Annotated in this window: 54 protein-coding genes (2 of these 54 only partly in view); 26 read left to right on the plus strand and 28 right to left on the minus strand. The window is 64.7% G+C overall.

The annotated features are described in order from the left end of the window. The 6 genes from OGL93_RS13425 to OGL93_RS13450 form a co-directional block, all read right to left on the minus strand. Positions 1-363: the 5' portion of a UTRA domain-containing protein gene (locus OGL93_RS13425; protein WP_263263172.1), read on the minus strand. Its footprint begins 360 nt before the window's first position; the window shows 363 of its 723 coding nt (coding positions 1-363); it begins with the start codon at positions 361-363; the stop codon falls past the left edge of the window. A 13-nt stretch (positions 364-376) separates the two neighbouring features. After that, positions 377-970 carry a nicotinamide riboside transporter PnuC gene (gene pnuC, locus OGL93_RS13430; protein ID WP_263263173.1) on the minus strand — a complete coding sequence of 198 codons (594 nt, stop codon included), beginning with the start codon at positions 968-970 and terminating at the stop codon, positions 377-379. Positions 971-981: 11 nt separating this feature from the next. After that, positions 982-3,141 (minus strand): TonB-dependent siderophore receptor, encoded by a 2,160-nt coding sequence (locus OGL93_RS13435; RefSeq protein ID WP_263263174.1) that lies wholly within the window; start codon positions 3,139-3,141, stop codon positions 982-984. Between the two features lie 100 nt (positions 3,142-3,241). Further along, positions 3,242-4,123 carry a rhodanese-like domain-containing protein gene (locus OGL93_RS13440; protein ID WP_263263175.1) on the minus strand — a complete coding sequence of 294 codons (882 nt, stop codon included), beginning with the start codon at positions 4,121-4,123 and terminating at the stop codon, positions 3,242-3,244. Next, positions 4,120-5,268 carry a phosphotransferase gene (locus OGL93_RS13445; RefSeq protein WP_263263176.1) on the minus strand — a complete coding sequence of 383 codons (1,149 nt, stop codon included), beginning with the start codon at positions 5,266-5,268 and terminating at the stop codon, positions 4,120-4,122. Before OGL93_RS13445 ends, OGL93_RS13440 begins: the two co-directional genes overlap by 4 nt. After that, complete coding sequence (locus OGL93_RS13450; RefSeq protein WP_263263178.1) at positions 5,265-6,185, minus strand: ABC transporter substrate-binding protein; 921 nt, start codon at positions 6,183-6,185, stop codon at positions 5,265-5,267. The genes OGL93_RS13445 and OGL93_RS13450 overlap by 4 nt, the downstream gene beginning before the upstream one ends. Positions 6,186-6,569: 384 nt before the next feature. Here OGL93_RS13450 and OGL93_RS13455 point away from each other — a divergent pair, with 384 nt between their 5' ends. Genes OGL93_RS13455 through OGL93_RS13470 form a run of 4 tightly spaced genes read left to right on the plus strand, consistent with a single transcriptional unit; the run spans position 6,570 to position 9,505 of the window. After that, complete coding sequence (locus tag OGL93_RS13455; protein WP_263263180.1) at positions 6,570-7,235, plus strand: amino acid ABC transporter permease; 666 nt, start codon at positions 6,570-6,572, stop codon at positions 7,233-7,235. Then, the gene (locus OGL93_RS13460; protein ID WP_263263181.1) at positions 7,216-7,875 is read left to right on the plus strand and encodes an amino acid ABC transporter permease; all 660 of its coding nucleotides are present in this window, start codon (positions 7,216-7,218) and stop codon (positions 7,873-7,875) included. The genes OGL93_RS13455 and OGL93_RS13460 overlap by 20 nt, the downstream gene beginning before the upstream one ends. Next, positions 7,872-8,633: an amino acid ABC transporter ATP-binding protein gene (locus OGL93_RS13465; protein WP_263263183.1), complete on the plus strand. Its 762-nt coding sequence runs from the start codon at positions 7,872-7,874 to the stop codon at positions 8,631-8,633. The genes OGL93_RS13460 and OGL93_RS13465 overlap by 4 nt, the downstream gene beginning before the upstream one ends. Beyond that, complete coding sequence (locus tag OGL93_RS13470) at positions 8,630-9,505, plus strand: transporter substrate-binding domain-containing protein (protein WP_263263185.1); 876 nt, start codon at positions 8,630-8,632, stop codon at positions 9,503-9,505. Before OGL93_RS13465 ends, OGL93_RS13470 begins: the two co-directional genes overlap by 4 nt. Positions 9,506-9,612: 107 nt before the next feature. On the opposite strand, the gene OGL93_RS13475 is transcribed toward OGL93_RS13470, so the two are convergent. The 3 genes from OGL93_RS13475 to OGL93_RS13485 form a co-directional block, all read right to left on the minus strand. Next, positions 9,613-10,221: a cell wall hydrolase gene (locus OGL93_RS13475; RefSeq protein ID WP_263263187.1), complete on the minus strand. Its 609-nt coding sequence runs from the start codon at positions 10,219-10,221 to the stop codon at positions 9,613-9,615. Between the two features lie 218 nt (positions 10,222-10,439). Further along, positions 10,440-10,904, minus strand: coding sequence for a hypothetical protein (locus OGL93_RS13480; RefSeq protein ID WP_263263188.1), 465 nt, complete (start codon positions 10,902-10,904; stop codon positions 10,440-10,442). Between the two features lie 122 nt (positions 10,905-11,026). Beyond that, the gene (locus OGL93_RS13485; RefSeq protein ID WP_263263189.1) at positions 11,027-11,599 is read right to left on the minus strand and encodes an acyl-homoserine-lactone synthase; all 573 of its coding nucleotides are present in this window, start codon (positions 11,597-11,599) and stop codon (positions 11,027-11,029) included. 164 nt (positions 11,600-11,763) lie between these two features. Between OGL93_RS13485 and OGL93_RS13490 the strand changes: the two genes are divergently transcribed. Then, positions 11,764-12,003 (plus strand): hypothetical protein, encoded by a 240-nt coding sequence (locus tag OGL93_RS13490; RefSeq protein ID WP_263263190.1) that lies wholly within the window; start codon positions 11,764-11,766, stop codon positions 12,001-12,003. Here OGL93_RS13490 and OGL93_RS13495 read toward each other — a convergent pair. The 7 genes from OGL93_RS13495 to OGL93_RS13525 all read right to left on the minus strand — a co-directional run bounded on the left by OGL93_RS13495 (position 11,959) and on the right by OGL93_RS13525 (position 19,355). Further along, positions 11,959-12,675: a LuxR family transcriptional regulator gene (locus tag OGL93_RS13495; protein ID WP_263263191.1), complete on the minus strand. Its 717-nt coding sequence runs from the start codon at positions 12,673-12,675 to the stop codon at positions 11,959-11,961. The genes OGL93_RS13490 and OGL93_RS13495 overlap by 45 nt on opposite strands. 474 nt (positions 12,676-13,149) lie before the next feature. Further along, positions 13,150-13,731, minus strand: a complete 582-nt coding sequence (locus OGL93_RS13500) for a DUF3237 domain-containing protein (protein ID WP_263263193.1) — start codon at positions 13,729-13,731, stop codon at positions 13,150-13,152. 61 nt (positions 13,732-13,792) lie between these two features. Beyond that, complete coding sequence (locus OGL93_RS13505; protein WP_263263195.1) at positions 13,793-15,643, minus strand: CocE/NonD family hydrolase; 1,851 nt, start codon at positions 15,641-15,643, stop codon at positions 13,793-13,795. Positions 15,644-15,668: 25 nt separating this feature from the next. Next, positions 15,669-16,397 (minus strand): TorF family putative porin, encoded by a 729-nt coding sequence (locus OGL93_RS13510; RefSeq protein ID WP_263263196.1) that lies wholly within the window; start codon positions 16,395-16,397, stop codon positions 15,669-15,671. Positions 16,398-16,523: 126 nt separating this feature from the next. Continuing rightward, positions 16,524-16,985: a DUF3237 domain-containing protein gene (locus OGL93_RS13515; protein ID WP_263263198.1), complete on the minus strand. Its 462-nt coding sequence runs from the start codon at positions 16,983-16,985 to the stop codon at positions 16,524-16,526. Then, a complete protein-coding gene (locus OGL93_RS13520) occupies positions 16,978-18,078 on the minus strand; it encodes a polyamine ABC transporter substrate-binding protein (RefSeq protein WP_263263199.1) in 1,101 nt (366 codons plus the stop codon). The genes OGL93_RS13515 and OGL93_RS13520 overlap by 8 nt, the downstream gene beginning before the upstream one ends. Before the next feature lie 38 nt (positions 18,079-18,116). Next, entirely contained in the window at positions 18,117-19,355 is a 1,239-nt protein-coding gene (locus OGL93_RS13525) for a serine hydrolase (RefSeq protein WP_263263201.1), read from the minus strand. 129 nt (positions 19,356-19,484) lie between these two features. Between OGL93_RS13525 and OGL93_RS13530 the strand changes: the two genes are divergently transcribed. From OGL93_RS13530 to OGL93_RS13545, 4 genes are all read left to right on the plus strand, one after another. After that, positions 19,485-20,090, plus strand: coding sequence for a TetR/AcrR family transcriptional regulator (locus OGL93_RS13530; protein ID WP_263263202.1), 606 nt, complete (start codon positions 19,485-19,487; stop codon positions 20,088-20,090). Between the two features lie 119 nt (positions 20,091-20,209). Beyond that, the gene (locus OGL93_RS13535) at positions 20,210-21,589 is read left to right on the plus strand and encodes an FAD/NAD(P)-binding protein (protein ID WP_263263203.1); all 1,380 of its coding nucleotides are present in this window, start codon (positions 20,210-20,212) and stop codon (positions 21,587-21,589) included. A 415-nt stretch (positions 21,590-22,004) separates the two neighbouring features. Further along, on the plus strand, positions 22,005-22,130 hold the full coding sequence (locus tag OGL93_RS13540; protein WP_263263205.1) for a hypothetical protein: 126 nt from the start codon (positions 22,005-22,007) through the stop codon (positions 22,128-22,130). 167 nt (positions 22,131-22,297) lie between these two features. Further along, positions 22,298-24,943 (plus strand): excinuclease ABC subunit UvrA, encoded by a 2,646-nt coding sequence (locus OGL93_RS13545; protein ID WP_263263207.1) that lies wholly within the window; start codon positions 22,298-22,300, stop codon positions 24,941-24,943. 58 nt (positions 24,944-25,001) lie between these two features. Here OGL93_RS13545 and OGL93_RS13550 read toward each other — a convergent pair whose 3' ends face one another. Both OGL93_RS13550 and OGL93_RS13555 read right to left on the minus strand, forming a co-directional pair. Beyond that, entirely contained in the window at positions 25,002-26,576 is a 1,575-nt protein-coding gene (locus tag OGL93_RS13550; RefSeq protein WP_263263208.1) for a sensor domain-containing diguanylate cyclase, read from the minus strand. Between the two features lie 192 nt (positions 26,577-26,768). Then, the gene (locus tag OGL93_RS13555) at positions 26,769-28,109 is read right to left on the minus strand and encodes an MFS transporter (protein WP_263263209.1); all 1,341 of its coding nucleotides are present in this window, start codon (positions 28,107-28,109) and stop codon (positions 26,769-26,771) included. A gap of 360 nt (positions 28,110-28,469) precedes the next feature. On the opposite strand from OGL93_RS13555, the gene OGL93_RS13560 reads away from it, so the two are divergent. Beyond that, the gene (locus OGL93_RS13560) at positions 28,470-28,991 is read left to right on the plus strand and encodes a CinA family protein (RefSeq protein ID WP_263263210.1); all 522 of its coding nucleotides are present in this window, start codon (positions 28,470-28,472) and stop codon (positions 28,989-28,991) included. A 64-nt stretch (positions 28,992-29,055) separates the two neighbouring features. On the opposite strand, the gene OGL93_RS13565 is transcribed toward OGL93_RS13560, so the two are convergent. Next, positions 29,056-29,943: a manganese catalase family protein gene (locus OGL93_RS13565; RefSeq protein ID WP_263263211.1), complete on the minus strand. Its 888-nt coding sequence runs from the start codon at positions 29,941-29,943 to the stop codon at positions 29,056-29,058. Between the two features lie 370 nt (positions 29,944-30,313). Beyond that, the gene (locus OGL93_RS13570) at positions 30,314-30,982 is read right to left on the minus strand and encodes a polysaccharide lyase family 7 protein (RefSeq protein WP_263263213.1); all 669 of its coding nucleotides are present in this window, start codon (positions 30,980-30,982) and stop codon (positions 30,314-30,316) included. 645 nt (positions 30,983-31,627) lie between these two features. Here OGL93_RS13570 and OGL93_RS13575 point away from each other — a divergent pair. The 4 genes from OGL93_RS13575 (at position 31,628) to OGL93_RS13590 (ending at position 35,219) form a co-directional block, all read left to right on the plus strand. Next, a complete protein-coding gene (locus OGL93_RS13575; protein ID WP_263263215.1) occupies positions 31,628-32,302 on the plus strand; it encodes a polysaccharide lyase family 7 protein in 675 nt (224 codons plus the stop codon). A 177-nt stretch (positions 32,303-32,479) separates the two neighbouring features. Then, entirely contained in the window at positions 32,480-34,117 is a 1,638-nt protein-coding gene (gene mqo, locus OGL93_RS13580) for a malate dehydrogenase (quinone) (RefSeq protein ID WP_263263217.1), read from the plus strand. Positions 34,118-34,265: 148 nt separating this feature from the next. Beyond that, the gene (locus OGL93_RS13585; RefSeq protein WP_263263219.1) at positions 34,266-34,490 is read left to right on the plus strand and encodes a DUF2188 domain-containing protein; all 225 of its coding nucleotides are present in this window, start codon (positions 34,266-34,268) and stop codon (positions 34,488-34,490) included. A 219-nt stretch (positions 34,491-34,709) separates the two neighbouring features. Next, positions 34,710-35,219, plus strand: a complete 510-nt coding sequence (locus tag OGL93_RS13590; RefSeq protein ID WP_263263221.1) for a DUF892 family protein — start codon at positions 34,710-34,712, stop codon at positions 35,217-35,219. Between the two features lie 14 nt (positions 35,220-35,233). On the opposite strand, the gene OGL93_RS13595 is transcribed toward OGL93_RS13590, so the two are convergent. Then, positions 35,234-35,476: a hypothetical protein gene (locus tag OGL93_RS13595; protein ID WP_263263223.1), complete on the minus strand. Its 243-nt coding sequence runs from the start codon at positions 35,474-35,476 to the stop codon at positions 35,234-35,236. 189 nt (positions 35,477-35,665) lie between these two features. Here OGL93_RS13595 and OGL93_RS13600 point away from each other — a divergent pair, with 189 nt between their 5' ends. Then, on the plus strand, positions 35,666-36,595 hold the full coding sequence (locus OGL93_RS13600; RefSeq protein WP_263263225.1) for a 5'-nucleotidase: 930 nt from the start codon (positions 35,666-35,668) through the stop codon (positions 36,593-36,595). A gap of 32 nt (positions 36,596-36,627) precedes the next feature. On the opposite strand, the gene OGL93_RS13605 is transcribed toward OGL93_RS13600, so the two are convergent. Further along, positions 36,628-37,080, minus strand: a complete 453-nt coding sequence (locus OGL93_RS13605) for a hypothetical protein (RefSeq protein ID WP_263263227.1) — start codon at positions 37,078-37,080, stop codon at positions 36,628-36,630. 294 nt (positions 37,081-37,374) lie between these two features. On the opposite strand from OGL93_RS13605, the gene OGL93_RS13610 reads away from it, so the two are divergent. The 5 genes from OGL93_RS13610 to OGL93_RS13630 all read left to right on the plus strand — a co-directional run bounded on the left by OGL93_RS13610 (position 37,375) and on the right by OGL93_RS13630 (position 44,348). Beyond that, positions 37,375-38,778 (plus strand): alginate export family protein, encoded by a 1,404-nt coding sequence (locus OGL93_RS13610; protein WP_263263229.1) that lies wholly within the window; start codon positions 37,375-37,377, stop codon positions 38,776-38,778. A 21-nt stretch (positions 38,779-38,799) separates the two neighbouring features. Continuing rightward, positions 38,800-40,014, plus strand: coding sequence for a 3-(3-hydroxy-phenyl)propionate transporter MhpT (gene mhpT, locus OGL93_RS13615; RefSeq protein WP_263263230.1), 1,215 nt, complete (start codon positions 38,800-38,802; stop codon positions 40,012-40,014). An 86-nt stretch (positions 40,015-40,100) separates the two neighbouring features. Continuing rightward, positions 40,101-40,931: a p-hydroxycinnamoyl CoA hydratase/lyase gene (locus OGL93_RS13620; RefSeq protein WP_263263232.1), complete on the plus strand. Its 831-nt coding sequence runs from the start codon at positions 40,101-40,103 to the stop codon at positions 40,929-40,931. A 38-nt stretch (positions 40,932-40,969) separates the two neighbouring features. After that, positions 40,970-42,418: an aldehyde dehydrogenase gene (locus tag OGL93_RS13625; RefSeq protein WP_263263234.1), complete on the plus strand. Its 1,449-nt coding sequence runs from the start codon at positions 40,970-40,972 to the stop codon at positions 42,416-42,418. Positions 42,419-42,476: 58 nt separating this feature from the next. Next, on the plus strand, positions 42,477-44,348 hold the full coding sequence (locus tag OGL93_RS13630) for a feruloyl-CoA synthase (protein WP_263263235.1): 1,872 nt from the start codon (positions 42,477-42,479) through the stop codon (positions 44,346-44,348). 21 nt (positions 44,349-44,369) lie between these two features. On the opposite strand, the gene OGL93_RS13635 is transcribed toward OGL93_RS13630, so the two are convergent. Further along, positions 44,370-44,828 carry a MarR family transcriptional regulator gene (locus tag OGL93_RS13635; protein WP_263263236.1) on the minus strand — a complete coding sequence of 153 codons (459 nt, stop codon included), beginning with the start codon at positions 44,826-44,828 and terminating at the stop codon, positions 44,370-44,372. 139 nt (positions 44,829-44,967) lie between these two features. Here OGL93_RS13635 and OGL93_RS13640 point away from each other — a divergent pair, with 139 nt between their 5' ends. The 5 genes from OGL93_RS13640 (at position 44,968) to OGL93_RS13660 (ending at position 50,426) form a co-directional block, all read left to right on the plus strand. Beyond that, positions 44,968-46,017 (plus strand): nitronate monooxygenase, encoded by a 1,050-nt coding sequence (locus OGL93_RS13640; protein ID WP_263263237.1) that lies wholly within the window; start codon positions 44,968-44,970, stop codon positions 46,015-46,017. Positions 46,018-46,298: 281 nt separating this feature from the next. Next, positions 46,299-47,507 carry a sugar transporter gene (locus OGL93_RS13645; protein ID WP_263263238.1) on the plus strand — a complete coding sequence of 403 codons (1,209 nt, stop codon included), beginning with the start codon at positions 46,299-46,301 and terminating at the stop codon, positions 47,505-47,507. 267 nt (positions 47,508-47,774) lie between these two features. Then, positions 47,775-48,545, plus strand: coding sequence for a 3-hydroxybutyrate dehydrogenase (locus tag OGL93_RS13650; protein WP_263263239.1), 771 nt, complete (start codon positions 47,775-47,777; stop codon positions 48,543-48,545). 111 nt (positions 48,546-48,656) lie between these two features. Then, on the plus strand, positions 48,657-49,280 hold the full coding sequence (gene yfcF / locus OGL93_RS13655; protein ID WP_263263240.1) for a glutathione transferase: 624 nt from the start codon (positions 48,657-48,659) through the stop codon (positions 49,278-49,280). Between the two features lie 144 nt (positions 49,281-49,424). Further along, positions 49,425-50,426: an ABC transporter substrate-binding protein gene (locus tag OGL93_RS13660; RefSeq protein WP_263263241.1), complete on the plus strand. Its 1,002-nt coding sequence runs from the start codon at positions 49,425-49,427 to the stop codon at positions 50,424-50,426. A 9-nt stretch (positions 50,427-50,435) separates the two neighbouring features. On the opposite strand, the gene OGL93_RS13665 is transcribed toward OGL93_RS13660, so the two are convergent. Then, entirely contained in the window at positions 50,436-51,302 is an 867-nt protein-coding gene (locus OGL93_RS13665; RefSeq protein ID WP_263263243.1) for a DMT family transporter, read from the minus strand. A 102-nt stretch (positions 51,303-51,404) separates the two neighbouring features. Next, positions 51,405-52,007, minus strand: a complete 603-nt coding sequence (gene gstA / locus OGL93_RS13670; RefSeq protein WP_263263244.1) for a glutathione transferase GstA — start codon at positions 52,005-52,007, stop codon at positions 51,405-51,407. A 136-nt stretch (positions 52,008-52,143) separates the two neighbouring features. On the opposite strand from gstA, the gene OGL93_RS13675 reads away from it, so the two are divergent. Continuing rightward, positions 52,144-52,461, plus strand: coding sequence for a hypothetical protein (locus tag OGL93_RS13675; protein ID WP_263263245.1), 318 nt, complete (start codon positions 52,144-52,146; stop codon positions 52,459-52,461). Between the two features lie 10 nt (positions 52,462-52,471). Here the strand turns inward: OGL93_RS13675 and OGL93_RS13680 are convergent, their stop codons facing one another. The 3 genes in view from OGL93_RS13680 to OGL93_RS13690 are tightly spaced (each overlapping or abutting the next) and all read right to left on the minus strand, a layout consistent with a single transcriptional unit that may run on beyond the window. Then, positions 52,472-53,239: a transporter substrate-binding domain-containing protein gene (locus tag OGL93_RS13680; RefSeq protein ID WP_263263246.1), complete on the minus strand. Its 768-nt coding sequence runs from the start codon at positions 53,237-53,239 to the stop codon at positions 52,472-52,474. Continuing rightward, positions 53,230-54,570, minus strand: a complete 1,341-nt coding sequence (locus OGL93_RS13685; RefSeq protein ID WP_263263248.1) for a diguanylate cyclase — start codon at positions 54,568-54,570, stop codon at positions 53,230-53,232. Before OGL93_RS13685 ends, OGL93_RS13680 begins: the two co-directional genes overlap by 10 nt. After that, positions 54,567-55,274, minus strand: the 3' portion of a protein-coding gene (locus OGL93_RS13690; protein WP_263263249.1) for a transporter substrate-binding domain-containing protein. Its footprint extends 72 nt past the window's final position; 708 of the gene's 780 nt are visible here — the last part of the coding sequence; its start codon lies off the right edge, out of view; it ends in the stop codon at positions 54,567-54,569. The genes OGL93_RS13685 and OGL93_RS13690 overlap by 4 nt, the downstream gene beginning before the upstream one ends.

The raw sequence follows: 55,274 nt of genomic DNA on the forward strand, positions 1-55,274 counted from the left end.
CGCCAGGCCCATGCGCGCCGCCAGCCAAGGTTCGGCCGGGCGCCGCTCGGCAAGCAGGCACTCGGTGCGGGGCTCGCGGCCCTGGGCGCTGACGTACTCCATGAAGCCGGTCACCCGGGTGGGGTCGTAGCGGATCGGCGCTGGCGACACGAACCAGCCGCGGCGGTGGCCCCGATAAATCACGCCCTCGGCCTCCAGCCGTTGCAGCGCCTGGCGCAGGGTCACCCGGGTGCAGCCGAAGCGTTCGGCCAGTTCGCGCTCGGTGGGAAAGCGCTCGCCGGCGAGCAGGCGGCCGCCGGCGAGGTCCGTGGCCAAGGCGTCGTGAATGCGCAGGTACTGGGGATGGGGCGGCTTGATGGTCATGCCGGCGCGCCTGTCATGGCAGCACCGGCGTGGGCTGGCCCGCCGGGCCCTGGGCAGACAGGTCCCGCTGCCAGGCGCGCAACCCATATACCGCCAGCGCGATAAAGCCTGCGTAAAGCGCGGCGGTCAGTGGCAGTGCCTTGTAGTAGTAAAGCCCGGTGTAGATCGCATCCAGCACGATCCATAACCACCAGCTGGCGACATGCTTGCGCGCGGCCCAGTAGCTGGCCACCAGGCTGAAAGCGGTGAGGGTGGCGTCCAGCCAAGGGACTTCGGCGTCGGTGAAGTGCGCCATGCCAGCACCCAGCGACAGGGCCAGCAGCGCGCCCGCCGCCAGGCTGATCACGGCCCGCGGCAACGGCAGGCGCTCGATGTGCACCCGGCCGTGGTCCGTTCGCCCAGCGCGCCAGCGCCACCAGCCATAGCCCTGCATAAAGGCGAAAATCACCTGCAAGAGCATGTCTGAGTACAGCTTCACGTCATAGAAGATCCACACGTACAGCAACACCGCGACCACGCTGACCGGCCAGCACCAAGGGGTGCGCCGGGCGGTCAGCCATACCCCGAGCACGTTGACCAGCACCGCAAGAATTTCCAGGTTGGACATGCCGCTACTCCTTAAAAATTGACCGTGGCTGACAACCGCGCGGTGCGCGGCGCGCCCGGGAACAGGTAGCCGTCGCCCATGTATTCGCCCACATCGCGCCAATACGCCTTGTTGAAGAGGTTGTCCACGCTCAGCCGCAATACCGTTTCATAGCCATCGATACGGGTGGTGTAGCGGCTGCCTGCGTTGAACACAGCGTAATCGCCCACCTTCACCGTGCCGGCGCGGTTGGCGTACTTGCTCGCGCTGTATTGCACTCCGCCCAGCAACGCCAGGCCGTCCACCCCGGGCACACTGTAGTCGCCATAGAGGCTGGCGCGTAGCTTGGGCACGTTGATCGCCTGATGGCCGTCGTAGGCGTCGGTGCCACTGCCGCTCACCTCGGCGCGGATGGCCGCAACGCTCGCGGACAGCTGCAGTCGTTCGCTGGCACGCCCGCTGGCGGTCAGCTCCAGGCCGGTGTTTTTCTGCTCACCTTGCTGCACGAAGGTGAGGGTACCGTCGCCATTGTCTTTTGAGTACTGGTAGCCCTGGTGCATCTGGAACAGCGCCGCGCCCAGGCTCACGCGTTGCCAGTCTTGCTTGATGCCCACTTCCACCTGGCGGGAGATTGTCGGCGCCAGGGTGTCCCCGGCGTTGGTGGTGTACCAGTCCGCTTCGCGGCCCAGGGCCAGGCCCTTGCTGTAGCGGGCATACAGAGAGGTGTTGTCCCACGGCTGGTAGACCAGCGCCAGATTGGGCAGGAACTTCCACTGGCGGGTATGGCGTGTGGTGTCGCCGTCGCTGTCGAAGGTTTTTTCATCGAGCAGCACTTCCCGGCCGCCCAGCAGCAGTTGCCAGCGTTCGCTCAGGTGCACCCGGTCGTTGACGAACAACCCGTACTGGCGGCTGTCCAGGTGGCGATAGCTGGGGGTCAGGCTGCCGCTGTAAGGCGTGTAATCGGCCGGGGCCGCGTTGATGTTGCCCGAGCCTACCCATTCGTTGATTTCGTCGTGGCTGTCCACGGTGCGGCGCTGCGCGCTCAGGCCCAGATCCAGCTCGTGGCGCAGTCCGGCGAGGTCGAAACGGCCGCTCAGCGCGGCCTCGGCTTCATCGACCCGGCGGGTGTCGTTGGGGCTGCGAAAATCGTAGATGTCATAGTCACCCTCGCTGCTGAAGGTGTTAGGCACCGCCGTGCTGGCGCAACTGGCGGCGCCGTAGCAGCCCCAGGGGAAGGCGCTGTAGTCGTCGATCACCACTTGGCTGTGGGACAAGCCCAGGCGGGCTGTCCAGTCATCGGTGAGCAGGTAGGTGTAACGCCCGCTGGTGTTGAGCGAGTCCATCCGCACCGGCTTGGACCAGCTCTGGTAGCCGAGCAGGTCATGAGGGTTCACGCCGTGGGGCAGCTCGCTGCCGCCAAGCAGTTGATAGCCGGGGACCGAGCGTTGCTCGCGCGCCTGGTACTCGACGTCCAGCTGCAGGGTGGCGCGCGGGTCGATGACCCAGTCGAACGCTAGCGAGGCGAAGTCGCGCTGGCCGTCGGCGTGGTCCACATAGGAGCGGATATCCTCGTGGGCAACGTTCGCGCGCAGGCCGAACTGCTGCTCGGCGCCGAAAAAGCCGCCTACGTCCACCGCCAGCGAACGCCCGCTATCCTGATCGGCCGTTACGGTCACCGAGCGGATGTCCCGCGGGCGCTTGGTCACGTAATTGACCACACCGCCCGGGTCACTCACACCGCTCTGCAGCCCGGCCAAGCCCTTGAGCACTTCCACCTGCTCCTTGTTCTCCAGCGCCACGTTCTGCTCGCCGGCGATGGTGCGGCCGTTGATCTTGTAGCTGTTGGCGGCGTTGAGGGAAAACCCGCGGACCACGAAGTTCTCGTAGTAACCCACCGGGGCATAGCTTTCGCCCACCGAGGCGTCATTGCGCAGCACCTCGCTGAGCAGCCGCGCTTGCTGGTCTTGCAGCAGCTGGGCGTTGAACACTGAAACCGACGCGGGCGTGTCCAGCAAAGGCGCGTCGTCGCTGCCCGCGACCGAGGCAGTGGGCGCGCGGTAACTGTCGGCGGCATCCCCGACCACGGTCACGGTGCCGAGGGTGGTGGGTTCATCCGCGACGGCGGCCCCGGCTGAAGCCAGGGCGATGCTTGAGATCAGCAAGCGGGCCGGGAAGGGTAGGTGAGGCAACATCAAGGCAGCTCCATGGTGAGGTCGATCCGTGCGCGCAACATCGCCGCCTGCGCGTTGGCAAGCGGGGGTGCGAAGTGTACGCGCAGCCCGGTGCGGGCGGTCAGGCCGGAGCTGCTCCGGTGGTCATTGGCAAAGCGGGGTCGGCGCTCCATTGCTGCAGCGAACCGTCGTACAGGGCAACGTTTTCGCGCCCGAGCAGGGTTAGGGCAAAGGCGGTGGCGGCAGCGGAAATGCCCCCGCCGCAGTACAACACCAGGCGGCTGCCATCGCCGAGCAAGTCAGGCCCCAGCACCTGCGCTAACGCACTGGTGGGCCGATAGCGGCCGTCGCTTTCGAACAGCGTACGGGCGGGGCGATTGAGGCTGCCAGGGATGTGCCCGCGGCGGCTGTAGCGGGTGGCGGCGCTGCCGTCGAACACCGCTTGCGCCAGCGCGCACACCAGGCGGCCGGGTGCCTGGCCCAGGCTGATGGCGTGGACTTCCTCCAGGCTCGCCCAGCATTCCGCGCGCGGCCGTAGCACGGGCGGGGCACTGGCTGGCGCCAGGCTCGCCACCCCAGTGCCTATAGCCAGGCCAGCGCGTTGCCATGCCTGATAGCCGCCGTCGAGCAGGGCTGCACCGAGGCCAACGCTGTGCAACATCCACCATAGCCGTGCCGCCCAGAAGCCATCGGCGCGGTCATAGACAACGACCTCGCTGCGCGGCCCGACGCCGAGCCGCGCCAGGTGCTCGGCAAACCCCTGCACCGTAGGCATGGCAAAGCTGTAGCCGGCGTTCGGGGCTGCCAGGTCGACCAACAGGTCGGCGTGTCGCGCACCGGGGAGGTGGCCCCGCAGCCAGCCGACGTAGCCGCTGGTTACGCGGTAGTCGCCGTCGAAGCGCGGCGCGGGCAGGTCCACCGTGGCATCGAAGATCACCAGCCCGGGCGAACCCAGGCGGGCGTGCAGCGCGGCGGGGCTGATCAACCACGTTGAGGTGCTCATGCCCAGTCTCCACGGCGCTGTTGCAGGTGTTCGATCAGCCGCTGGCCTTCGACCTCGGCGAACCAGCGTGCATGGCGCAGCAGGTACCCGTCCCAGGCGATATCGGCGCTGGCGCGGTTGTTCAGGATGCCTTGGAAATAGGCGACTTCCGCCACCGCGAAGTCCAGGTGCACCAGCGGCAGTAGCGCGCAGAGGGCGTCTATCGCCGCAGGGGGCAGCGGGCGCAGGCTGGCATAGCCGGCGAGCAGGTCATCCACGGTGGCAAGGTCGGCGCGGGCGCCGCCGCCGTGGTCCAGCTCGAGCCAGGGGATGGCGTTGCGCTCCAGCGCGGTGGCCAGGTCATAGAGGGCGAAGGTGCGGTCGCACAGGCCGAAGTCCAGTACGGTCGCCACCGAGGGTTGGTGTGGGTCGGCGTTCCACAGCAGGTTGGACGCGTGCCAGTCGTTGTGGGTCCACAGCGCCGGCTGGCCGGGCAGGTGCGGCAGCAGTGCAGCCTGGGCGGGAAGGATCAGCCGCGCCAGTTCATCCTGCCAATCGCGACCGGCCAGGTAGTGGGCAAGGGCCGGTTGCCGGTGCAGATGGTGGGCGAGGGCGCCGAGCAGGTTCGCGTCGGCGAGCAGTTGCGGGCGGCTGACCAGCACGCTGGCCTGGCGCGCAGGTGCCGTGTAGCCCTCGGCGGCGCCATGCAGCTGCGCCAAGGCGCGGCCCGCTGCCCTGGCATGGGTTTGGCACTGGAACGGCTCCCAGGACTGCGCGTCCCGATACAGGTCGGCGCCCTCGGCGCGCGCATGCACTTCATAGCTCCAGCCGCCCTGCTCGATAGCCGTGGCGCCGCTGGCGCTGGCCTGCACCTTGGGGGCGGGCACGCCGCCACGGCGCAGGTGGGCGACGAAGCGGTGTTCTTCTTCCAGCCAAGGAACGCTGCGCACCTTCCGATGATGGCGCTTCACAAACCAGTCGCCTGCACTTGTGCGTACCAGCGCCGCCGTGGAAAACGGCCGCGGGCTGTGCCAGGTCACGCTGTGCAGGGCCCCAAGGGCGGGGTAGTGGGCCAGCAGCCCGTGCAGTTCCACCTCGGCGAGCAGGGGCCAATCCGGCTCCACCAGCTCCCCGGCCAGCCCGTGGCTGTGCGGTGCCTGGCTCATGCGTGCGGCTCCGGCAGAAATTCGTTGGTGAAGGCACCGGCCCACTGCCCTGGCCGTTGCACGATGCCGTGCTGGTGCAGCCAGTGCGCATAGGGCTCGATCAACGGCTGGCGCTGCTCGCCCCAGCGGCCGTTGTGCAGCCAGGTGGGGGCGATGCAGTGCAGCGAATGCTCGATCAACCGGGTGGGGAAATAGGGGATCACCCGTTCATACACCGGGCAGGCGGCCTGCGGCGCTTGGGCCGCGGCCAGAAAGCCCCGTTCGGTGGCCGCGAGGAAGGCCCGCAGCACTTCGGGGCTGCGTTCGATCCAACGTTCATGCGCGCCTAGCTGGTAGCTGTGGTAGGGCGGTGCGCCCCAGTCGCCCACCGGCCAGACCACTCGCCGGGCTGCCTCGACGGGGCTGTCCATCAGTGCCTCCCAGGCCCAATAGCCACCGAAGCTGGCGTGTGCCAGGCCGGCGGCGAGGTCTTCCGGGCGCAGCTCGCGGCTGCCGGCGTCGACGATGATCACCGCATCGGGATCGCCGCCATCCTCGCGCACCAAATGGCGCACCATGGCCAAGCCGCGTGGCGTCGGGTTCATCGCCAGGCGCTTGCCCATCAACTGGCGCGGCCGGTCGATGGCGAAGTCCGTCAGCGTCTGGATGGCCTCCAGGCCCGCATGGTTGATGGCTGCCACCCCTTTGAGTGGCTGCCCTTGATCCCGCCGCACCAGCAGGCGATTGCTGGGGAACACCGCCAGCTCGACCACACCGTCCGCCAGGTGCTGCAAGCTGTCGCCGCGTTCGGGGTCTGCCACGCGCAGCTCCACATCCAGCCCCGCCTCGGCATACCAACCACGCTCCCGGGCAAGGTAGAACCCCGCCGAATTCGGCCACGGGTGGAAGTATTCCAGCATGATCCTTAACGAAACCATCGAAGCGCAGCCTGCTCAGCCCTTGGGAAAGTGATGCCGTTATACGTGGCCATTTTGGTATATACCAAATACCGAAACGGACTATGCTTAGGCGTTATTCGTGGCGTTCAGCCGGGTAAGCGGGGCGTTGTCGGGCGGCTCTATGCTTATTCGAAACAGGTATTACAAAGTCTCATGTGGTTTCAATAGGCTATAAAAAGCGCTCCCCGCGCAGTTTTCGAAAGGCTTTTGCAGGCGCCATGGCGCCTGCGGGCAGCCTGTAACTGCCTGCGTGAACGCCGCTCCCTTTAATCAGCCCTTTGCCGCAAGGCCTCCGAACATGCCAATCCTGTTTCGTGCCCTGCCCACGCAGCGCCGCGCGCGCCCGTCGTGGCGGCCCTGCCCATGACGTTCGATGTTCCTTTCATCCTCTCGACCCTGCCCAGCTTCGGCGCCGCCATGCTGATGACCTTGCAGGTCGGGCTGCTGGCGATCTTCACCTCCCTGGCGGTGGCGCTGACCACGAATGCGCTGCTCGCGTTGCGCGTGCCGGGCGCTTCTGGTGTGGTGCGCGCTTACGTCGAACTGGCGCGCAATACACCACTGCTGATCCAGCTGTTTTTCATCTACTTTGCCTTGCCCAGCCTGGGGGTGAGCATCAGCGGCTTCGCCTCGGCGATCATCGCCATGACGTTTCTCGGCGGCGCCTACCTGACCGAAGTGCTGCGCGCGGGGGTCGAGGCCTTGCCCAAGGCGCAGTTGGAAGCCGGCCGCGCCATCGGCCTGACCCCATGGCAGCTGTTGCGTTACGTGGTGCTGCCGCAGGCAGGCATCTTCAGCCTGCCTGCGCTGTTCGCCAATGTGATTTTCCTGCTCAAGGAAACCACGGTGGTGTCTGCCGTGGCCGTGCCCGAACTGCTGTACACGACCAAAAACTACATCGCCCTCTATTACAAAACCTACGAGATGCTCGCGGTGCTGACGGCGCTGTGCCTGCTGTTGTTCTTGCCGCTGTCGCTGCTGCTGGGGCAATTGGAGCGGAGGCTGCAACGTGGCCATTACGGGTTTTGAGCTGCTGTGGCAGGCGGCGCCGCAACTGGCCGCGGGCGCCGCGCGCACCCTGGGCATCTCTGCGGCGGCCATCGCCTTGGCCACGCTGCTGGGCCTGGTGCAAGGCATCGGTCGCACGCTCGGGGTGCGTTGGCTCAATGGTGTGCTCCGCGCCTATCTGGAGCTGTTCCGGGCGATTCCGGTGCTGGTGTGGCTGTACCTGTTCTTCTTCGGGCTGCCGATGTTCCTCGGCTTGAGCGTGCCGGCGTTCTGGTGTGCGGTGCTGGTGCTGGGGCTGTGGGGGGCCACGGAAGTGGGCGAGGTGGTGCGCGGCGGCCTGCATTCGCTGCCCCGTGGCCAGCGCGACGCGGGGCTGGCGATCGGCCTGGGGGCGCGCCAGCTGTATGCCTGGATACTCCTGCCGCAAGCGCTCAAGCGCATCACACCCGGGGTGATCAATGTGTACACACGGTTGATCAAGACCAGCTCGCTGGCGGTATTGATCGGCGTGGTGGATGTGACCAAGGCCGGCCAGCAGATCATCGAGCGCACCTACGCCTCGGTGCTCATCTATGGCTGCTTGTTCGTGTTCTTCTTTCTCGTTTGCTATCCGCTGTCCAGCGCGTCCCGGCGCCTGGAACGGCGCTGGAATCACTCATGAGCGCACTGATCGAGTTGGCGGGCTTCCATAAGCGCTTCGGCGCCGCCCAGGTTTTGCAAGGCGTGGACCTGCAGGTTCATGAAGGTGAGGTGGTGGTGCTGCTAGGCCCCAGCGGTTGTGGCAAAAGTACTTTGCTGCGCTGCCTCAATGGCCTGGAGCAGGGCGATGGCGGCACCCTGCGCTTCGCTGGCGAGCTGCTCACCCCTGCCAGTGACTGGCGGCGGGTGCGCCAGCAAGTGGGCATGGTGTTCCAGAGCTATCACTTGTTCCCGCACATGACCGTGCTGGACAACGTCCTGCTGGGCCCATTGCGGGTGCAGCGCCGGCCCGCCGCCGAGGCCCGGGCCCAGGCCCTGGCGTTGCTGGAACGGGTGGGCCTGGCCGACAAGGCGCAGGCCTGGCCACGCGAGCTCTCCGGCGGGCAACAGCAGCGCATCGCCATTGTGCGAGCGCTGTGCATGAACCCCAAGGTGATGCTGTTCGATGAAGTCACCGCCGCCCTGGACCCGGAAATGGTCAAGGAAGTGCTGCAGGTGATCCTGGACCTGGCCGAAGCCGGCATGACCCTGATGATCGTGACCCACGAAATGGCCTTCGCCCGCGCGGTGGCCGACCGTATCGTGTTCATGGACGGCGGCCGCATCGCCGAACAGAACGACCCCGAGCGTTTTTTCAGTTCCCCGCAGACCGCACGCGCGCAGCAGTTTCTGGAACGCTTCTCCTATGTAGAAAACATGCCTAGAAGGAAAGCATCGTGAAATTCAAAACTGCCGTGTTACTGCCCCTGTTCGCCCTCGGCCTGCTGGCCGGCTGCGACAAGCCCGAACCCGCCAAGACCGCCAGCGCCTCGGCGCCTGCCGGCGCGGTGGCGGCCATCAAGCAGCGCGAGAAGCTCATCGTGGGCGTGTTCAGCGACAAGCCGCCGTTCGGTTTCGTCGACGACAAGGGCCAGTACGTGGGCTTCGACACGGACCTGGCCAAGCGCTTCGCCAAGGACCTGCTCGGCGACGAGAAGAAGGTCGAGTTCGTGGTGGTCGAGCCCGCCAGCCGGATTCCCTTCCTGCAAAGCGACAAGGTGGACCTGATCCTCGCCAACATGACGGTCACCCCCGAGCGCCAGCAAGTGGTGGACTTCACCAACCCGAACCTGCGTGTGGCGGTGCAGGCTCTGGTGGCCGAAAACAGCCCGGCCAAGGCCCTGGATGACCTCAAGGACAAGACCATCATCGTCACCACCGGCACCACCGCGGACATCTGGCTGACCCGCAACCACCCAGACTGGAAGCTGCTCAAGTTCGAGAAGAATTCCGAGTCGTTGCAAGCCTTGGCCAACGGCCGCGGCGATGCCTATGCCCAAGACAACCTGGTGCTGTTCAGTTGGGCCAAGGAGCACCCGGGCTTCCGCCTGCTGCCGCAGCCCCTGGGCGATGAAGCGCCCATCGCGCCAGCGGTGAAGAAGGGCAACGTAGAACTGCGGGATTGGGTCAACGGTGAGCTGGCACGGCTGGGCGATGAGAAATACCTGCGCAAGCTGTACGACCAGTACGTGCGCGACAAGCTGGCGCCAGAGACCGATCCCAACGCGGTGATCGTCGAAGGCGGGCAGTGGAAGGCGTCCAACGGGTCCTGATCAGGCAGCAGCCCACCGTGTAGCGCGGGCGCCAGCCCGCGAACTGGGCCGCGCCGCCAATCCCGGCCGTGGCCCCATGTGCTACAACACTGAACGCCAGTGCGTGATCACTGCGTAGCCCTGCGCGGCTTATAGAACACGAACTTGTCCGTGGCGCCGGTGCGGATGTAGGTCTTGCCCCAGCCGGGGGCGACCTTGCGGTCATGGAAGTACAGGGCGCCGCCGGTGTGGTCCGCAAGCTGTTGGTTAAGGGCCTTGCCGGCGATGGCCTTGGCCAGGGTATAGCGGTCTTCTTCCTGCACTTGGTCTGAACGGCCGTCGCACCACCAGGAAAACTGGCAGTTCTTCTGCTCCACCCCCTGCTTGACCACCCCGCAAACGGTATCGGCAAAGCCCTCGTGGCCAAGGCGGTTCATCACCACGTTGGCCACGGCCTCCATGTTGGTTTCGCTGCCACCCTTGGCTTCCCAATAAACGGTGCGGGCCAAACAGGTGATGGCGTCGTCCACGGACTCGCGCCCGGCCGGGTCCACGGCCTGGACCTCGGTGCTGCTGAGGGTTTCCCGGGGCGGGGGCGGCGCATCGTTGGCGGCGCTCTGTTCCAGCACCTGGGCCTTGGTCTCGGCGGCGCCGCCGGGTGCGTCGGCTTGGGCGCAGGGTAGGGTGGACACGATCACAACGGCGGCAAGGCAGAGGGCAGAGGCAATGCGGCGCATGGTCGAACCTATAGGGTGATTCGCACGGGTAGGCTGGGTGCGGCAGGGCCAAACCTTTTTGTTGTGAGCTGCCGGCCAGGGCCGCGAAGCCGTGTGCGGCTTCGCTCAAAGGATCGACAAGCGCAGCGGCGAATCATTCCACAAGGCCGGTGGTTCGTCATAACGGCGCCGTGGCTGCCGGCATGGCAGGCGTGGAACACGTTGGGGTTGCGCCGTGCTCAGGCGGTCACGCCCTCTGCGGTTTCGGCAATGGCCAGCATCACGGATAGGGCGATGACCTCTGCGGCGTGCTGGACCTCGGCCAGCTCCAGGTGGGACGGCGCGATGCGCAAGTGCCGTTCACTAGGATCGTGGCCCTGGCAATGCGTGGCGCCGGCAGGGGGCATTTTCACGTTCGCCTGGCTGGCAAGGTCCACAACGCGCCTGGCCAGGCCCACGGGGACTTCCAGCGAAATGAAATAGCCGCCCGCGGGGGTGGACCATTCCACGCCCTTCAGCCCCGCCAGTCGATCGCGGAACGTCTGCTCCACGGCGGCGAACTTCTCGCGCAGCAGGCGACCGTGGCGTGCCATGTGCGCCCTGACCGTCGCGGCATCTTTGAACATCAATAAATGCCGCACCTGATTGACCTTGTCGGGCCCGATGGTTTTGTATTTCCGGCAGCCCAGCCACCACGCCACCATGGCTTTGTAGAGATAATCCTGCGTAGTTGATCGCCGCCCAGGCTGAAGCGGCGGGAGAAGCAGGCTGATGATCTATTATCCCGAGCACTTATCAACCTACCGGTTTGATAGGGTGAAACGTATTATTCCGCCAATGCGTTCAATGTCTTGGTATTGAGTTGTATGCTCAGCGCCACCGCGCGTTCCACGCCGATCACCCTGGCCGGGCCCAGGCGGCGCACATCGAGGCCTAGCCGGATCAGCAGCTTTTCCACGCCCACGGTGGTAACTGTCACGAAGTTGACCAGGCCGCGGTTCACCCCGAACTGCACCACGGCCCTGATAGCGGTCAATGACCGCTGGGAAAACGTCCCTGCTTTTGCGGCGTTCTGTTCGATGGCGAACCGGCTGAGCTCCCAGGTGCCCTCGGCACGAGGCGCCGGATCCCCGTTCAGCAATTCCGGGAAGGTATCGGCCAACATGTTGGGGCCGAGCGTTGGCAACAGGCGCCAGCACCCATAGACGCTGCCCTTGTCATCGGCTTCTCCCAGGATCATGTAGTACGGGTCCAGAGCGTCGTACCCGTCGATCTCCATACCTGCGATCACACTCACGTCCCATTCTTTCTTGTCCCGGAATATCTTCGCTCTGAGTGTATGCATCTGCTGAAGTCGCGATGCGTTGAAGTTGGCCCTTCGATCGATTGCAATGTCCATCTTGCTCACCTCCCGTGAAAGTGAGCGTTTTATATATCCACACTGGATAATTGGCACCCTATCAATCTGGTAGCTAGCGCTGCGAGCGTGCTGTTACGCACTATGGGTTTTTCAGGTTTAGCGGTGTGTCTATGTTGTTCGATAAAACTATCGTAAGGCGGGCAATGGATGTTCGTATCCGGGCTGGCAAGAGCCAAGGCGCATTCTGGCAAATGTTCGGGCTGAGCCAGCCCGCGGCCAGCCGCTTGGAATGCGCGCGCCGCGGCTCACCCGCATTGCTGGTATTGCTCCGGCTTTACCTGGCAGGGCGTATCGGCGATGCGGACCTGGCCGCCATCGCAAGCGGTGAGGCGGTGCCGTCACGGCGAAATGAGGTCCAGCTGCATGGCCCTGGCGACAGCTAGCCGTCGTGAAGACACCTTCAGTTTTCGGCGGATGTTTTTGAAATGAAACTCAACGGCCGGCTCACTGATGCCCAGGATCGTCCCGATCTCCCATGACGTTTTGCCAAATGCCGCCCAGCTGAGAATTTCCCGCTCCCGGGGGGTGAGATGAGGGCGGGCGCACTGTGTCGCCGCCAGGAAGCTCGCGCCACTGGCCATCGCATAGTCGCGCAACAGCACTGCGTCGCCGAGCGAGGCCTGTACCTGCGCCAGGTATTCGCCCTTGGGTGCCGCGTCGCAGCTGAGGCTGAGCATGCCCACCTGGCCCTGTGGCCCGTGGATAGGCAGTGTCAGGCCGTGGCTGAGGCCAGCAGCGGCGGCCTCTTCGGCAAACTGCCGCTGCGCGTCGTTGCGATACAGCTCCGGTACCCAGATCAGCGGCAGCGCCGAGGCGAAGCTGTGGCTGACCGTTGGGTCCACGCTGGCGTACCCCGCCGCGTCGTACCGGCGGCGCCACGCTTGGTGAAAATTGCCAAGCACCACCGCGGCGGCATTGGGTGCGTCTTTGCCCGGCTTCAACCCGAACAGCACGCGAGTATACCCAAGCTTGTTCGCCGCGCCGGTGAGTATGTCCAGCCAAGCGTCGGTATTCGCGGCGCTCAACAGTTGCAGGCAATCGTCTAGCAGGCCCATGGATACACATCACCGGCGCAGCCAGGCGTGGCTCGCGAAACGTCAGCCGGGCAAGCGGTGGTACACAACGACGATAAGGAGATGGTCATGCGTGCGGATTACCTCTTGGCAAACGTGCAGCGGGTTGTATGGTGCTGGACCTGTAGCGCAAGCAGGCGGCTGCGTTGCGCGCAGCGGCAACCGGGCGCGCCGGGCCCACGCCTGCCTATATAAGGAAGGGGGCAATCGAGGTGGACGAGGCGGTGCTGACATCAGCGGGAAACCCTTCCGGCGCGCGTTTCGTACCGGTATTCAATGCATGAGATAGGATCCTAAATATCCTATATCACAAAATGTGTGCGGGTTTGAGGGTTTCAGCAGTTCAGGGGAGCGGGGGGAGGCTGCCTGTTCACTCGGCCGTACACCAAGCAAGCAGGCAGCCGTTCAGCGCAAGAGCAGCGGCACTGGCCTACCGAATGGCAGGCGCCAGGGCCTTCAGTTGCCGCCGACCTTGTACACGCTGATCAGCACCTCATGCTCGCTGAGGCCGTCGATGGTGCCGACGAAGATATTGTCGCCCAGCCAGTCGTACTGCCCCGGCTGGGTCTTGAAGGAAGGGATAGTGCGGCAATACACGTCGCCGTCGGCGAGGTCCTTGAGCCCAAGGCCCTTGTCCTTCTTGGCCTGGCCGGCCTCGCTCAGGCGCCAGATGCCGGCGTTGTGAATGATGATGACCTGGCCGTCGCTGGTTTTGAGGCGGTACAGCGCGTCGATCAGGGTGGTTTTGTCGCTGCGCTCCACGGACATGTCGGCGCCGCCGGGAATAACGCTGCCGCTCATGCCCTTGCCCACGAACGTGCCGCCGATGATCGGGTAGTTCACCCGGTGGCCGTCATCGCCGGCACCCATGTCCTCCTGCGGGCCGAGCTGCACGTCGATCTGCATCACCAGTTCGTTGCTCAGGCGTTGCGGCTTGGTTTCCTTGAGGGTCATGGCAGAAGCGCCTTGCAGGCTGAACAGCGCGGCAAGGCTCAGGGCGCAGAGGGCGCGACGCCGCAGGTAGGTAGGCTTTGGCATAGAGGTCTCGCTTGGTCAGGGAAAAGGCGGCGCCGACGGCCGGCGCCGTTCGGTCATCGGGTCAAGGCAGTGGGTCTGGCCGGCACGGCTGCTTGAGCAGGGTGCCGCAGGCCGGTTGAGCGACCGGTACCTTCACGTCCGCCAGGGTGCCCAGCAGCAACCGCGAGGGATGGGCGGCGTCGTGCAGCACTTTCACGTGCGCCGGGAGCGAGAAGGTATCGAAGCCATAGCCACCGGTACGGCTGGGAGCGTCGATCCACAGCCGTAGGCGAGAACCCTGGCGCAGCACCTGGGAGAACGGCGGCAGCTCGACCCGCGCCAGCACGGGTTGGTCAGGCAGCAACGGTTGCAAGGCGTCGGGCTCGTCCAGCCGCCACGGGCGCAGGGACGTGGCGTGGCGGGGGTCCTGCTGGCGGGACGACAGCCGCAGCCAGCCGCGTTGTACGTACATTTCCTGGCCATCGGGCAACACCTGGGTGACGGTCACCTGCACATCCAGGTCGGGCACCAGCACGGCGGAGAGCCATACATCCGCGCTGGCGCTGCCGTAGGTGACCAGGTCGCGTTGCAGCGGCGCGCTGGTGTAGGCCAGGCTGCCGCCCTTGAAGCGTGGGTCCTGCGGGCCCCAGGCATTGTCGCGCAGGTAGGTGTTTACCTCTGGCCCGGGCACCGGGTAGTCGTATTCGTCCGCCGGGCCCGCGGGCTGGCCGGTTTGCGCAAGGCTGCCCTGCGCGCCCAGGCTGAAGCTGACCGGGGTGACCGCCAATGGGTAGCGGTCGCGCTCGAAGGTCCATCCGGGCCGGGCGCTTTCATTCGGCTCGTGGCGGCCGCCCTGGCGCTCGGCGGTGGTTTCTTCCCACACTTCCATATGCGGCTTGCTTTCGAAGCCATTGTTCACGCCTTTGACGAAGTGGTCGAAGAACGCCAGCAGCTTCTCCCGGAACCGGGTCGCTTCATACAGGTTATGCGGGCCGTTGGACTGCACCATCCACAACTGCTCGGGCTTGAGCGTGTCCTGGTAGTAGCCCTCCCGGGCCATCACGGCCTCGTCCTGCCAGGTTTGCATCGACAACACAGGCACCTGGATGCGCTGGGTGCGGTCGCGCGGGCTGCGCTGCTTGACCCAGTCGTCACGCAGGGGATGGCGCGCTAGCTGGTAGGTGAGCGAGTGTTTCACCACATCGGCCTGGTTCTGCGCCACCTGGGCCAGGCAGCGCTGGTCGCCCTCAGCCTTGGCGCTGGCCTTGACCGCTTCCCAGCGCTGGTCCACGAACCAGTGCCAACTGGTGACGAATTCCGGCGCTGGCACGCCGCCTGGCGCCCAGCTGTCCGCCCGGGCATCGCCCAGCACCATGCCGGGCGCGATGGCCTTGAGCGCCTTGGGCCGTTCCGAGGCGGTCATCAGCTGGGACATCCCGGCCCACGACCAGCCGAACATCCCCACCTTGCCGTCGGACCAACTTTGCGCCGCGGCAAAGTCGATGGCGTCGCGGCCATCGGTGCCGTAGCGCGGGCCGAGGAAATCGAACGTGCCCTGTGAGCAACCGGTGCCGCGGGCGGATACCCCCATCACCGCGTAGCCTTGCTCTACCAGTTGTTTGTCCAGGGCCACCGAGAAGGTTTCGTTGTCGCCCAGGTAGGCCGCGCCGCCGATGCTGCCGGTGTCATAGCCGCTGTAGCGAACCAGCACCGGGAACTTGCCTTGCGCCTTGGGCAGTAATACCGAATAGCGCAGTTCAGTGCCGTCGGCGGCCTTTATATAACCCGTGACCCGCTTGGCCCAGAACGGTTGCCATTGACGTTCCGCTACTGCCGGGGGTGCGCCCGGCACTTCGTCGTTGCCGGCACATGCCAGCTGGCTGGCCATGGCCAAGCCTACCGCCAAGGTCGCGGTCAGATACTTCGGATGCATGGAAACTCCTCGAGGCGTCAAACGCTTAAAACTTTTTCGAAACCGACCACACCACGGTGGCCGAACACACGTCGTTGTAGCCAAACACTGAAGCGCATTCATGGCGCGACAGGTCGGTGTCGATATAGGCGGCGCGCCACTCCAGGCCGAAGGCCCGTTTGTTCAGGCCCACCTGCCAATCTCGATACGTGCTGCGGCGCGAGCCGTCGCCGGCGGCATAGATGTCGTCCTTGTTGTCGTTGTAGCCATAACGCACGTCGAGCAGGCTCTCGTAAGGCAACGGCAGCGCATAACCGACCCAGGTGATCATGCGGTCGTCGCCGAACGGCTTGATGTCGGTGGCGTACTTGACGCCCAGGGTCGCGCCGTAGGCGGTCAGGGTGCCGATCCATTCGCCGTAGTTGAATTGGCTGTCGTGGGGGTATTCGTACTCGATGCGCAATACCGTGGCGACCACGTTCGGCGCGAGCGCCCGGGTGATGCCGGCGTAGTAGTCCGACTCTCGCCGCGCCCGGGTGCCGAAGTTGACGTTGGTGTTGAACACGCCGGCGAACAGCCCGCTGCTGTGGACCAGGGTGGTATCCAGCCAAAGGGCCGGGTCCCCCTGGGTAAGGCTGAAACCACCCACGCGATAATCGCTCAAGGCCGTAACGCGTACATCCAGGGTGAAGTCTTTATTCAGTTCAATGGCATGGCTGGGGAGGGCGCATGCCAATAAAGGCAATGCCGCCAACCTTGGGATCGGGCACTTCATGGTTCTGCTCCGGCTTGTTGTCGTTTGAATGGCAGAGAAGTTTCGAAGTTGTCTGTATTGTTGTTGTTTTACAGTGGGGTACGGCGCCGATTCATTGTTCTGGTAATGCAAGTTTCGGAGTGGCGTTTAAATCAACTTGTAAACATCGATGGCTACTTCATATAAGCCCGGGTAATACACCGCGCTTACGAATACATGTTGTTGCAACCAACTTAGGTGCGGCGCCTCGGTGGCGAAGCTGGTAGTGCAACGGCAGCAATACTCGGCGGGGTCTATCGGCCATTGCCCCCGCGCCAGTTCCGTACCCCTGGCGGTCAGCCGCAGCAGCCCCCGGTTGTGAATGGCGATGCGGCTGCCGTCTTCGCAGCGCAAGTGATAGCGGGCATCGAGCACGCCCAGGCCATCCGCGCGTTCCAGGTAATGGTCGGCGCCACCGGGCGGCACGCTGCCAGCGATGCCCGAGCCCTGAAACTCGCCGCCGAGGATCGGGTAGTCGATCCGTTCCCCCTCGGGGCCGCGCCCCACGGGCACGCCTTGGCCAATGATCGCGCGTATGCGCAGCGCAGCCTCCAGGCACGCCTCAGACATCGCTGCGGATCCGGTTCCAGATGCGCGTCATCAGCCTTTGCAGCGCCATGCTTGGTGGCTCGAAGCGAAACAGCAGATGGCGCTGGGCCTCGGGCACGAACAGGTTCTGGTCTTGCAACAGGGCTGGGTCGATCTTGCCGGCCGACCCCGCATTGGGGTTGGGATAGCCGATCTGGTTGGTGACCCGCGCGATCACTTCAGGCTCGAGCAGGTAGTCGATGAAGGCGTGGGCCTGGGCCAGGTGGGTGGCGCCCTTGGGGATGACCATTTCATCGGACCACATCAGCGTGCCTTGGCGCGGCAACGCCATGCGGATGTCATTGCCGTTGTTAGCGGCCAACGCCATGTTGCGCGCCGCCAGCATGCCGCCAGACCAGCCCACCGCCACGCAGATGTCACCGTTGGCCAGGTCCTGGCCGAATTTCGAGGAGTTGAAGTAGCGGATGTACGGGCGGATCGACTTGAGCAGCGCCTCGGCCTTGGCGTAATCCTCTTCGCGCTGGCTGTTAGGGTTCAGCCCCAGGTAGTTCAGTGCGATGGGCAGGATTTCGTCCGGGCTGTCGAGGAAGGCCACCCCGCACTGGGCCAGCTTGGCGATGTTCTCCGGCTTGAACAGCAGGTCGTAGTCGCGCATATCGACGTTCGGCCCCAGCGCGGCGGTGACCTTGGCCTGGTTGTAGCCGATCAGCGTGGTGCCCCATAGGTAGGGCACTGCATAGGCATTGCCGGGATCCAGCGCTTCGTGCTGCTGCATGAAGCGGGCGTCCAGGTTGCTCCAGTGAGGAAGCTGCGCGCGGTCCAGCGGCATGACCGCCTTGGCCGCGATCAGGTGGGGTATCTGGCTGCTGCTGGGGAAGGCGATGTCGTAGCCCGAGGAGCCGGTGAGCATTCGGGCTTCGAGGGTTTGCGGGCTGTCGAACACGTCGTAGGTAACGCTGATGCCGGTGCGGTGTTCGAAGTCCTGCAGCACGTCTTTGGGCAGGTACTCGATCCAGTTATAGATGCGCAGTTCGCCGCCGGGGCCGGCGAGGGCGGCAAGGCTGGCGGTGCTCAGTAGCAAACCGGTCACGCTGTGTCTGATCCAGTGGTTCATAAACCTGTCCCATGTGTGAGGGTGCGGTGACTTGCCTGTTATAGAGAGGCCGCGAGCGCCCGTACCAGCCGAGCGGTGTCGATGTCCAGCGGGCCCTCGGCGGTCGGCATGGAGGATTGTTTGACGATCACCACGTCGCGGGCGAAATCCACGTAGAGCCATTGACCGTGGATGCCTACCGCCAGCAGTGCTTCGCCGGGGTAGACGTACCACTGGCTTTTATAGGTAGCGCCGGGGGTCCAGGCGGCGAAGTCGCGGTTGGCGGCATAGATCGCCGGGTCCCCGCCGGCCAGCACCGCGTCGATGGCGGCAGCGGGCACCAGCTGGTGCCCCTGTGCCTGGCCGTGGGCGAGGACCATCGCACCGTAGCGGGCCATGTCGCGCAGCGTGGCGTTGAAGCCTGCACCGGCGATGCTGCGGCCCCACGGGTCGGCGATGAAAAAACCGTCGCGTTCACAGCCAAGGCCCCGCCACAAGGCTTCGAGCTGCTCGGCGCAGGCGATGCCGCTGGCGCGTTCCATCACCCAGGCCAGGGCCTCGGTGGTCGCGGTTACATAGTGGAAGAAGCCGCCGTGCTCGCCGCGCTTGCGCATGCCAGGCAGGTAGGCGTACAGCGAAGGGGAGGGCGTGATGCCCGCTGGCGCGGGGGTCAGCCCGCAGGCATAGCCGAACTGCGAGGCCCCGGAGGTGGGGTCGTCGTAGGCCTCGTCGTAATCGATGGCCACGGCCATGTCCAACAGCTGGCGCACGCTGGCATCGGCGAAGGCGCTGCCGTCGAATTCAGGAACGTAGTGCCGCGCCGGCAGCGCCGGGTTCAAGGTGCCGTCGAGGATCAACCCTTCGGCCAGCAGCCCGATCAACGACTTGGTGACCGAGAACATGATGTGCCGCTTGTGCGCCTGATGGCCGTGGAAGTACTGCTCGGCCACCACCTGGCCCGCTTTCATCACCAGCCAACCGTCTGTGCAGGTCGCTTGCAGGTGCTGCTCCAGCGCCACCTGCTGGCCAGTGGCGCTTTCGAAGGTAAAGCCTGAGAGCGAGCCGCTGGCCGCCGGCAGCGGTGAAGGCCGATCCCCACCCTTGCGCACGGTGATGCTGGGGCGAATGCGCCCTAGGTTTTTGAACGCCCAACGGTTGTAGGGGGGCCGCATGAAGTTATGCCAAGTCACCCGCGCTTCGAGCGCCGGCGGGAAGCCCTGCATGAGCGGCTCGGCGCTCGCAGCCTGGGCGGCGCTGGCGTAGGCCTGGGTCAAGTGGTGGGACAGTTCGGACTGCATCGCGGCCATCTCTTGGCTGATCGGTGCGCTGAGTTTTATCCATGTAAAAACTTATAGTCAACTAAAAATATTGATCGAAATAGAAAATTGCCTAGAATCACAGCCTTACGAATGTGACGGGAAGCAGCGATGGCTGGGCTACGTGCGAGGCAAAAGGAACAGCGCCGCGAGGCAATCGTTGGTGCCGCCCGGGTATTGTTTGAAACCCATGGGTTCATGGCCACGACCGTGGAGCAGATCGCCGTGGATGCCGGGGTGTCTACGCCTACGGTGTTCAATTACTTCGGCAGCAAGCAGGAAATCCTCCTGGCGCTGGTGCAGCAGGCGGACCGCCAGGCTATCGCCGATGCCCGCCAACAGATGCCTGCCTTCGACGACCCGGTAGACGCCCTGTGCCACCTGGAGCGGTTGATCGTGCAACACGAGCTGGCGGCGCTGCCCGCATCCATCTGGCGTGAAGTGATGGCCCTGGGGTTCAGCGCCAGCGTGCCGGAAGTGATGGTCTCGCTGAACGAGGGGCTGGTGGCGGAGATCGCCTGCCTGCTGCAGGACCTGCAAGCGCAAGGCAAGCTCGGCGCCTCGGTGGACGTGGCCTTCGTGGCGTATTTCCTTAACGACTACTGCTCGATGCTGTTCATGCGCCTTGTGCAGCAGGAGGTGCCGGACTTGGCCGCCCACGCCGGGCGCGTTCGCCAGTTGACCGAAACCGTGTTCCGGGGCCTTGCCCCGCGCTAGAGCGCAGGCTGCACCTTGGGCTGGCCAACGCAACGCACGGAGGGCATGCGCCGGCCCACGAGCGCGACCCAGGCTCGGTGTACCATGGCGGCCATTCGATAGCGGAAGGACGCGCAGCCTTGACGAACGCCGACGTACTTATCATTGGGGGCGGCCTGAGCGGTACCTTGCTGGCCATGCAGCTGCTGCGCCTGCCTGGCGCGCGGCACATCGTGGTGTTCGAGCCCCGCGCCGAGCTGGGCCGTGGCGAGGCTTACAGCGCCACCGAACTGGGCCATACCCTCAACGCCAACGCGGCCCGCATGAGTGTGGACCCCGACGCTCCCGACGACCTCACCCACTGGCTGGCGGCACACATCGCCGCGGGCGGCTGGCCGGAGGCTGCCGCGCAGGCTGTGCCGGTGGCTGAGCTGTTTCCGCCGCGGGCGCTGTTTGGCCGTTATGCCCAGCGACGGCTCGACGAAGCACTGGCAGCGGCGCCGCGCTCGAGCGTCGAGCATGTGCGGGCCGAGGTGGTGGACCTGTTCACCCACCAGGGCGGTGCCTGCGTGGAGGTGGAAGGTGGCAAGCGCTGGTTCGCGCCGCGGGCGGTGCTGGCCACCGGCGTGTTCGCGGCGTCACGCACGCGCCGGGCCGGTGCCGGCCTGGCCACGGCTTTCGCCGGCCTGGACCCGTGGGATGTGAACGCCATGGCGCAGGTCCCGGCGAACGGGCGGGTACTAATCGTAGGCGCCGGGTTGACCATGATCGATGCGCTGGTGTCGCTGCAACAGGCAGGGCACCGTGGGCCGATCCAGGTGTTCTCGCGCCATGGGCTGTTGCCGCAGCCGCGGCGCCAGCCACCGCCTTGGCCAGACTTCCTCGCCCAGACGCTCCATGCCAGCCCGCGCCAGCTCTCGGCCGAGCTGCGCCGGCAGTGCCGCCTGGCGCAAGCGCAGGGGGTGGACTGGCAAGCGCCACTGGACACCGTGCGTGCGCACGTGGGGCGATTGTGGAGCCACGCCAGCGAGTTTCAGCGCCGGCAGTTCGTGCGCCATCTGCGGCCTTGGTGGGAAAGCCATCATCACCGGTCGCCCCCCTTGGGCGCGGCGTTGCTCGCCCACTTGCAAGCCGCCGGCCGGCTGCACATCGAGGCAGCCGCGCTGCTCGAAGCTACCGGGCTGCCGGAGGGCGTGCAGTTGCTCATCCGCCGCAGAGGGGAGCAGCAGCCGGTAGTGGTTCAAGGTTGCGCGGTAATCAACTCCAGCGGCATCGAATACGACTGGCGCCGGGTAGACAAACCGCTGCCGCGGCAATTACTGGCTCGTGGGTTGGTGCGGCCTGGGCCACTGGCGTTGGGGATCGACGCTCACGCCAGCGGTGCGGTGGTGGACGCGCAAGGCTCGGTTTCGCAGGTTTTATTTGCCCTTGGCCCACCCCTGCGCGGGCTGTGGTGGGAAAGCACGGCAGTGACCGATGTGGCAGCACAGGCCCAGGCCTTGGCCAGGCTTTTCAGCTGATGTTTCAGGGTTGTTCAGGACTGTAACAGAACCGACATTGGGCAAATGGCCACGCCAGCGGATTGGCGACGGAAATCCGCTGGAAAGGCCCTTGAAGAGAACATTTCTCAAATAGTGGCATTTTGAAAAAGTTCATACAGAACAACAAGTTATAGTTCCCATCCGGAAAATGAAGGCAACCCGCCATGTTCCCGACGATCGGTAGGTTGCTCCCCATTGTTTTCCTACTCACGGCATGCGCAGAATCGGCCCAGTTTTCCAATAGATGTCCGTCTGGCCTCGCAAAGGAGTGTTGGCAATGATGAGTGTTTTCGTGATGGTGATGAGCGTGTGCACAGCGACGGAAGGGTGCTTGGAGGAGACTCGGCCAACGGCCTATGCCTCTCGGGCCGAATGTATGGAAACGGTGACTACGATGCCCACTAGCAAGGGCGTCAAATACCGTTGTTCAACCACCCCGCAGATCATGGTGAGCGAGGCGCGACGAGCGACCCAGCCGCACCTGGTCAGTACCTCGACCGAGGTGCCGATCAAGCCTTGATCTGGACAGGAGCGGGCCACGCCCACGAATCGGCAGCGAAGCCAGGTTTAAAGTCCTATTCGCGAGTTTTGCCCGCTCTGACCGCCTCCTTTCACCGCGCCAGCGGCTGAACGATCCTTCCCCGCCGTAGATCGAACCCTTCTGTTCGGTACAGCAGGGAAACCTCCATGACTTCCACGCCTGATGCCTCCCGGAACCCCTCCGGCAGCGGCTTTGTGCGGGTGCGCGGCGCCCGTGAGCACAACCTTAAGAATGTGAGCGTGGACATCCCCCGCGATGCCCTCGTGGTTTTCAGTGGCGTGTCCGGCTCGGGCAAGTCTTCCCTGGCGTTCGCGACGCTGTATGCCGAAGCGCAGCGCCGTTACTTCGAATCCGTCGCGCCTTATGCGCGGCGGTTGATCGACCAGGCGGGCGTGCCCGATGTAGACGCCATCGAAGGGCTGCCGCCGGCGGTAGCGTTGCAGCAACAGCGCGGCACGCCCAACGCACGTTCGTCGGTAGGCAGCGTGACGACCCTGTCGAGCCTGATCCGCATGCTCTATTCGCGCGCTGGCAGCTACCCCTCCGGGCAACCGATGCTGTACGCCGAGGACTTTTCCGCCAATACCCCACAGGGCGCCTGCGCGCATTGCCACGGCCTGGGCCGGGTGTTCGACGTCAGCGAAGCTTCGCTGGTGCCGGACCCCTCCCTAACCATCCGTGAGCGGGCAGTCGCGGCCTGGCCCACGGCCTGGCAAGGGCAGAACCTGCGCGACATCCTGGTGACGCTCGGGTATGACGTGGACATTCCCTGGCGTGACCTGCCCAAGGCGCAGCGCGAGTGGATTCTGTTCACCGAAGAAACCCCCACGGTGCCGGTGTACGCCGGGCTGACCCCAGAGCAGACCCAACAGGCGCTGCGGCGCAAGCTCGAGCCCAGCTACCAGGGCACCTTCACCGGCGCCCGGCGCTATGTGCTGCACACGTTCAGCCACAGCCAGAGCGCGATGATGCGCAAGCGAGTGGGGCAATTCATGCGCGCCAGCCCTTGCCCGGAATGCCAGGGCAAGCGGCTTAAGCCCGAAGCCTTGAGCGTGCGGTTTGCCGGGCTGGACATCGCCGAACTCTCCCGCCTGCCGCTGCAAGCACTGGCCGAGCTGCTGGCACCCGTGGCCGCTGCCGAGTACCTCACGGCAGGCGAGGAGGGCGGCGACATCTTGACCCATGCTCAGACGCGTGAGGCTCGCGACCGGCGGGTGGCCAGCGGTGGCAGCGCTCACGCCAGCGGCAAGGAGGTGCGTTACACGCCGAACCTGTCCATCGAAAAGCGCCTGGCAGCCCAACGCATTGCCCAAGAGCTGCTCGAGCGGCTGGCAACCCTGACAGACCTCGGGCTGGGTTACCTGGACCTGGAGCGCAGCACACCGACGTTGTCCTCGGGCGAACTGCAGCGGCTACGCCTGGCGACTCAGCTCAACTCCCAGCTATTCGGCGTGATCTACGTGCTCGACGAACCCTCTGCCGGGCTGCACCCCGCCGACAGCCAGGCGCTGTTCGCTGCGTTGCAACGGCTCAAGCAGGCCGGCAATTCGGTATTCGTGGTAGAGCATGACCTGGACACCCTGCGTCAGGCCGACTGGCTGGTGGACGTGGGGCCAGACGCCGGCGAGCGAGGCGGCGAGGTGCTGTACAGCGGCCCGCCGAAGGGCCTGGCCGAGGTAGCGAATTCGCGCACGGGCGCGTACCTGTTCGCCCAAGGCAAGCCCAGCCAGCGTGAGCCACGCACCCCGGCCGGCTGGTTGCGGCTCGAAGGCATTACCCGCAACAACTTGAACCAACTGGATGTGGCCTTCCCGCTCAATTGCCTGACGGCGGTGACGGGCATCTCCGGCTCGGGCAAGTCCAGCCTGGTCAGCCAGGCGCTGCTCGAACTGGTCAGCGAGCAGCTGGGCCAGCCTGAACCGGCAGCCGCCGACAACGAGCACAATCTCGACGACGAGCCTTCGCAGCCAGTCGCCGGCAGGATCGTGGCCGGCATGGACCAGCTGCGGCGGCTGGTCCCGGTGGATCAAAAGCCCATCGGCCGCACGCCACGCTCGAACCTGGCGACCTATACCGGGCTGTTCGATCATGTGCGCAAGTGCTTCGCCGCCACGCCCGAAGCCCGAGCACGCGGCTTCGATGCAGGGCAATTCTCCTTCAACGTGGCCAAGGGGCGTTGCCCAACCTGTGAAGGCGAAGGCTTCGTCAGCGTGGAGTTGCTGTTCATGCCCAGCGTGTACGCCCCTTGCCCGCTGTGCCACGGGGACCGTTATAACCCCGAGACCCTGGCGGTGACCTGGCAAGGGCTGAACATCGCCCAGGTGCTGAGGCTGACAGTGGAGCAGGCGCTCGACACCTTCGCCGGCGAACCCGCGGTGCGCCGGTCGCTGGAGGTATTGCGAGACATCGGCCTGGGGTACTTGCGCCTGGGCCAGCCGGCGACGGAGCTGTCCGGCGGCGAGGCGCAGCGGATCAAGCTGGCCACCGAACTGCAGCGCAGCGCCCGCGGGGCGGCGCTCTATGTGCTCGACGAACCCACCACCGGCCTGCACCCGCAGGACGTCGACCGCTTGCTGGTGCAGTTGAACCGGCTGATCGAGGCGGGCCACACGGTCATCGTGGTGGAGCACGATATGCGGGTGGTAGCCGACAGCGATTGGGTGATCGATATCGGCCCCGGGGCAGGGGGCGCAGGTGGGCAACTGGTGGCCTGTGGTACCCCTGCCGAGGTAGCGACGTGCGCGGGCAGCAAGACGGCGCCGTTCCTGGCTCAGGCGCTGGGGCGGTCGTAGGCGTGGGGGCGGCCCTCCGGCGCAGCCGCGAATGACGACCCGGCGGGCAATCGCCCGCCTACACAGCAGGGCCGGACTGCGCCAGCTGACTGCCGCCGGCCGCGCGCCAGCGGTTGCGGCCCGAATGTTTGGCGGCGTAGAGCAGGGCGTCCGCCGCTTTGATCATGGCCGCGGGCGAGGTTTCCTGGGTTCCTGGCTCGCACACATAAACCCCGAGGCTGGCGGTGACGATGCCGCCGTTGTCCAGGTGTTCGATGCGCAGGGCACGAATGCCGTCGAGCAGGTCGTCGGCGATCTTGCAGGCGCCGTCGAAAGGCGTGTTGGGCAGCAACAGCGCCAGCTCCTCGCCGCCATAGCGCACCGCCAGGTCGCTGGTGCGGTGCACCGTGGCCGCCAGTACCGCGGCAACGGCCTTGAGGCAATCATCTCCGGCCGGGTGGCCATAGCGGTCGTTGAACAGCTTGAAGCGGTCCAGGTCGAGCATGATCATGGCCATCGGATAGTGCAGCCGTCGAGCGCGGTTGAGTTCATCCTCCAGCGCGGTATCGAGCTTGCGCCGGTTGGCAAGGCCGGTCAGGCCATCGTAGAAGGCCATCTGGCTGAGCGTCAGCTGCACCCCTCGCAGTTCGTGCTCGATGGCGATGCGGTAGCTGAACTGGCGCATCAACCCCGCCCCGAACAGGCCGATGCCGCAACCGAGCACGCCCAGCACTAGCGCAGTCTTGAACACATCCACCTTCCACGGCGCCAGCACCGATTGCCTGGACAGCGCCGCGGCGACCACCAGCGGGTAGCCGTTGACCTTGCGAAAGCCCACGAACCGGCGTTCACCATCGATGCGCGACTCCAAGTCGGCGATCCCGTCATTCATCCGCGGCAGGTAATCCTGGAACAGCTCGGAGTTCGCCAGGCTGGTGCCTATGACATTGGGGAGCAATGGGCGGCGGCCGAGCAGGGTGCCATCGGCCAGGGCGAGGACGAACACTCCGTGCTCGTCGATCTGGAAGCCTGCGTAATATTCGAGGAAGAAACCTAGCCGCATGGTGGCCAAAAACACCCCAGCGAAACTGCCGTCGGGGTTGTTGATGCGCCGCGACACGGGAATGACCGGCTCTCCAGTGCTGCGGCTGGTGATCACCGGGCCGATGTGCAAGCCGTTGCCCGGGTGGCTGCGGTGGTAGGCGAAATACTCCCGGTCGCCGTTGTTGGCGTTGGGTGGAATCTGGTCTTTGTCGGTCACCAGCCATTCGCCGTTGGCGCCATAAATGAACAGCCCATGCAGCTGTGGGAGGATTTCCACCTGATGCTTGAACAGCAGATGCAGGCGGGCTGGGTTGAGGTTCGCCAGCCCGTCGCCCTCGATGCGTTCACTGATCCCGCCAGTGACCGAGTCGACCTGGCGCAGCGCGCCCTCGGCATGTTGCGCGGTAGCCCGGGCGAGGTTGCCGGCGGAGATGCCCGCTTCGTCGATGACACGTTGGTAGTCGTGCCACAGCCTGGCCCCCTCGAGGGCGACGATGATACCAATGATACTGAGGGTGAAGAGCAGCGTGAGCCGCACTACCCTGGCTGAGCGCCGTGTGCTGGCGGGGTCGGCGTTAGCATGGAGAAGGTCGGCAGATGGTGGCGCCATCGGAGTCTCGTAAAGGGTATGCCGTTGCGGTGGTGCAACAGTCTGGCAGCGCCGGCACAAGGCGTCCACTTGGCCGCTGTCAGAGTAGAGCGGAAGGCAGCCGCGGAATTCATTCCGGTTAAGGGGGAAATAAAAAAGCTGCGTCGACGGGCGACGCAGCCAAGGGTGGTTCGTGGAACAGGGCGCGGCGGTTTAGCCGGCCGAGATGCGATCCAGGGTCACCGGCTTGAGCCGTGGCGTGAGGATATGGATCACTACGATCGCGACCAGGTAAGCGCTGCCGGCCACGATAAAGATCGGCTGATAGGACTTGAACACTTCAAGGATGTAGCCGTTGTAGGTGGTCATCAGCATGCCGCCGATCGCACCTGCCATGCCGCCGATACCGATCACCGAAGCCACCGCCTCCTTGGGGAACATGTCCGAAGGCAGGGTCATCAGGTTGGCCGACCAGGCCTGATGCGCCGCGGCCGCCAGGCCGATGATGCCCACTACCAGCCACAAGTTGGACACGAACTGCGCGCTGACGATGGGGATCACCGCCAGGGCGCAGACCAGCATGGTCGTTTTGCGCGAGGCGTTGGCGCTGCGGCCGCCTTTCATTTGCTTGGACGAGCCCCACCCACCCAGCACCGAACCCAGGTCTGCCAGCAGGTACACGGCAATCAACGGCGGGCCGAAGGTTTTCAGGTTCAAGCCATAGGTCTTGCCGAGGAAATCCGGCAGCCAGAACAGGTACAGCCACCAGATCGGGTCAGTGAGGAATTTGCCGCCGGCATAGGCCCAGGTTTCGCGAAAGCCCAGCAACTTGAACCAAGAGATTTTCACCGGCGCGGCGGGCTTGGCTGAAACCGGCGTGTTATCGGCCTGGATATACGCCAACTCGTCGCTGCTCACCTTGGGGTGCTCATGCGGGCGGCGGTACACCAGCAACCAAACCACCAGCCACAGGCAGCTGACGATGCCGATCGAGATAAACGCTGTACGCCAGCCCCAGGCGAGGGTGATCGCCGGCACCAGCAATGGGGTGATGATCGGGCCCATGGCGGTGCCGGCGTTGAAGATCCCGGTGGCCTGGGCACGCTCTTTCTGCGGGAACCATTCCGATACCGCCTTGAGGCTAGCGGGGAAGCTTCCGGATTCGCCAAAGCCCAAGGTGAAGCGAGCCAGCGCGAACTGGGTGACGCTGCTGATCAGGCCGTGGCCGATGCTGGCGATCGTCCAGACAGTGAACGCCAGTGCATACCCGACGCGCACGCCGACCTTGTCGATCAGCCGGCCGAAGGTGATGAAACCGATGGCATAGGCGCACTGGAACCAGAACACGATGTTGGCGTAGTCCGTCTCTGACCACTGCAACTCACCGGCCAGGGTTGGCTTGAGGATGCCGATCATTTGCCGGTCGATATAGTTGATGCCGATGGCGATGAACAACAGCGCGCAGATGACCCATCGGTACTTACCGATGCGCGACTGCTCTTGGGCCAGCGGGCGGGCGTGAGGCTGGACTTGCGGAGGGACCTGTATCGTCATAGTAGGGGCTTCCTTTGTTCTTGTTATTTACCGAAACGACCGGCATCCATTTCGACGGCAGGCACGAATGGATTTGTACGACATCCTATGACGACGTCTGGGGGCTGTCAATCCACCGCCTTTGACTGCCCAGGGGTGTGCCCGAACCGGGGCAGGGCGCCTTTGGCAAGCCGGCAAGGTGTGCAACGGGCCCGGGACTCCATACCCAAAATGATCGAGAACAGGGGTGAACTGTTAACGGCCAGCGCGTTGGGAATGTGCTTGCGGTGAAACGTCCCGCACGGATCAGGTTCTAAAGAAAGAATAATGACGGCGCCTGCCGCCGAGTGTTCTATTCGCCCGCCCATTAGAGCCATGCCCATGATCATTCCTGATACGGCCGTCGAAGCGCTGCAAGCCACGGTGAACTACTTGTCCGAGCACTCGCTGTATTTGGCCACCGCTGAATCCTGTACGGCGGGGTTGATCGCCGCGGCGTTGGGCTCTGTTCCCGGTGGCGGCAAGATCATGGAGAGCGGCTATGTGGTGTATTCGCCCGAGGCCAAGCACCGTTTGCTCGGAGTAGGGGAAAAGACCATCGACCTGTTCGGCCTCACCAGCGAGGAGGTGGCACGGGAAATGGCCGCCGGCGCCCTGCACGACAGCGAAGCCAACATGGCGGTGGCGACGACCGGCGTCGCGGGGCCAGAGCCTATGGACGGCATCACCCCCGGCACCGTCTGTTTCGCCTGGGCCTTCAGCACCGGCGGCGCGACGGCGCTGTTCTCGCGAACCGAGCGGTTTTTCGGCGATCGCCAGGAGGTGATGCGCCAGGCCACTTGTTTCGCCCTGCGAGGTATCGCTGCGTTCCACCGGCGCGCCTTGAATGGCGAAACGGTCTAGCCGCCTAATGAAACAAGGCCGCAAAAGCGGCCTCGGTTTTTCGTGCGGCGTTCGGTAGCCGAGGTCACTTGACCTTCGGTGCACCGAGCTTACCCAGGTCCGCCCCAGTCATCGGGTCAGCTTCAGGGTTGGACATGGTGCGCAACTTCATGGCTTCGACCACTTCCAGGTCTTCGCCAGGCAAGGTCACGCTCGCGGTGCCGTCGCCGCCATCCACGGCTGGGGTCGCCTCGCGGATCTCCCAGGTGCCCATCGCGTTCTCGCCAGTGTTCCACGGCCCGACCATGTCGTCGGAGGGCGACATGTTGTAGTACACAGAGGTGAACTCCGGTACCGGTGGAAGTTTGCCTTGCGGGAAGTTTGGCTGAATGGAGTGCAGCGCCTTCTCGAACGACATCTGGTGAGCGATTTCCCGGGTCATCAAAAAGCCAAGGGCATCCTTGATACCTGGGTCGTCGGTGACGTTGATCAGCCGCTCATACACGATCTTGGCGCGTGCTTCGGCGGCGATGTTGGACCGCAGATCAGCCGTGGGTTCGCCGATGCTATCCACATAGGCGGCATTCCATGGCACGCCGGCGGAGTTGATCAATGCCGCGCCGCCGCCATACAACAGGCTGGTGATGTGCGAATCATTGCCAGCGCCATTCAAGGCGCGATAGAGCTCGCCTTCTTGTTCAACAGCTTCGGCAAGTTGACCGCGGGCGCCCTTATTGAGCATTACAATGATCGAGCCGATGATTTCCAGGTGGCTTAGTTCTTCGGTGGCGATATCGAAGAGCAAGTCTTTACGGCCGGAATCTTCTTCGGTAACGGCCTGGGTGAAGTAACGCATCGCTGCCGCTAGTTCGCCCTGAGCACCACCAAACTGCTCTAGCATAAGGTTTGCCAAACCAGGGTTGGGGGCTGCGACGCGTACGGTATACTGTAGACGCTTGTTATGTGTAAACATACTTTCGTCCTCGGTTATCACGGAGTTCAGGGTCGATTGCAAATTAATGCCTGATTGCCCTGTAGTTATTGGCTTAAACTTTGAGATCCAAATTCGGGAACCCGCGCTTGACGCAAGCGCTGGCAGGCGACCTACCAATCGTTTGCGCGCCAATGTTTATAAAAATTCAGGCTAATAACCAAATGGCGAATTGCTCGGTTACGTAGATATAGGGAGGGTAAGCGCGCATTCGTTCATTAAATAAACCTATCAGCGCCATTGCGGGGCTCAATGGAGTTAGAGGTAGGGGGCGCAAGGCAAAAACGCTAGGCAAAAAAAAGCCTGTCCGAAGACAGGCCAAAGTAGTGTTTCCGTGACGCGAGGCCAGATATCAGCCCTTAGGGGTGTGCTCGATCGCGAGCTTGTAGAACGTGGCCGCGCCGCCTTCGGTGGCATAGCCGGTGTTGTCCTGGGTGTAGACCCCAGCCTTGAAGTACAGCGCCTCGGAGGCCCAGGTGGTGGACACCTTGGTGCCCCATTGGAAGCCTGCGGCATTCACAGTCAGGCTGCCGCTGGGCGACAGGTGGATGGTGTAGGTAAAGCGCTGGTTCATCGGCACTTTTTCCGCAACGGTGATAACCGCTGGTTCGGAGTCCGGCGTGGCGCGGAACTTGGCCACGATGTTGCCGAGCTTGGTGGAGTCTTTGTATTGGTACTCAAGCTTGAGCATCGGCTCGGTGCTGTTGTAGCAGTGGATCTGGCCGATCACGATCTTGCCGGTCGACGGCACTTGGTTCACGGCGACCGCGGCGCGCAGCATGTTGTCGGCGGCGCTGTATTTCCAGTTGTTCAGGCTGCCGTCCGGCTTGGTTTCACGCAGTTCGGTACGCGGGTATTTGGCGCTCTTGGTGGTGGTGCCGGTTACCGGGGCCCAGAAGAACAGGGTGTCACCGGATTTGAAGTAGCCATCTTTGTAGCCGCTTGCCAGCTTAGGGGTATCGATAGTGATGGCCGGGCTGCCAACGGGGATGCTCAGGTTCCAGGTATCGAGGGCGATCATGTGTGAACTCCAGGGACTTTAACGTAGGGGCCGGCAAGCTGCTGCTCACCATCTGGTTACTCTGGTTTTCGGCACCTGTCGCAAAGGCTGAAGGCCCCGGATTTACGGGGGCTCGCCAGAAATCCGACAACACGAGCGGCTTTATGGCCTTATGACATCACAGCGGTAAGGAGTGGCGGAATAGTGGCAGTGAGGATTTGCAAGGGTTTGCGCTGGTTTACCGGCGTCGTTTAATTGACTGTTACTGATCAATACCCCGACCAATAGGGAAACGGCTTTAATGATTGCCCGACGAACGGTCCCGATTATTTCCATTGGCAGCCATTTTTCGCCGCTCAAGGGCCTCGCTCACGGAGGCACTTCCGAGAAGGCTAACGGCAAGCGCTCAATACTGGCCATTTAATATAGTTCACTCGAATGTAAATTTTCCGACTAACGGTCGAATCATGTAACTCCGCATATACAAAGGGCTACAGGCCAGTGGCAGGAAACAGGCGTCAAACGCAAGGCGTGCCACCATTAACAAGCGTCGTTCATGCCTATATAAAACCCGCCGCCCCGCTTAGCCCCAGGAAGGCGCTAGGTTTTATCCGCACTCGGCAAGCGCGTTGATTGCATTTGCCGAACCACAGGTAAACACCTGACATGATCGATCTTTCCACTTGGAACCTGAGTATTCCCGTTGGCTCGCCGGCCAAGACCATCGAAACGCCGGTATTGATGAAAGGCTACAAGGACAAGTACTTCCGCAAGGATGGCAGCAAGCTGTACTTCTGGGCGCCGGTCACCGGCTCCACTACCGAGAGCGCCAAATATCCACGCAGTGAGTTGCGTGAAACCTATGCCGACGGCTCACTACGTAACTGGAAGTACCCGGAGGCAGACAATTACCTGCGTGCCAAACTGACCGTTACCGAAGTGCCTTCCAGCGGCAAGGTGGTGATCGGGCAGATCCACCAATATGGCACCAACGACCCCTTGCTCAAGGTCGAGTACCAGTACATGGATAGCCACCGCCTGGGCAATATCGTCGCCAAGCTGCGCAAAACCCCAAGCCAGGACGACCCCACGGTCATTACCATTGCCGAGCAGGTGCCGCTCAACCAGCCGTTTTCCTACATCATTACGCTGACCAAGGGCGGCAAGCTTTCGGTGCTGGCAGCTAATTACGGTTGGAACACCGAGCTGAGCTCCAAGTGGAAAGAAAAGCCGCTGTACTTCAAAGCCGGTGTTTATACCCAGGACCACACCGGCTACAGCAGCGAAGGCGGGCGAGTGGTCTTTGAAAACCTGTCGATTTCCCATAAACACAAGAGTTGAGCCGCCGCAAAGGTTCGTTCAGCGCGTTCGGCAGATCGGATGAAAGGTTGGTGAAAGGCTCTGCCATTACGCTTCCCGCCCTTTTTCGCCGGTGCACATCGCCCGCCAAGCAGGACTGCTCGTGGTTCAAAACGGGCATACGCGCGGGGGCGCTGGGCTCACTATCTGGAAGTGACTATGTTGAATAAAGCAAGCGGGCCGCTGCTCGGCCTGGCCTTGTCGATCGCCTGCGGCCCCGCCGTGGCCGAGGCCAAGCGGGTGGATGTGCTGTTGATCGGCGGTGGCATCATGAGTTCGACCCTGGGCATCTGGCTCAATGAGCTGGAGCCGGGCTGGTCCATGGAAATGGTCGAGCGGCTCGACGGCGTTGCCGAAGAAAGCTCCAACGGCTGGAATAACGCCGGCACCGGTCACTCCGCCTTGGCCGAGCTCAACTACACGCCCCAGGACAGCAGCGGCAAGGTCGACATATCCAAGGCCATCGAGATCAACGAATCGTTCCAGGTCTCCCGGCAGTTCTGGTCGTGGCAAGTCAACCACAACGTGCTGAAGAACCCGCGCTCGTTCATCAATTCCACGCCACACATGAGTTTCGTCTGGGGCGAGGACAATATCGCGTTCCTTAAAAAGCGCTACGAAGCCTTGAAGGCGAGCCCGCTGTTCGCCGGTATGCAGTACTCCGAGGACGCGGCGCAGATCAAGCAGTGGGTGCCGCTGATGATGGAAGGGCGGGACCCGGCGCAAAAAATCGCCGCCACCTGGACGCCTATCGGCACCGACGTGAATTTCGGCGAGATCACTCGTCAGTTTGTGGGCCACCTCCAGGCGCAGCCGGGCTTTTCGTTGAAGCTCTCCAGCGAAGTCGAGGAGATCACTCGCAACGACGACGGCACCTGGCACGTCGAGTACAAGAACCTCAAGGACGGCAGCGTCAGCCAGACCGATGCCCGCTTCGTGTTCATTGGCGCCGGCGGCGGGGCACTGCACCTGCTGCAAAAATCCGGTATCCCGGAGGCCAAGGAATACGCCGGCTTCCCGGTGGGTGGTTCGTTCCTCGTCACCGACAACCCGAGCGTGGCCGAGCAGCACCTGGCCAAGGCCTACGGCAAGGCGTCGGTCGGGGCGCCGCCGATGTCGGTTCCGCACCTGGACACCCGCGTGCTGGATGGCAAGCGGGTGATCCTCTTCGGGCCGTTCGCGACCTTCTCGACCAAGTTCCTGAAGAACGGCTCGTACTTGGACCTGTTCACCAGTACGACCACGCATAACGTCTGGCCGATGACCAAGGTGGGCGTGGCGGAGTACCCGCTGGTGGAATACCTCGCCGGGCAACTGATGCTCTCCGACGACGACCGCTTCAATGCGCTGCGTGAGTATTTCCCCAACGCCAAGAAAGAAGACTGGCGCCTGTGGCAGGCCGGTCAGCGTGTGCAGATCATCAAGCGCGACGAACAGAAGGGCGGCGTGCTCAAGCTCGGCACCGAAGTGGTCAGCGCCGCTGACGGTAGCATCGCCGGCCTGCTTGGGGCATCGCCGGGTGCCTCGACCGCCGCGCCTATCATGCTCAATGTGCTGGAAAAGATGTTCAAGGAAAAACTGGGTACACCCGCCTGGCAGGCGAAAATCCGCGAGATCGTGCCCAGCTACGGTACCCGCCTCAATGACAGCCCCGTGCGCGTTGCCGAGGAGTGGGCCTACACCGCCAAGGTGCTAGAGCTTACCCCGCCACCGCCTATCGGCGACCTGGCCCCCGCGCCTGCCACACCGGCCGCTACACCCCCCGCGGCTTCCTCCAAGGGCGACCTGGCCCTGTAAGCCCCGTGTGCGGGCGGGCCCTGCGCCTGCCCGCGCCTGGCCGCCGCGCCCAAGCGAAGCGACATACGGCCAGAACCGTCAAGCCATTGAGAGGCTCTACCTCTGTGTCGCCGGGCTCTACAGGCCCGGCTCCACGAGGAGAAGACCTATGGACACTTATCAGGTAACCCACAAAGACGACCACTGGGAGCTGAAAAAGCAAGGTGCCAGCCGCGCTTCACACACAGCGCCCACCAAAGAAGAGCTGCTGAAGAAAACCGCGGACTATATGCAGGGCAAGCAAGGCTCCGTGAAAATCCACAAGCTCGATGGCACCTTCGAGGAAGAGCGCACCTACCCCCGCAGTGCCGACCCCCGCAGCACCAAGGGCTGACTCACGGCGCCAGGCGTCGCGGGTGCTCGAACGATATAGGCGCGGGCGAAGCCCGCGAACCTGCAACGCGGGAGGTTCGCAGGCTGTCGCCCGCTTCAGGGCCTTTCCCGCCGCCGGTCCGAGAACCAGCATTTACCCGCAGCCGTGGCACCGCGCTCCGAGTCAGAATCAGTGCCCCTTGTGGGCACCGTGATTCAACGCACCCTCGGAGGATTCAACATGGCATCGGTACAAGACAACTTGCTCGATTGGTTGAAAGACGCGCACGCCATGGAGCGGCAGGCAGAAGACATGCTCACCGCGCAGGCCAAACGCCTCGAGCATTACCCAGACCTCAAGCAACGGATCGAGCAGCATATCGAGGAAACCCGGTGGCAGCAGGGCCAGGTGGACGCCGCGATCAAGCGCCTGGGCGGCAGCCCTTCGGTGCTCAAGGACATCGGCGGCAAGGCGATGGCGTTCGGGCAGGCGATGGCCGGAATGACCATGCCCGATGAAGTGATCAAAGGCTCGATGAGCGGGTATGTGTTCGAAAATCTTGAAATCGCGACTTACACCGTGCTGATCACCGCGGCCAGGGCGGCCGGCGACGAGGAAACCGCCATGGCCTGCGAGGCGATTCTCAAGCAGGAAGAGGCCATGGCCCAGTGGATTCTCGAACACCTGGGGCCAACGACCCAGCAGTTCCTGGGTCGTTCGCAGAATCCGGACCTCGAAGCCAAGCGTTGATCAAGGCCGGCACGTTACATCGCCTTGCGCACGGCCCGGCATTGGTCGCAGCCACAGCGTTTGCCTGGGTTGCGGAAGTAGAAGGAGCTGGGCACCGGCGTTTCGACGGGTTTTGCCACGACGGCGGTCGCTTCGGGCTCAGCAGGCGCGGCGGGCGCTTCGGGGCGCGAGAGTTTAGCCATGACGCTGTCGGTCAGAAGGGCCATCAGGCTCTTGTGGGCAGAGGTGTACGAACCGACTTGATTGCTGTGTTCCATTGCGCGCCCTCCGGCGAAATCTGCGGTACCTACCCAGGCCGCAGCCTGAACAGGCCGCCACTACGCTGGGCTTGTAAGGGCTATCGGCGCCACCCTGGCCAAGCTTGAGGGCTTGACTGTGCAGCTTGTCGCCTGAGTGGGCGCGGTCGCGTATGCTGGCGCTGCCTTCCACGCCACGCCCAGGGGCCTATGTCCTATCCCATCGAGAAAAAACTGGTGATCGGCGTTGCCTCCAGCGCGCTGTTCGACCTGTCCGAATCCCATCAGGTGTACCTCAACGAAGGGGTGGAGCAATACCGCCTGCATCAGGAACAGAACCTGGACGTGCCCCTGGCCAAGGGCGTGGCCTTTCCGTTCATTCGCAGGTTCCTGAGCATCAACCGGTCGTTCCCCGCGCAGCTGCCGGTGGAGGTGGTGTTGCTGTCGCGCAACTCGCCGGAAACCGGCATGCGGGTGTTTCGCTCCATCGGCCACTACGGGCTGGACATCAGCCGCGCCGCCTTCATGACCGGCCGCTCACCCCATGAATACCTGCCGGCGTTCAACGCCTCGCTGTTTCTCAGCGCCAACGAAGGTGACGTGCAGCTGGCCATCGATGCCGATTACCCGGCTGGGGTGGTGCTGCCTTCACAGGTGTACGACGACGATATCGACACCGAGCTGCGTGTAGCCTTCGACTTCGACGGCGTGATCGCCGATGACGAAGCCGAGACGGTGTTCAAGCGCAACCTGGACGTGGCGGAGTTCCAGACCTACGAAAGCGAAAAGCGCGCCGTGGCTCATCAGCCGGGGCCCCTGGCCGACCTGTTCCGCAAGCTTGCGTTTCTCCAGCAACTGGAAGAGCAGCGCCTTGACCAGGACCCGGCCTACCGGAAGATCCTGCGCATCGCCATCGTGACGGCGCGCAATGCGCCTGCGCATGAGCGGGTGGTCACGACCTTGAAGGCCTGGGGCGTGTCCCCGGATGAATCCTTCTTCCTAGGCGGCATGGAGAAGGCCCGGGTGCTGTCCGTGCTCAAGCCACACATGTTCTTCGACGACCAACGCAGCCATCTGGCTTCGGCCGCGGGCAACATCCCGATGGTGCATATCCCATTCGGTATCGCTAACAAACGCTGAGTGGGCGTTGCGCTCACCTAGCGCAAAGCAACTCAGCTGGCGGCGCGGCGGCACACGGCTGGTTCGTCCGCCGGCGTATAGAGCAGCTCGCGCAACCAGTCCCGCACCTGCCCGATGGAGGCCGGCGACTGCTCCGAGCCGAACAGGCAGCGAGCGGTAGGTTCATCCAGGCCGAAATAAGCGCACACCGCGTCCCAGCCGCGAGCGAGGCGGGCGTGGGCACGGGCGGTGGCGGGCAGCCGCGTGCAGGGCTCCAGGCCGTCGAGATACAGCCCCTCGAAGCGCGCGTCCAGGCAGGCAAAGCCAATGGCGCAGGCGGCATGGCCGAGCGGGTCGTCCATGGCCGTGACCCACACGTCGGGCAAAAAACTCGGCCGCCGGTGGCCGGAGCCTGCATAGCCCTTGCGCGTGACCTGCCAGCGCCCGGAGGCAAGCTCATCGAGCATTTCCAGCAACTTCCCCAAGCGTTCCTCTTGCACGTTCATCCCCCTTCAACGCCATGGCGTCGAGACATCATCGACAGGGCTTGCGACCGGACATGCCTAGCCCGGTTCCCGTAGCGCCGAGCTGGGACCCGCTTTCCAGACGAGTTGACCTGATCAAGGGCCAATTCTGTGACGCCCGTCACAGCGAAGCGGCAAGTACTGTAGGGCGGTAATCGCCCGGATATTGGCTCGTCAGCGGCAAGGTCGACCGCCGCCTGTTGACGGTTATAAAGTTAATAAATATAACCATTAACTGTGTTATCAAAATCCATAAAAACAACAAAAGGATTCGTCATGGCGCCTTCACCTGTCGCGCGTGCGCTGGCCGCTGCGTTGTGCCTGTTCGGGAGCGCGCAACCGCTGCTCGCTGCGGGCAGCAGCCTGGAACAATCCCGCCCCTCCCGGCCCGGAGCGCCTCGCTGGAACGAGGACTACCGCTTTCTCGATGACCCGGCCAAACGCACCGATCCTTTCGACAACTACCGCTACCTGCGCTTGAGCGACAGTGCCTGGGTGCAGTTCGGCGGTGAGCTGCGTTACCGCGCCGACGCCCTGGACAGGCCGTTCTTCGGGCTTCGGGGCATCAAGGACGACAGCTACCTGATGCAGCGGCTGCAAGCCCATGCGGACCTGCACCTGCTCGACGACGCCGTCCGCGCATTCGTTCAGGTGCAGAACACCCGGGTGTTCGGCAAGGACCTGTACTCCCCCTCCGATGCTGGGCGCACCGAGCTGAGCCAGGCGTTCATCGACTTCAACGGCGCGCTGGGCAGCCACCGGCTGACCACCCGGGTTGGACGGCAGGAGATGGGCTACGGCAACCAAGTGCTGATCACCTACCGGGACACCCCCAACGTGCGGCAAAGCTTCGACGGGCTGCGCGCCACCCTGGCGCTGGGGCCGGGCAGCCAGGTCGACGCCTTCGCGGTGCACCCGGTGGCCGTGGATGCCACTGACAGCTTCGATGACGGCAGCGATAACGCGGTCAAGTTCTATGGCCTGTATGCCACCTTGCCGGTTGCCGGGCCGTTGAATGCCGACCTCTACGGCCTGGGCCTGGAAACCCGCGAACGGACCCTCGATGGCATCACGGGCGCCGAGAAGCGCTATAGCGTCGGCACCCGGCTGTTCGGCCAAGCCGCCGGGTTCGACTGGAGTACTGACCTGGTGGGCCAGTTCGGCCAGTTGCACGGCGCCGACATCCGCGCCTGGGCGCTGTCATCCGACACCGGCTACACCTTCGCCGGCGCCCTGCGCCCGCGCCTGGGCCTGCGGATAGACGTCGCCAGCGGCGACGGCCAGGCCGGCGACGGCCGCGTTGGCACCTTCGACCCGCTGTACCCGCGCAACGGCGTATACGGCGAAGCCAGCCTGACCACCTTGGCCAACATCATCGTGGTCGGCCCCACGCTGGGGTTTTCCCCGCACCCGCGCTTGCGCCTGGAGCCTGGGGTGTTCGCGGTGTGGAAGCAGAACCCTGACGACGGCGTGTATATGCCCGGCATGAGCATGCTCCCCGGTACCCGCGACAGCGGCCGCCACCTGGGAACGATCTACCGGGCCAACCTGCGCTGGCTGGCGAGCGCCAACACCACCGTCGACCTGGACTGCAAGTACTACGCCGTCGGCTCGGCGATCACCGAGGCCGGCGGCGACGACGCCTCCTTCGTCGCCCTGCGCGGCACCTTTCGCTTCTAGGCCACCTTTGGAGGATTTCTCATGAACCCTGCTGCTCATTCCACCCGCACCATCGTCCTGTGCTTTCTCACTGCGCTGCTCGAGGGTTTCGACCTGCAAGCCACCGGCATCGCCGCGCCTTACCTGAGCAAGGCCTTCGAGCTCAGCCCCGGCATGCTTGGCTGGGTTTTCAGCGCCGGCCTGCTCGGTTTATTGCCCGGCGCCTTCGCCGGTGGCTGGCTCGCCGACCGGGTGGGGCGCAAGCGCGTGCTGGCCGGCGCGGTGCTGCTGTTCGGTGGGTTTTCGCTGGGCACCGCCTGCGCCTGGGACTTCCACAGCCTGTTGCTGGCGCGCTTGCTGACCGGTCTGGGGTTGGGGGCGGCACTGCCGATTCTCATCGCCCTGGCGGCCGAGGCGGTAGAGCCCCGGCTGCGCAGCACCGCGGTCAGCCTCACGTACTGCGGGGTGCCATTGGGTGGCGCGGCCGCCTCGCTGATCGGGCTGAGCGGCCTGGGCGCGGACTGGCACGTGGTGTTTTATGCCGGGGGCGCCGCGCCGCTGCTGGTGGCCGCTGCCCTGGCGCTGTGGCTTGCCGAGTCCTCGGCGTTCAGCCAGCAGGTGGCACCGGGTATCGGCGTGGGCGCGGGGCTGTTCGGGGAGCGGCGGGCCAGCCGCACCTTACTGCTGTGGCTGGCTTGTTTCTTCACCCTCACGGTGCTCTACATGCTGCTGAACTGGTTGCCGTCGCTGCTGATGGGCCAAGGGTTTAGCCGCCCACAGGCCGGGGCGGTGCAGGTGTTGTTCAACCTTGGCGGGGCGGCCGGCTCCTTTGTCACTGGCCGCCTGATGGACAAAGGCCGGGCAAGGGCCGCAGTGGCCATCGCCTACCTCGGCATGCTCGCTGCCCTGGCCGGGCTTGGGCTGCTCAGCCGCTTCGAATGGATGCTCGCGGCCGGGTGCCTCGCCGGTTACTGCGCCATCGGCGGGCAGTTGGTGCTCTATGCGCTGGCGCCCACCCTGTACCCCACGGGCTGTCGCGCCACCGGGGTAGGGGCGGCGGTGGCGGTGGGCCGGCTCGGGTCCATGGCCGGGCCCCTGGCGGCTGGGCAGATCCTTGCCGCCGGGGCGGGCGTGGGTGGCCTGCTGGGCGCCGCTTCGCCGGGCCTGGTGGTGGCCGCCATCGCCGCACTGAGCCTGTTGCGGCAGCGCCCGCGAACAGCCAGCGCCCCGATGGCAGAGCCCGCCAGGCAAATATAGATAAAAATATTAATGATTAATTGACATAACTATATGGGCGGCGTAACGTCGCCTTCATTCGCTAGAACAAGCATAAGAGGTGTGTGATGGGCCGTTATGACAACCGCTGGCAAACCGTGACCGTCGACGTTGCAGACGGCATCGGCTGGGTCACCCTGAACCGGCCTGAAAAGCGCAATGCCATGAGCCCGACACTCAACCGGGAAATGCGCGACGTGCTGGAAACCCTGGAGCAGGACGGCGACGCCAAGGTCGTGGTGCTCACCGGCGCGGGCACCGCCTGGACCGCCGGCATGGACCTTAAGGAGTACTTCCGCGAAGTGGACGCCGCTCCGGAAGTGTTCCAGGAGCGAATTCGCCGTGACGCCTCCGAATGGCAATGGAAACTTCTGCGCATGTACAGCAAGCCGACCATCGCCATGGTCAACGGTTGGTGCTTCGGCGGTGGCTTCAGCCCGCTGGTGGCCTGCGACCTGGCCATCTGCGCCGACGAAGCGACCTTCGGCCTGTCGGAGATCAACTGGGGTATCCCGCCGGGCAACCTGGTGAGCAAGGCCATGGCCGACACCGTGGGCCATCGCCAGTCGCTGTACTACATCATGACCGGCAAGACCTTCGATGGGCAGGAAGCGGCGCGCATGGGCCTAGTGAACAAAAGTGTGCCGTTGGCGCAGCTGCGCGACGAGGTTGTGCTGCTGTGCCAGGACCTGCTCGACAAGAACCCAGTGGTGCTGCGCGCCGCGAAGAATGGCTTCAAGCGCTGCCGCGAATTGACCTGGGAGCAGAACGAGGATTACCTGTACGCCAAGCTGGATCAGGCGCAGCTACGCGACCCGGAAGGCGGTCGCGAGCAGGGGCTTAAACAGTTCCTCGACGAAAAGTCGATCAAGCCGGGCCTGCAAGCGTACAAACGCTGAACGCGATTCCCTCACAACGACAACAAAGAGGAATGCTCATGTTCGAAGTGCCCCTGTTGATTGCCGGGCAGGCCCGCGCGGCCAGTGATGGGCGAACCTTCCAGCGCTGCCACCCGGTCACGGGCGAGGTGGTGTCGCACGTGTGCGCCGCCACGCTCGAGGACGCCGACGCCGCCGTCGCGGCGGCCCAGGCAGCTTTCCCGGCCTGGGCCGCGCTGCCTCCGGGCGAGCGCCGCGCCCGCCTCAACCGCGCCGCCGAGGCCATGCAGGCCGCGCAGCCTAGGTTTATCGAGCTGGCCGCGGAAACGGGCGCCAAGGCGGACTGGTTCGGCTTCAACGTCGCGCTGGCGGCCAACATGCTGCGCGAAGCGGCCGCCATGACCACGCAAATCAACGGCCAAGTGCTGCCGTCGAACGTGCCGGGCAGCTTCGCCATGGCGCTGCGCCAGCCTGTTGGCGTGGTGCTGGGGATCGCCCCATGGAACGCGCCGGTGATTCTCGCCACCCGTGCCATCGCCATGCCGCTGGCCTGCGGCAACACCGTGGTCCTTAAGGCGTCCGAAGTCAGCCCTGCGACTCACCGGCTGATCGGGCAGATCCTCCACGAGGCGGAGCTGGGCGATGGGGTGGTCAATGTGATCAACAACGCGCCCGCCGACGCGCCGGCCATCGTTGAGCGCTTGATCGCCAACCCGGCGGTGCGCCGGGTCAACTTCACCGGCTCCACTCGGGTGGGCCGGGTGGTCGGCGAGCTGGCAGCCCGTCATTTGAAGCCTGCGCTGCTCGAGCTCGGTGGCAAGGCGCCCTTGCTGGTGCTCGATGACGCCGACCTCGACGCGGCCGTGGACGCTGCGGTGTTCGGTGGCTACTTCAACCAAGGGCAGATCTGCATGTCCACGGAGCGCTTGATCGTCGATGAAACGATCGCCGATACCTTCGTGGCCAAGCTCGCCAGCCGGTTGCAGCACTTGCGCGCCGGCGCGCCGGAAGATGCCAGCTGCGCGCTGGCCTCGATGGTGGACGCAGCGGCGGCCGAGCGCGTCGCCGGCCTGGTCGCAGAAGCGGTGGAGCAGGGCGCCAGCGCGGTGCTGCATGGCAGCCGCGAGGGCAGCCTTTTGCAGCCCAGCCTGCTCGACCATGTGCAGCCGCACATGAAGCTTTATGCCGAGGAGTCGTTCGGCCCGGTGACCGTGGTGATCCGCCAGGCCGGCGACGAAGCCCTGCTCGCTGCCGCCAATGATTCACCCTTCGGGCTCAGCGCAGCGATCTTCAGCCGCGACGTGAGCCGCGCGCTGGCGCTGGCGCAACGGCTGGAGTCGGGCATCTGCCATATCAACGGGCCGACCGTGCACGACGAAGCGCACATGCCCTTCGGCGGGGTCAAGGCCAGCGGCTATGGCAGCTTCGGTGGCCAGGCGGCGGTGGAGCAATTCACCCAGTTGCGCTGGGTCACGGTGCAGCACGGCCCGCGCCACTACCCGATCTGAGATCGGCCCTATCATTGCCGCCCGGCCTGGGGCCGCGGCGGCGGCAGAGGTAGCGAAAATGGATAGTCCTGTGCGCGGCGCCCTCCAGGTGTCGCGGGCACCGCTGCGTGCGGTCGCCATCGGCGAACCTGGCGTGCGTGTGCGCCGTGAAGGCGAAACCCTGTACCTGCAATCGACCGAAACCCTCGGCGCCTACCCCCGGCGGTTGATGGAGCGCTTGCAGTACTGGGCGCTGATCTGCCCGGAGCGCACCTTCGTCGCGCGTCGTGGCGTGGACGGCGCCTGGCACCGCATCAGCTATGCGCAGATGCTCGAACGCGCCCGCAGGCTGGGCGCCTGGTTGCTGCAACAGAACCTCAGCGCACAGCGGCCGTTGCTGATCCTCTCGGGTAACGACCTCGAACACGTGCAACTGGCGGCCGCGGCGCTCTATGTGGGCGTACCTTACTGCCCGGCCTCTCCGGCGTATTCGCTGGTGTCCAAGGACTACGGCAAGCTGCGGCATATCGTCGATACCCTGCAGCCGGGGCTGGTGTTCGCCGCCGACGGCAGCTATGGGCCTGCCATCGAGGCGGTGATCGATGCGCGAACGCCCGTGGTGCTCGGCGCAGGCAAGCTCCCCGGCCGCCCCAGCCTCAGCTTCGCCGACCTGGGGCAGGGCAACGACCCGGAACTGGCGGATGCAGCCTTTACGGCGCTCACCCCGGGGCACATCGCCAAATTCCTCTTCACCTCCGGCTCCACCCGCCTGCCCAAGGGGGTGGTGACTACCCAGCGCATGCTCTGCGCCAACCAGCAAATGCTATTGCAGACTTTTCCCACCTTCGCCGAGGAACCCCCGGTGCTGGTGGACTGGTTGCCGTGGAACCACACCTTCGGCGGCAGCCATAACGTGGGCATCGTGCTGTACAACGGCGGCACGCTCTACATCGACGACGGCAAGCCTACACCGCAGGCGTTCGGCCAGACGCTGGCCAACCTGCATGAGATCTCGCCGACGGCCTACCTCACCGTGCCCAAGGGTTGGGAAGAGTTGGTCAAAGTGCTGGAAACCGACGCGGCCCTGCGCCAGCGTTTCTTCGCCCGGATCAAACTGTTTTTCTTCGCCGGCGCCGGGCTGTCCCAAGCGGTGTGGGATCGCCTCGATGCCGTTGCGGTCGCCCATTGCGGCGAGCGCATTCGCATGATGGCCGGCCTGGGTATGACCGAAACCTCGCCCAGCTGCACCTTCACCACTGGGCCCTTGGCCGTGGCTGGATATGTGGGCCTGCCGGCCCCCGGGTGCGAGGTCAAGCTGGCGCCGGTGGACGGCAAATACGAAGCGCGCTTTCGTGGGCCGCACGTGATGCCCGGCTACTGGCGCTCGCCTGAACAAAGCCAGGCAGCGTTCGATGAGGAAGGGTTCTATTGCTCCGGCGATGCGCTGCGCCTGGCCGACCCCCAAGATCCGCAACAGGGCTTGATGTTCGACGGCCGCATCGCCGAGGACTTCAAGCTCAGCTCCGGGGTGTTCGTCAGCGTTGGGCCCTTGCGCACCCGGGTTATCCTTGAGGGCGCGCCCCAGGTGCTGGACGTGGTGATCCTCGCGCCGGACCGTGAGCAGCTGGGGCTGCTGATCTTCCCGCGGATGCCCGAATGCCGCGCACTGGCCGGGCTGGCCGAGGCCTGTAGCGATGAGCAGGTGCTGGCCAGCGGGCCGTTGCGGCAATGGCTGGGCCGCTTGCTCGAGCGGCTCAACCGTAACGCCACCGGCAGTGCCAGCCGCCTGGCCTGGGCAGCCTGGGCCTGTGAAGCGCCTTCGATCGACCGCGGCGAAATCACCGACAAGGGCTCGATCAACCAACGCGCCGTGCAGCAGCATCGGGCGGCGTTGATCGAGGCCTTGTATGCCGGCGCCAGCCCCTTGAAGGTGCTGGCTGCGCACCAATGATTCGCGAGCTGGCGGCCGCGCCTACAGTGCGTGGGTATAGACCTTGCGCAGCAACTGCAGCAACTGGCTGCGCTCGGTCTCGTTGAGGTTGGCGGTAGCGGCGGCGTCGCTGCGAGCGGCGACCTGGCGCAGTTCGGCGAGCAGGGTTTCCCCAGCCTTGCTCAGGTACAGCCCATACGAGCGTTTGTCTGCCTTGCTGCGAATCCGCGCGGCCAGGCCCATGGCTTCGAGCTTGTTGAGCAGAGGAACGGCCTGAGGTGGCTCGATCGCCAAGCCGCGGGCTAGCTCGGCCTGGGTGATGCCGGGGGTGTCGTCGATGATCGCCAGTGCCGAAAACTGCGCCGGGCGCAGGTCGTAGGCGGCCAGTTGCTCGACGAAGTGCTGGAACACCTGGATTTGAGCGCGGCGCAGGGCATAGCCGACCAGGTCATCGAGGCCAGGCAGGCTGGGTGGGGAGAATGCATCGGGGGCAGCGACCATGGGCGAGCGGGCTCGAATCGGTAAATAGTTAAGTAGTGTAATGGATTTTAGGGTGAGAGCTAGGCCTGGGTGCTCTGCCGCTGGCAGTCCCAGTGAAAGCGTTTACCCTTGCAGTACCGTTCTTTTGCCGAGGCCCTTCATGTCGGAACCATTGCTTGCTCGTCTCAACCTTGCGGTGCCAATCATCCAGGCGCCAATGGTCGGGGTTTCCACGCCGGCCCTCGCGGCCGCGGTGTCCAACGCGGGCGGCTTGGGCTCTTTGGGGCTGGGGGCGAGCACCGTGCAGCAGGCCCGGGCATTGATCGAAGAGACGCGGCGCCACACCGCGGGGCCGCTCAACTTCAACCTGTTTTGCCATCGGCCGGCCGTAGCCCAGCCGGTGCTGGAAGCCCAATGGCTGGCGCAGCTGGCGCCCCTGTTCGGCGAATTCGAGGCCAGCCCACCGGCCGAGCTGCGCGAGATCTATCGCAGCTTTATCGGCGACGACGCCATGCTCGCCCTGCTGGTGGAGCAGCGGCCCGCGGTGGTCAGTTTTCACTTTGGCCTGCCGCCCGAGCATGCGGTCACGGCGCTCAAGCAGGCCGGTTGCCTGTTGATCTGCACCGTGACTTCCCTGGAAGAAGCCGAATGGGCCGCCGCCGCTGGCATGGATGCCCTGATTGCCCAAGGTTATGAAGCCGGTGGCCATCGCGGTACCTTCGACCCCGCAACGGAAACGCAACTGGCAACCCTCCCACTGCTGCGGTTGCTCAGCCAGCGGGTGGCACTGCCGTTGATCGCCGCCGGCGGCATCATGGATGGCGCCGGGATCCGCGCCTGCCTCGCCCTTGGAGCGAGCGCGGTGCAGTTGGGTACGGCGTTTATCCGCTGCCCGGAGTCCGCCGCCAGTGCCGCATACCGGCAGGCACTGGTGGGCCCGCGAGGGCACCATACCCAGATCACGGCGGCCATTTCCGGCCGCCCGGCCCGGGGCCTGGCGAACCGCAACTTCAGCAGCCTTGGGCAAGCTGGCATACCGGATTACCCGCGCGCCTACGACGCCCAGAAGGCCCTGGCCGCCGCCGCCGCGGCCAAGGGCAGCGATGCGTTCGCGGTGCAGTGGGCCGGGCAGGGCGCACCCCTGGCGCGGGAGCTGCCCGCCGCGGAGCTGATGCAGGTGCTGGAGCGGGAATGGCGAGGCGAGCCGTAACGGGCAGAGGCTCGGCCTGGGTTCGCAGGCTTGCGCCAGCGCCTGCACCCCCCTGGGGGCCCGGCCGACATCTCGGCGCGGGGAGGCCCCGCCAGGCCAGGGAAATTGCCCCTGGCGGCTGGGCAAGGTAGCATCGCGGCTCGAGCACCCCTCGCAATGCCATCTCAATAATAATCAGACCGCATGCCTGCCTTGGCCCAACCGCCATTGGCGGCATGCGCGCGCCCAGGCGTTGGGGTGGTTTCCGTTCCATGTCTGCACATTGGATTCAAGTGACCCGCATGAGTACACAGGCAACCCCCGCTACCGAGAGCTGGCTAGGCGTGATTGCCCTGGCCCTCGGGGCCTTTATCTTCAATACCACCGAATTCGTTCCCGTCGGGCTGCTCTCGGCCATAGGCGAAAGTTTCGAGATGAGCAGCGCGCAGGTCGGGCTGATGCTGACTGTGTACGCCTGGATCGTGACAGTGATTTCCCTGCCGATCATGCTGCTGACCCGTAACGTCGAGCGCCGTCGCTTGCTGGTGATCATCTTCGTGGTGTTCGTGGCTTGCCATCTGTTGTCGGCGTTCGCCAGCAGCTTTGCCTCGCTGTTGGCCTGCCGCATTGGCATTGCCTTCGCGCACTCGGTGTTCTGGTCGATCACCGCCTCCCTGGCCGTGCGCGTGGCGCCCCCTGGCCGGCAGGTGCAGGCGCTGGGGCTGTTGGCTACCGGCACGTCGCTGGCGATGGTGTTGGGGATTCCGCTGGGCCGCGTCTTGGGCGAGGCCTTCGGCTGGCGGGTGACGTTCGCCGCCATCGGTATCGCCGCCTGCGCCACGCTGGTGGTGCTGGTGCGGGCCCTGCCGGCGCTGCCCAGCCAGAACTCCGGTTCGCTGCGCAGCCTGCCAGTGCTGTTCAAGCGCCCGGCGCTGATGCTGCAATATGTGCTAACCGCCTTGGTGGTGACCGCCCACTTCACCGCCTACACCTACATCGAGCCGTTCGTGGCGCTGGTGGCCAAGCTGCGTGGCGAGACCACCACCGGGCTGCTGCTGGTGTTCGGCGGCGCGGGCATCCTCGGCTCGGTGCTGTTCAGCCGTTACAACAACCGTTTCCCGCGGGCGCTGCTGCTCGCGGTGCTCGCCGGCCTGGCGGCCTGCCTGCTGGCGATGGTCCCTGTGGCCGGGTCGCTGCCGGCGCTGGCGCTGCAAAGTGCGCTCTGGGGCGTGTTCATCATGTGCTTTGGCCTGGTGTTGCAAGCCCGGGTACTCAACCTGGCGCCGGACGCCACCGACGTAGCCATGGCGCTGCACTCGGGCATTTACAACATTGGCATTGGTGGCGGCGCCTTGCTGGGCAGCATCGTCACCAGCGGGCTCGGCGTAGGCTACGTTGGCTGGGTGGGGGGCGGGCTCGCGCTTGCCGGCCTGGCGTTGTGCGGCTGGTCGACCCGGCGCTATGGGGCCCCGATCGCGCAACCGGGCGCGGCGCCGATGGCGCTGCACTAGGCCCTATACGAAAGGGTTTGGAACGAGGTAAAGCGGGCCGCCCAGGCAAGACGAAAATTGGCCGGGCCGCGCAGGCCGGGTTCGTGCAGTGAGCAAGCGGAGTTTACCTGGGTGTAAATGAGCATTCCGAGCCGGTTTTCAACGCAGCCTCACTGAGTGCCAATACATTTCGTACAGAGCCTAGCCGGCAAATCTTTTCCCTGGCTGCTGGCGCATGGGCATGCTCCCGCTAACGTGTAGGCATAGGCAGCCCCAAAGGAGAAAGGCATGCAGCTTCACGGCAAGACCGCGCTGGTCACCGGTTCCACTAGTGGTATTGGCCTGGGCATCGCCCTGGCCTTGGCAGAGGCCGGGGCGAACCTGGTGCTCAACGGCTTCGGCGACCCAACGCCCGCGCTCGACCACGTGCGCGCAACCGGCGTGAAGGCGGTGCACCATGCCGCCGACGTCAGCCAGGTCGAGCAGATCGCCGCCCTCATCGAAGCCGCCGAGGCGGCATTCGGCGGCGTGGATATCCTGGTCAACAACGCCGGCATCCAACACGTTGCGCCAGTCGAAGACTTCCCCGCCGAGCGCTGGGACGCGATCCTGGCCATCAACCTGTCTTCGGTGTTCCATACCACCCGCCTGTGCCTGCCCGGCATGAAGCAACGCGGCTGGGGCCGTATCGTGAACATCGCCTCCGCTCACGGTTTGGTGGGCTCCGCGGGCAAGGCTGCCTATGTGGCGGCCAAGCATGGCGTGGTGGGCCTGACCAAGGTGGTCGCGCTGGAAACCGCGACGCTGGATGTCACTTGCAACGCGGTGTGCCCTGGGTTCGTGCTCACCCCGCTGGTGCAGCGGCAGATCGACGCCAAGGCCGCTGGGGGGCTGAGCCCGGAGCAGGCCAAGCACGCACTGTTGGCCGAAAAGCAACCTTCGCTGGAATTCGTGACGCCTGAGCAGTTGGGGGAACTGGTGCGCTTCCTCTGCAGCGACGCCGCCCGCCAGGTGCGCGGTGCGGCCTGGAGCATGGACGGCGGCTGGACGGCGGTGTAGGCCGCTGCGATGCATTCCTGGCGGGCATGGCAGCGATGAACTCTTTGCATTTTATTTCTCCGTGCCCCGCTCCTATGCTCAGCTTCCGGCCCACCCAACGGAGCAAATGGCATGGTCGCCACCCCCTTTACCTTGTACGTAGATGCCCGCTTCACCAGCCCTTATGCGATGTCCGTGTATGTGGCACTGCATGAGAAGGGCCTGGCCTTCGATGTTGTGCGGGTCGACTTGGACGCCGCCGAGCAGCGCACAGGGCGGCTCGCCCAGGCGCTGCCTACGCAGCGGGTGCCAACGCTTGTTCACGACGGCTTCACCCTGGCGGAATCTTCGGCGATCACCGAATACCTGGATGAACTCTATCCCGCGGCACCACTGTATCCCGCCGATATTCAATCGCGCGCCCGGGCCCGCCAGGTGCAGGCTTGGCTGCGCAGCGACCTCGCCGCGCTGCGCCAGGAACGCTCCACCGAAGTGGTGTTCTATGGGGCCCGCGGCGAAGCCCTGTCCGAGCCCGCGCAAGCCGCCGCGGCCAAGTTGCTCGCTTGCGCCGAGGCGCTAGTGCCGGAAGGGCAGGGCAACGTGTTCGGCCAGTGGAGCCTGGCGGACCTCGACCTGGCGCTGATGCTCAATCGCCTGGTCAGCCACGGCGACCCGGTGCCCGAGCGGTTGGTGGCCTATGTGCGCGAGCAGTGGCAGCGGCCGTCGGTGCAGGCTTGGGTCGCGCTGCGCACATGAGTGACGCCGATAGGGCCTGGTCATATGGATATGCCGTAAAGGTATTTAAACTAATATTCTTATGCCACTAAGCTGAACGGGCCGGCCTGATTTGGGCTGGCGCAGCGCGCTTCGGCGCCTCTTTCCCCTTTGAAGAGAGCTTCCATGGCTTCGGTACGCACTATCGCCCTGTTGGCGGCAATGATGGGCAGCACGGCTGCCGGCAGCGCGCAGGCAGAAGGGAAAATCAGCATCGCCCAGCAGTTCGGCATCGGTTACCTGATTCTGGATGTGGTCCGTGACCAACACCTGATCGAGAAGCATGGCAAGGCGCAGGGCCTAGACATCACCGTAGACTGGAACAGCATCTCCGGCGCCACGGCGATGAACGAAGCCTTGCTCGCCGGCGCGTTGGACGTCGTATCGGCTGGGGTGCCGCCCATGCTGACCCTGTGGGACCGCACCCTGGGCAAACAGAACGTCAAAGCCATCGCGTCGTTGGGCTCGATGCCCAACTACTTGCTGAGCAACCGCGCCGAGGTCAAGACTTTGCAGGATTTTACCGACCAGGACCGCATCGCCGTGCCGGCCGCAGGGGTGGGGTTCCAGTCCCGTACCTTGCAGCTGGAAACGGCCAAGGTGTTCGGCAAGGCGGACTTCAAGCGCTTCGATAACCTGTCCATCAGCCTGCCCCACCCAGACGCCACCTCGGCGCTAATCTCCGGCGGGCTGGAAGTGACCGCGCACTTTTCCAGCCCGCCGTTCCAGTACCAGGAGCTGGAAAGCCCCAAGGTGCATAAGGTGCTCAGCTCTTATGACATCCTCGGTGGGCCGGCGACCTTCAACGTGCTCTACACCACGCAGAAATTCCACGACGACAACCCGAAAACCTACAAAGCCTTCTATGCGGCCTTGGCCGAGGCCGCGCAGATCATCCAGGCAGACAAGCCCGCCGCCGCGCAGACCTACCTGCGCGTGGAGCAATCCAAGCTGCCGCTGCCGTTCATCGAGAAGATCGTCCAGGACCCGGAGATCGATTTCACCGTGGTGCCCCAGCGAACCTATATCTATGCCGAGCAACTGCAAGAACTGGGCGTGCTCAAGAACAAAGCCGCCAGCTGGAAGGACTACTTCTTCGAAGAAGCCCACGGCGACGCCGGCAGCTAGGCAAACCGCCTAAGCGGGCTCAGCGGCCACCGCCCCGCTGCGCCTGCCGGCCCAGGCCACCGCGCCGAGAATCAACGCACCACCGGCCAGCATCGCCACGGTGGGGTGGTCCCCGAACAGCAGCCAGGCGCCGGCGATGGCGTATACCGGCTCCATGGCGATGACCACGGCCGCGACGTTGGCGCTCACATGCTTGAGCGACGTGATGAACAGCGTGTAGGCAAGGCCGGTGCAGAGCACGCCCAGCCCTGCGAGCAGCAACCAGTCGCGCGGGCTGACCGCGGCCCATTGGCCACTGGCGAAGGGCAGCAACAGCAGCACAATGCCGATCATTTGCCAGAGGCTGGACTGCGGGCCGCCCGCCTGGATGTGCAAGCGCTTGTTGACGATGGCGATGCCGGCGTAGGTCGCGCCGCTGAGCACGCCCCAGCCCAGCCCCGCCAGGGCTCCGCCACCGGTGCCGTCGGCAGGGCCGATCAATACCAGCCCCAGGCTCGCCAGAACGATGATCGCCCAGTCTTTTCCCGCCATCGGCTGCGAGAACAGCAGCCGCTCACTGATCGCGGTAAAGGCCGGGAAGGTCGCGAAGCCAAGCGTGGCCACGGCCACGCCGCCGACCTGAATGGCAAGGAAAAACAACAACCAGTGCACGGCGAGCGCTGCCCCCAACAGCATCAGCTTCAGGCGCTCGGCAAGGCTCAGCCTCTGGCCTCCCCCCGCCCAGGCGCACAGCGGCAGCAACACGGCCAGGGCGAACAGGCCGCGGCCGAACACGATCATCACCGGGCTGACAGTCAGCGCTTGGCCAAACAGGGCCGAAAGCCCGTAAAGCATGGCCGCGACGTGCAATTGCAAGAATGCCTGGGAACGGTTCATCTGGCCTCGAAGTAGGGTGCGGTTATAAGGGGGCGCCCGCCAATGATGCGCATCGTGCGGGTGGTCGCGGGCCATGCCCGCTCCCACAGGCGAGGGTGCGGATTAAAGCAGCCCTTCCTCTTTCATTGCCTGTTGTACCGAAGGGCGTTCCCCCACGCGTTTGTGATAGGCCACCAGGGTAGGCCACCGGCTGAGATCGAACTTCGCCTTGCCCGCCCAGTTGAGCACAGTGAACAGGTAGGCATCGGCCACCGTGAAGCCGTTAAGAACAAACTCCCGGTCGCCCAGCATCTTGACCAGCACGTCCAGGCGCATGCCCAGCAGGGCGGTCACCGCCTCCCGCCATTCGGGGGTTTGCTTGGGGTTGAAGAACGAGCCCATGTTCTTGTGCAGCTCGGTGGACACGAAGCTCAGCCACTCCTGCAGCTTGTAGCGCTCCGGGCTTCCCGGCGCGGGGGCCAGGCCGCTGTCGGGGTTCAGGTCGGCGAGGTATTGCAGCACCACCTGCGCCTCGGTCAGCACGCTGCCGTCGTCGAGCTGCAGCGCCGGAACGTAGCCCTTGGGGTTGACGTCGAGGTAGTTCTGGCCTTCTTCGGTTTGCTTGGTGGCGCGGTCGACCTTGACCAAGGTCGTGTCGGTGTTGGTTTCACGCACAACAATATGCGGGGCCAGGGAGCAGGCGCCAGGCAGATAGAACAGTTTCATCGCAGTTCCTTGTTCTCGGTGGGCCGCCTTGTGGCGACGGAGCGCCTCAGGTCACCGCCCGGGACGGCCAGCCAAATGAACCCGGAGCGGGCGGTAAACTCGAACGGTAACGCCCTTGTTTACACCCTGGAGCCCCATGAACATAGCTATCGATGAAGACCATATCAACACCGCGGACCTGAGAGGGGCGGTGGAGCTGTGGCTGGTGTCACCCCAGGCGGCCCCCGATGCCAACGAACACCCTGATGGCCTGTGCCTTTGGCGGGGGCGGCCGGTGGTGAGCCACGACATGCTCAGCGAAGGGACCCACGAGCAAAACGTTCGGCGGGTTTGGCTGCGTGTGGCCGACCCATTGTCGCCGGCGACCGCAGCCCGGGTTCGGCCGGCGCTGGAGCAGCGCCTGCGCGAGCAGCAGTTGGAAGGTGAGTTTTTTCCTGCCGAAACAGCCGGCTAGCCGTGGCCTGCTAGCGGGGCGTCATGAGCTTTTGCAGCTCGCCGTCTTGCTTGAGCTGGTCGAACGCCTCGGTCGCCCGGCGCACCACCTCGTCGGGGGTGGTGAGGCTAAACGCAAGGTAGGCATGCGCGGTGATCTGCTCCAGGGTCATCACCGGGTCCAGCTCTTCGAAGGGTATGTGCAATTGCTCGCAGAAGCGCCGGGCGTCCCGGGGCGACAGGGGGATGACGTCGACCTGGCCCGCAAGCAGTTTGCGGAAGTTGTCCATGGCCGTGGCAGACATCACCAGCCGGGTGAACCCCGAGTCGCGCAGGTATTGATGGCGAACGTCATCCCGTACCACGCCGGTGTCATACGCCTTGGCATCGGCCAGCTCATGCAGATGCAGGTCCGTACGCCGGCGCAGCTTGTAGAGCACTGTCTGGATCTCTTCGAACTCGCCGATCCATTTGAACGACGCTTCACGTTCCTGGGTGCGAATGATCGGGTAGATCAGCACGTTGGGTTCGGCCAGGGCGATGTCATAGGCACGCGCCCAGGGGTAGAGCATCAGCCGGTAGTCGGACAGCCCGGCACGGTTGAGGGTCGCCGTCACCACCGCCGTTGCGGGCCCTGCGACCCTGCCGTTCTCCAGGTAGCTGTAGGAGGAGTCTTCAGTGACTGCCTCCAAGGTCACGGCCTGGCTCTGGCCGGCGGCGAGCGCCAGCAGCAGGGTGGCCATGCCGTGGCGAAGGCGCGTGCCATAGCCGCGGCGCGATTGCAGACAATTCATTCGCATACCTGATTCCTGCCCCCATTTTTAGCCCGGTACAGCGCTTCGTCAGCGCGATGCAGCAGTTGGTCGAATATGGTCATGGCGCTCGGGTCGAGCTCGGCGATGCCGATGCTCACCGTCAGGTAAGGGGAGATCGGCGACGCCCCATGGGGCATGCGCTTGGCCGCCAGCGCCTGGCGCAGGCGCTCGCCGGCCTGGCGCGCCAGGTTCGCATCGTGCCCCGGCAACAACACGGCGAACTCCTCGCCGCCCAGGCGCGCGATCACTTCACCGCTGCGCATGAACAGGCTTTGCATGGTGCTCGCCACTTCCTGCAGGCAACGGTCGCCGCCGCCGTGGCCGTGGGTGTCGTTGTAGCGCTTGAAGAAGTCCACGTCGCACATGAGCACGGTCAACGGCCGCCCGCTGCGCAGGGCGCGGTTGAATTCGGCATCCTTGAGCTCATCGAAATAGCGGCGGTTGGCCAGGCCGGTGAGCGGGTCCAGGCGGGACAGGTTTTGCAGCTGTTCGTTGGCGCTGACCAGTTCGGCGGTGCGCTGCTCGACCTCCAGCGCCAGGTGGTCGCGGCTGGCGGCCAGGGCGACTTCCGCCTCACGCTGCAATGCCAGGTATTGGGCCATGTTGTCCTGCAGGCCATTGATGCGCTCGGTCAGCAGGTCCAGCTCGTCGTTGCGGCTGCCCAGCCGGTCGAGGCGCAGGCGCTCGGCCAGGTTGGCTGGGGTGAGCCGCTCCAGGTGCTGGGCGATATGGCGCACATGCACGGTCACCAGGCCGTTGAACATCAGCATGGTGATCCCGGCCAGGGCGAGGGCCTGGATCACCTGGGTGAGCATGATGGTCCATACTTCCTTCCACAGGCGTTGCCGCAGCAGGCCCGGGTCCCCCTCGATCAACAAGGTACCGACCGGTTGCACCGCGCCCGGATAGGGCGCGATGGTCAGCGCGCGTTCCAGCGACGGGGCAGGGCCGGTCCCCAGAAACCCATCACGCTGGCGCACCAACACTTCTTCGGCGCGCTCCGGGCGAGGGATGCGCAGGGTCACCCGGCCGACCGGGGCTGCCTGCACCACGCTCTGCAGTTGCGCCTCGAGGCTGTCGCGGTCCATTTCCCAGATCGCCTTGGACAGCGATCCCTGGAACACCTGGTCGATCAGCCCCAGTTCGCTGGTCATGGTTTGCACGCCGTTGTTCCAGGCGAACCAGGTGCGCACGCTGACGGTGGCAAAGGTAAACGCCAGGCAGAACACCAGCGTCGCGACCACCAGCCGGTGCGCCAGCGGGCGCTCGGTGGTCATGCTCGGGTGCGTAGGGTCGTCGTAGTGCTCGAAGCTCATGGGCCTAACCACTTGCGCACGATGGCGTCGTAGCGGCCGTCCGCGCGCAGCCGTTGCAGGGCCGCGCGGAAACTTTCGACGGTTTTCACTGGGGTGTTGGGGCTGAAGGCTACGCTGAAGCCGCCGTCTTCGAGCTCGGGCAGCTCCAGGCTACGGAAGAGCACCTGCTTGGGATCGTCCCCTGAGCTGCGGGCGGTATAGATCGCATTCAGCTCATCGGAGATCCACAAGGCCACGTGGCCACGCTTGAGCTTTTCATAGTTGAGCGAATAGTGATTGCTCTGTTGCAGGGTTTGGCCGATCTGGAAATGCCTGCTCAGCAGGAACTGCTCGCCCACGTCCTGGTTGACCGTGGCGATCTGATAGCTTTTATCTAGCGCCTCTTGCAGGTTGGCCAGGGTCACCGGGCGCGCCTGGGTAGAGAACAGGAACCAGCGCGTCGGCGCGATAGGGCCTGCCCACTGGAACAACGCCTCGCGCTCGGGGGTGCGGGTGATGGAATAAATCATCACGTTGTCGGCATGCAGAGCCAGGTCGTAGGCACGGGCCCAAGGCATGACCTGGATGCTCGCCTCGATCCCCATCTCGCGCAGCACCGCTTCCACCACCTCGGTGCTCAGCCCGGTGACTTTGCCGGCTTCGGTCATGTTGTAGGGAGGCAACTCTTCCGTGACCACCCGCAGCGGGTCGGCCACCAGCGTGCC

Source organism: Pseudomonas sp. RIT-PI-S (assembly GCF_025642975.1).
Lineage (GTDB): Bacteria > Pseudomonadota > Gammaproteobacteria > Pseudomonadales > Pseudomonadaceae > Aquipseudomonas.

Coding starts and splice junctions, on each gene's coding strand:
- pnuC (WP_263263173.1), bottom strand. CDS start 970: ATGTCCAACCTGGAAATTCTTGCGGTGCTGGTCAACGTGCTCGGGGTA.
- OGL93_RS13435 (WP_263263174.1), bottom strand. CDS start 3,141: ATGTTGCCTCACCTACCCTTCCCGGCCCGCTTGCTGATCTCAAGCATC.
- OGL93_RS13440 (WP_263263175.1), bottom strand. CDS start 4,123: ATGAGCACCTCAACGTGGTTGATCAGCCCCGCCGCGCTGCACGCCCGC.
- OGL93_RS13445 (WP_263263176.1), bottom strand. CDS start 5,268: ATGAGCCAGGCACCGCACAGCCACGGGCTGGCCGGGGAGCTGGTGGAG.
- OGL93_RS13450 (WP_263263178.1), bottom strand. CDS start 6,185: ATGGTTTCGTTAAGGATCATGCTGGAATACTTCCACCCGTGGCCGAAT.
- OGL93_RS13455 (WP_263263180.1), top strand. CDS start 6,570: ATGACGTTCGATGTTCCTTTCATCCTCTCGACCCTGCCCAGCTTCGGC.
- OGL93_RS13465 (WP_263263183.1), top strand. CDS start 7,872: ATGAGCGCACTGATCGAGTTGGCGGGCTTCCATAAGCGCTTCGGCGCC.
- OGL93_RS13475 (WP_263263187.1), bottom strand. CDS start 10,221: ATGCGCCGCATTGCCTCTGCCCTCTGCCTTGCCGCCGTTGTGATCGTG.
- OGL93_RS13480 (WP_263263188.1), bottom strand. CDS start 10,904: ATGGTGGCGTGGTGGCTGGGCTGCCGGAAATACAAAACCATCGGGCCC.
- OGL93_RS13485 (WP_263263189.1), bottom strand. CDS start 11,599: ATGGACATTGCAATCGATCGAAGGGCCAACTTCAACGCATCGCGACTT.
- OGL93_RS13490 (WP_263263190.1), top strand. CDS start 11,764: ATGGATGTTCGTATCCGGGCTGGCAAGAGCCAAGGCGCATTCTGGCAA.
- OGL93_RS13495 (WP_263263191.1), bottom strand. CDS start 12,675: ATGGGCCTGCTAGACGATTGCCTGCAACTGTTGAGCGCCGCGAATACC.
- OGL93_RS13500 (WP_263263193.1), bottom strand. CDS start 13,731: ATGCCAAAGCCTACCTACCTGCGGCGTCGCGCCCTCTGCGCCCTGAGC.
- OGL93_RS13505 (WP_263263195.1), bottom strand. CDS start 15,643: ATGCATCCGAAGTATCTGACCGCGACCTTGGCGGTAGGCTTGGCCATG.
- OGL93_RS13510 (WP_263263196.1), bottom strand. CDS start 16,397: ATGAAGTGCCCGATCCCAAGGTTGGCGGCATTGCCTTTATTGGCATGC.
- OGL93_RS13515 (WP_263263198.1), bottom strand. CDS start 16,985: ATGTCTGAGGCGTGCCTGGAGGCTGCGCTGCGCATACGCGCGATCATT.
- OGL93_RS13520 (WP_263263199.1), bottom strand. CDS start 18,078: ATGAACCACTGGATCAGACACAGCGTGACCGGTTTGCTACTGAGCACC.
- OGL93_RS13525 (WP_263263201.1), bottom strand. CDS start 19,355: ATGCAGTCCGAACTGTCCCACCACTTGACCCAGGCCTACGCCAGCGCC.
- OGL93_RS13530 (WP_263263202.1), top strand. CDS start 19,485: ATGGCTGGGCTACGTGCGAGGCAAAAGGAACAGCGCCGCGAGGCAATC.
- OGL93_RS13540 (WP_263263205.1), top strand. CDS start 22,005: ATGCCCACTAGCAAGGGCGTCAAATACCGTTGTTCAACCACCCCGCAG.
- OGL93_RS13545 (WP_263263207.1), top strand. CDS start 22,298: ATGACTTCCACGCCTGATGCCTCCCGGAACCCCTCCGGCAGCGGCTTT.
- OGL93_RS13550 (WP_263263208.1), bottom strand. CDS start 26,576: ATGGCGCCACCATCTGCCGACCTTCTCCATGCTAACGCCGACCCCGCC.
- OGL93_RS13555 (WP_263263209.1), bottom strand. CDS start 28,109: ATGACGATACAGGTCCCTCCGCAAGTCCAGCCTCACGCCCGCCCGCTG.
- OGL93_RS13560 (WP_263263210.1), top strand. CDS start 28,470: ATGATCATTCCTGATACGGCCGTCGAAGCGCTGCAAGCCACGGTGAAC.
- OGL93_RS13565 (WP_263263211.1), bottom strand. CDS start 29,943: ATGTTTACACATAACAAGCGTCTACAGTATACCGTACGCGTCGCAGCC.
- OGL93_RS13570 (WP_263263213.1), bottom strand. CDS start 30,982: ATGATCGCCCTCGATACCTGGAACCTGAGCATCCCCGTTGGCAGCCCG.
- OGL93_RS13575 (WP_263263215.1), top strand. CDS start 31,628: ATGATCGATCTTTCCACTTGGAACCTGAGTATTCCCGTTGGCTCGCCG.
- mqo (WP_263263217.1), top strand. CDS start 32,480: ATGTTGAATAAAGCAAGCGGGCCGCTGCTCGGCCTGGCCTTGTCGATC.
- OGL93_RS13585 (WP_263263219.1), top strand. CDS start 34,266: ATGGACACTTATCAGGTAACCCACAAAGACGACCACTGGGAGCTGAAA.
- OGL93_RS13590 (WP_263263221.1), top strand. CDS start 34,710: ATGGCATCGGTACAAGACAACTTGCTCGATTGGTTGAAAGACGCGCAC.
- OGL93_RS13595 (WP_263263223.1), bottom strand. CDS start 35,476: ATGGAACACAGCAATCAAGTCGGTTCGTACACCTCTGCCCACAAGAGC.
- OGL93_RS13600 (WP_263263225.1), top strand. CDS start 35,666: ATGTCCTATCCCATCGAGAAAAAACTGGTGATCGGCGTTGCCTCCAGC.
- OGL93_RS13605 (WP_263263227.1), bottom strand. CDS start 37,080: ATGAACGTGCAAGAGGAACGCTTGGGGAAGTTGCTGGAAATGCTCGAT.
- OGL93_RS13610 (WP_263263229.1), top strand. CDS start 37,375: ATGGCGCCTTCACCTGTCGCGCGTGCGCTGGCCGCTGCGTTGTGCCTG.
- mhpT (WP_263263230.1), top strand. CDS start 38,800: ATGAACCCTGCTGCTCATTCCACCCGCACCATCGTCCTGTGCTTTCTC.
- OGL93_RS13620 (WP_263263232.1), top strand. CDS start 40,101: ATGGGCCGTTATGACAACCGCTGGCAAACCGTGACCGTCGACGTTGCA.
- OGL93_RS13625 (WP_263263234.1), top strand. CDS start 40,970: ATGTTCGAAGTGCCCCTGTTGATTGCCGGGCAGGCCCGCGCGGCCAGT.
- OGL93_RS13630 (WP_263263235.1), top strand. CDS start 42,477: ATGGATAGTCCTGTGCGCGGCGCCCTCCAGGTGTCGCGGGCACCGCTG.
- OGL93_RS13635 (WP_263263236.1), bottom strand. CDS start 44,828: ATGGTCGCTGCCCCCGATGCATTCTCCCCACCCAGCCTGCCTGGCCTC.
- OGL93_RS13640 (WP_263263237.1), top strand. CDS start 44,968: ATGTCGGAACCATTGCTTGCTCGTCTCAACCTTGCGGTGCCAATCATC.
- OGL93_RS13645 (WP_263263238.1), top strand. CDS start 46,299: ATGAGTACACAGGCAACCCCCGCTACCGAGAGCTGGCTAGGCGTGATT.
- OGL93_RS13650 (WP_263263239.1), top strand. CDS start 47,775: ATGCAGCTTCACGGCAAGACCGCGCTGGTCACCGGTTCCACTAGTGGT.
- yfcF (WP_263263240.1), top strand. CDS start 48,657: ATGGTCGCCACCCCCTTTACCTTGTACGTAGATGCCCGCTTCACCAGC.
- OGL93_RS13660 (WP_263263241.1), top strand. CDS start 49,425: ATGGCTTCGGTACGCACTATCGCCCTGTTGGCGGCAATGATGGGCAGC.
- OGL93_RS13665 (WP_263263243.1), bottom strand. CDS start 51,302: ATGAACCGTTCCCAGGCATTCTTGCAATTGCACGTCGCGGCCATGCTT.
- gstA (WP_263263244.1), bottom strand. CDS start 52,007: ATGAAACTGTTCTATCTGCCTGGCGCCTGCTCCCTGGCCCCGCATATT.
- OGL93_RS13675 (WP_263263245.1), top strand. CDS start 52,144: ATGAACATAGCTATCGATGAAGACCATATCAACACCGCGGACCTGAGA.
- OGL93_RS13680 (WP_263263246.1), bottom strand. CDS start 53,239: ATGCGAATGAATTGTCTGCAATCGCGCCGCGGCTATGGCACGCGCCTT.
- OGL93_RS13685 (WP_263263248.1), bottom strand. CDS start 54,570: ATGAGCTTCGAGCACTACGACGACCCTACGCACCCGAGCATGACCACC.